This window comes from Desulfoplanes sp. (assembly GCF_054921335.1).
Genome location: NZ_JBUDSQ010000002.1, coordinates 57,672 through 109,475 on the forward strand (window position 1 = coordinate 57,672; position 51,804 = coordinate 109,475).

Annotated in this window: 47 protein-coding genes, 1 tRNA gene and 1 pseudogene (1 of these 49 cut by a window edge); 18 read left to right on the forward strand and 31 right to left on the reverse strand. The window is 57.1% G+C overall.

Annotation, left to right across the window (positions count from 1 at the left end):
- The 10 genes from ACY692_RS00985 to pnp form a co-directional block, all read left to right on the forward strand.
- A protein-coding gene (locus ACY692_RS00985) for a ribosome maturation factor RimP (RefSeq protein ID WP_462323461.1) crosses the window boundary here: on the forward strand, positions 1 to 297 show its 3' portion. The gene continues 171 nt to the left of window position 1, outside the view; the window shows 297 of its 468 coding nt (coding positions 172-468); its start codon lies beyond the left edge, outside the window; it ends in the stop codon at positions 295 to 297.
- A gap of 96 nt (positions 298 to 393) precedes the next feature.
- Positions 394 to 1,722: a transcription termination factor NusA gene (gene nusA / locus ACY692_RS00990; RefSeq protein WP_462323462.1), complete on the forward strand. Its 1,329-nt coding sequence runs from the start codon at positions 394 to 396 to the stop codon at positions 1,720 to 1,722.
- A 152-nt stretch (positions 1,723 to 1,874) separates the two neighbouring features.
- Positions 1,875 to 2,084 carry a YlxR family protein gene (locus ACY692_RS00995; protein ID WP_462323507.1) on the forward strand — a complete coding sequence of 70 codons (210 nt, stop codon included), beginning with the start codon at positions 1,875 to 1,877 and terminating at the stop codon, positions 2,082 to 2,084.
- 1 nt (position 2,085) lies between these two features.
- Entirely contained in the window at positions 2,086 to 4,668 is a 2,583-nt protein-coding gene (gene infB / locus ACY692_RS01000; protein WP_462323463.1) for a translation initiation factor IF-2, read from the forward strand.
- Complete coding sequence (locus tag ACY692_RS01005; protein WP_462323464.1) at positions 4,665 to 4,952, forward strand: DUF503 domain-containing protein; 288 nt, start codon at positions 4,665 to 4,667, stop codon at positions 4,950 to 4,952. Before infB ends, ACY692_RS01005 begins: the two co-directional genes overlap by 4 nt.
- 2 nt (positions 4,953 to 4,954) lie before the next feature.
- Positions 4,955 to 5,299, forward strand: coding sequence for a 30S ribosome-binding factor RbfA (rbfA, locus tag ACY692_RS01010; protein WP_462323465.1), 345 nt, complete (start codon positions 4,955 to 4,957; stop codon positions 5,297 to 5,299).
- A complete protein-coding gene (locus tag ACY692_RS01015) occupies positions 5,271 to 6,245 on the forward strand; it encodes a DHH family phosphoesterase (protein WP_462323466.1) in 975 nt (324 codons plus the stop codon). Before rbfA ends, ACY692_RS01015 begins: the two co-directional genes overlap by 29 nt.
- A complete protein-coding gene (truB, locus tag ACY692_RS01020; RefSeq protein ID WP_462323467.1) occupies positions 6,246 to 7,160 on the forward strand; it encodes a tRNA pseudouridine(55) synthase TruB in 915 nt (304 codons plus the stop codon).
- Positions 7,161 to 7,242: 82 nt separating this feature from the next.
- Positions 7,243 to 7,512, forward strand: a complete 270-nt coding sequence (rpsO, locus tag ACY692_RS01025; protein WP_462323468.1) for a 30S ribosomal protein S15 — start codon at positions 7,243 to 7,245, stop codon at positions 7,510 to 7,512.
- Between the two features lie 189 nt (positions 7,513 to 7,701).
- The gene (gene pnp, locus ACY692_RS01030) at positions 7,702 to 9,900 is read left to right on the forward strand and encodes a polyribonucleotide nucleotidyltransferase (RefSeq protein WP_462323469.1); all 2,199 of its coding nucleotides are present in this window, start codon (positions 7,702 to 7,704) and stop codon (positions 9,898 to 9,900) included.
- A gap of 106 nt (positions 9,901 to 10,006) precedes the next feature.
- Here the strand turns inward: pnp and ACY692_RS01035 are convergent, their stop codons facing one another.
- The 7 genes from ACY692_RS01035 to lpxB form a co-directional block, all read right to left on the reverse strand.
- Positions 10,007 to 11,665, reverse strand: a complete 1,659-nt coding sequence (locus ACY692_RS01035) for a flagellar hook protein FlgE (RefSeq protein ID WP_462323470.1) — start codon at positions 11,663 to 11,665, stop codon at positions 10,007 to 10,009.
- 136 nt (positions 11,666 to 11,801) lie between these two features.
- A complete protein-coding gene (locus ACY692_RS01040; RefSeq protein ID WP_462323471.1) occupies positions 11,802 to 12,542 on the reverse strand; it encodes a hypothetical protein in 741 nt (246 codons plus the stop codon).
- Between the two features lie 210 nt (positions 12,543 to 12,752).
- Positions 12,753 to 13,001, reverse strand: coding sequence for a hypothetical protein (locus ACY692_RS01045; RefSeq protein WP_462323472.1), 249 nt, complete (start codon positions 12,999 to 13,001; stop codon positions 12,753 to 12,755).
- A 2-nt stretch (positions 13,002 to 13,003) separates the two neighbouring features.
- Positions 13,004 to 13,396: a VanZ family protein gene (locus tag ACY692_RS01050; protein WP_462323473.1), complete on the reverse strand. Its 393-nt coding sequence runs from the start codon at positions 13,394 to 13,396 to the stop codon at positions 13,004 to 13,006.
- Complete coding sequence (locus tag ACY692_RS01055) at positions 13,377 to 14,540, reverse strand: DegT/DnrJ/EryC1/StrS family aminotransferase (RefSeq protein WP_462323474.1); 1,164 nt, start codon at positions 14,538 to 14,540, stop codon at positions 13,377 to 13,379. The genes ACY692_RS01050 and ACY692_RS01055 overlap by 20 nt, the downstream gene beginning before the upstream one ends.
- 208 nt (positions 14,541 to 14,748) lie before the next feature.
- Positions 14,749 to 15,738, reverse strand: coding sequence for a Gfo/Idh/MocA family protein (locus tag ACY692_RS01060; protein WP_462323475.1), 990 nt, complete (start codon positions 15,736 to 15,738; stop codon positions 14,749 to 14,751).
- A gap of 464 nt (positions 15,739 to 16,202) precedes the next feature.
- A complete protein-coding gene (gene lpxB / locus ACY692_RS01065) occupies positions 16,203 to 17,351 on the reverse strand; it encodes a lipid-A-disaccharide synthase (protein WP_462323476.1) in 1,149 nt (382 codons plus the stop codon).
- A 203-nt stretch (positions 17,352 to 17,554) separates the two neighbouring features.
- On the opposite strand from lpxB, the gene ACY692_RS01070 reads away from it, so the two are divergent.
- The 3 genes and pseudogenes from ACY692_RS01070 to ACY692_RS01080 form a co-directional block, all read left to right on the forward strand.
- Entirely contained in the window at positions 17,555 to 18,067 is a 513-nt protein-coding gene (locus tag ACY692_RS01070) for a nitroreductase family protein (protein WP_462323477.1), read from the forward strand.
- Between the two features lie 112 nt (positions 18,068 to 18,179).
- Positions 18,180 to 19,862 carry a glutamine--tRNA ligase/YqeY domain fusion protein gene (locus ACY692_RS01075; protein ID WP_462323478.1) on the forward strand — a complete coding sequence of 561 codons (1,683 nt, stop codon included), beginning with the start codon at positions 18,180 to 18,182 and terminating at the stop codon, positions 19,860 to 19,862.
- A gap of 103 nt (positions 19,863 to 19,965) precedes the next feature.
- Positions 19,966 to 20,139 (forward strand): annotated as a pseudogene (locus ACY692_RS01080) (Rdx family protein); the annotation flags it as partial.
- A 137-nt stretch (positions 20,140 to 20,276) separates the two neighbouring features.
- On the opposite strand, the gene ACY692_RS01085 reads toward ACY692_RS01080, so the two are convergent.
- The 10 genes from ACY692_RS01085 to ACY692_RS01130 all read right to left on the reverse strand — a co-directional run bounded on the left by ACY692_RS01085 (position 20,277) and on the right by ACY692_RS01130 (position 31,553).
- Entirely contained in the window at positions 20,277 to 20,717 is a 441-nt protein-coding gene (locus ACY692_RS01085; protein WP_462323479.1) for an ATP-binding protein, read from the reverse strand.
- Entirely contained in the window at positions 20,695 to 21,030 is a 336-nt protein-coding gene (locus tag ACY692_RS01090) for an STAS domain-containing protein (protein WP_462323480.1), read from the reverse strand. The genes ACY692_RS01085 and ACY692_RS01090 overlap by 23 nt, the downstream gene beginning before the upstream one ends.
- A 248-nt stretch (positions 21,031 to 21,278) precedes the next feature.
- Positions 21,279 to 22,328 (reverse strand): phosphoribosylformylglycinamidine cyclo-ligase, encoded by a 1,050-nt coding sequence (purM, locus tag ACY692_RS01095; protein ID WP_462323481.1) that lies wholly within the window; start codon positions 22,326 to 22,328, stop codon positions 21,279 to 21,281.
- A 475-nt stretch (positions 22,329 to 22,803) separates the two neighbouring features.
- Entirely contained in the window at positions 22,804 to 24,057 is a 1,254-nt protein-coding gene (locus ACY692_RS01100) for an amidohydrolase (protein WP_462323482.1), read from the reverse strand.
- Between the two features lie 54 nt (positions 24,058 to 24,111).
- Positions 24,112 to 25,116 (reverse strand): GGDEF domain-containing protein, encoded by a 1,005-nt coding sequence (locus ACY692_RS01105; RefSeq protein WP_462323483.1) that lies wholly within the window; start codon positions 25,114 to 25,116, stop codon positions 24,112 to 24,114.
- A 269-nt stretch (positions 25,117 to 25,385) separates the two neighbouring features.
- Positions 25,386 to 25,880 (reverse strand): peptidylprolyl isomerase, encoded by a 495-nt coding sequence (locus ACY692_RS01110; protein WP_462323484.1) that lies wholly within the window; start codon positions 25,878 to 25,880, stop codon positions 25,386 to 25,388.
- A 163-nt stretch (positions 25,881 to 26,043) separates the two neighbouring features.
- Positions 26,044 to 26,595: an AmmeMemoRadiSam system protein A gene (gene amrA / locus ACY692_RS01115; protein WP_462323485.1), complete on the reverse strand. Its 552-nt coding sequence runs from the start codon at positions 26,593 to 26,595 to the stop codon at positions 26,044 to 26,046.
- Between the two features lie 58 nt (positions 26,596 to 26,653).
- On the reverse strand, positions 26,654 to 27,328 hold the full coding sequence (gene purN, locus ACY692_RS01120) for a phosphoribosylglycinamide formyltransferase (RefSeq protein WP_462323486.1): 675 nt from the start codon (positions 27,326 to 27,328) through the stop codon (positions 26,654 to 26,656).
- Positions 27,329 to 27,381: 53 nt separating this feature from the next.
- On the reverse strand, positions 27,382 to 28,893 hold the full coding sequence (gene cobA / locus ACY692_RS01125; protein WP_462323487.1) for a uroporphyrinogen-III C-methyltransferase: 1,512 nt from the start codon (positions 28,891 to 28,893) through the stop codon (positions 27,382 to 27,384).
- 2 nt (positions 28,894 to 28,895) lie between these two features.
- Positions 28,896 to 31,553, reverse strand: a complete 2,658-nt coding sequence (locus tag ACY692_RS01130; protein ID WP_462323488.1) for a valine--tRNA ligase — start codon at positions 31,551 to 31,553, stop codon at positions 28,896 to 28,898.
- A 350-nt stretch (positions 31,554 to 31,903) separates the two neighbouring features.
- On the opposite strand from ACY692_RS01130, the gene ACY692_RS01135 reads away from it, so the two are divergent.
- Positions 31,904 to 33,163: a BPL-N domain-containing protein gene (locus ACY692_RS01135; protein ID WP_462323489.1), complete on the forward strand. Its 1,260-nt coding sequence runs from the start codon at positions 31,904 to 31,906 to the stop codon at positions 33,161 to 33,163.
- Here the strand turns inward: ACY692_RS01135 and ACY692_RS01140 are convergent.
- The 14 genes from ACY692_RS01140 to ACY692_RS01205 form a co-directional block, all read right to left on the reverse strand.
- Positions 33,128 to 33,916, reverse strand: coding sequence for an HD domain-containing protein (locus ACY692_RS01140; RefSeq protein WP_462323490.1), 789 nt, complete (start codon positions 33,914 to 33,916; stop codon positions 33,128 to 33,130). The genes ACY692_RS01135 and ACY692_RS01140 overlap by 36 nt on opposite strands.
- Before the next feature lie 224 nt (positions 33,917 to 34,140).
- Positions 34,141 to 35,076 (reverse strand): AEC family transporter, encoded by a 936-nt coding sequence (locus tag ACY692_RS01145; RefSeq protein ID WP_462323491.1) that lies wholly within the window; start codon positions 35,074 to 35,076, stop codon positions 34,141 to 34,143.
- Between the two features lie 10 nt (positions 35,077 to 35,086).
- Positions 35,087 to 35,272, reverse strand: coding sequence for a hypothetical protein (locus ACY692_RS01150; protein WP_462323492.1), 186 nt, complete (start codon positions 35,270 to 35,272; stop codon positions 35,087 to 35,089).
- Between the two features lie 16 nt (positions 35,273 to 35,288).
- Positions 35,289 to 36,734 carry a TrkH family potassium uptake protein gene (locus ACY692_RS01155; RefSeq protein ID WP_462323493.1) on the reverse strand — a complete coding sequence of 482 codons (1,446 nt, stop codon included), beginning with the start codon at positions 36,732 to 36,734 and terminating at the stop codon, positions 35,289 to 35,291.
- Positions 36,734 to 38,098: a Trk system potassium transporter TrkA gene (gene trkA, locus ACY692_RS01160; protein ID WP_462323494.1), complete on the reverse strand. Its 1,365-nt coding sequence runs from the start codon at positions 38,096 to 38,098 to the stop codon at positions 36,734 to 36,736. Before trkA ends, ACY692_RS01155 begins: the two co-directional genes overlap by 1 nt.
- A gap of 251 nt (positions 38,099 to 38,349) precedes the next feature.
- Entirely contained in the window at positions 38,350 to 39,036 is a 687-nt protein-coding gene (locus ACY692_RS01165) for a thermonuclease family protein (protein WP_462323495.1), read from the reverse strand.
- 237 nt (positions 39,037 to 39,273) lie between these two features.
- Positions 39,274 to 41,034 carry an RNA polymerase sigma factor RpoD gene (gene rpoD / locus ACY692_RS01170; RefSeq protein WP_462323496.1) on the reverse strand — a complete coding sequence of 587 codons (1,761 nt, stop codon included), beginning with the start codon at positions 41,032 to 41,034 and terminating at the stop codon, positions 39,274 to 39,276.
- A gap of 117 nt (positions 41,035 to 41,151) precedes the next feature.
- Positions 41,152 to 42,852, reverse strand: a complete 1,701-nt coding sequence (gene dnaG / locus ACY692_RS01175; protein WP_462323497.1) for a DNA primase — start codon at positions 42,850 to 42,852, stop codon at positions 41,152 to 41,154.
- A 241-nt stretch (positions 42,853 to 43,093) separates the two neighbouring features.
- The gene (locus ACY692_RS01180) at positions 43,094 to 45,388 is read right to left on the reverse strand and encodes an endonuclease MutS2 (protein WP_462323498.1); all 2,295 of its coding nucleotides are present in this window, start codon (positions 45,386 to 45,388) and stop codon (positions 43,094 to 43,096) included.
- A 383-nt stretch (positions 45,389 to 45,771) separates the two neighbouring features.
- Positions 45,772 to 45,972, reverse strand: coding sequence for a 30S ribosomal protein S21 (gene rpsU, locus ACY692_RS01185; RefSeq protein ID WP_069860142.1), 201 nt, complete (start codon positions 45,970 to 45,972; stop codon positions 45,772 to 45,774).
- Positions 45,973 to 46,152: 180 nt separating this feature from the next.
- Positions 46,153 to 46,344 (reverse strand): hypothetical protein, encoded by a 192-nt coding sequence (locus tag ACY692_RS01190; protein ID WP_462323499.1) that lies wholly within the window; start codon positions 46,342 to 46,344, stop codon positions 46,153 to 46,155.
- 16 nt (positions 46,345 to 46,360) lie between these two features.
- Complete coding sequence (locus tag ACY692_RS01195) at positions 46,361 to 46,633, reverse strand: HU family DNA-binding protein (RefSeq protein ID WP_462323500.1); 273 nt, start codon at positions 46,631 to 46,633, stop codon at positions 46,361 to 46,363.
- A 270-nt stretch (positions 46,634 to 46,903) separates the two neighbouring features.
- The gene (rsmA, locus tag ACY692_RS01200) at positions 46,904 to 47,728 is read right to left on the reverse strand and encodes a 16S rRNA (adenine(1518)-N(6)/adenine(1519)-N(6))-dimethyltransferase RsmA (protein ID WP_462323501.1); all 825 of its coding nucleotides are present in this window, start codon (positions 47,726 to 47,728) and stop codon (positions 46,904 to 46,906) included.
- Positions 47,729 to 47,824: 96 nt separating this feature from the next.
- Positions 47,825 to 48,316, reverse strand: coding sequence for a DUF2062 domain-containing protein (locus tag ACY692_RS01205; RefSeq protein WP_462323502.1), 492 nt, complete (start codon positions 48,314 to 48,316; stop codon positions 47,825 to 47,827).
- Between the two features lie 308 nt (positions 48,317 to 48,624).
- On the opposite strand from ACY692_RS01205, the gene ACY692_RS01210 reads away from it, so the two are divergent.
- The 4 genes from ACY692_RS01210 (at position 48,625) to ACY692_RS01225 (ending at position 51,660) form a co-directional block, all read left to right on the forward strand.
- Positions 48,625 to 48,987 carry a winged helix-turn-helix domain-containing protein gene (locus ACY692_RS01210; RefSeq protein ID WP_462323503.1) on the forward strand — a complete coding sequence of 121 codons (363 nt, stop codon included), beginning with the start codon at positions 48,625 to 48,627 and terminating at the stop codon, positions 48,985 to 48,987.
- Between the two features lie 42 nt (positions 48,988 to 49,029).
- Positions 49,030 to 50,058 (forward strand): NAD-dependent epimerase/dehydratase family protein, encoded by a 1,029-nt coding sequence (locus ACY692_RS01215; RefSeq protein ID WP_462323504.1) that lies wholly within the window; start codon positions 49,030 to 49,032, stop codon positions 50,056 to 50,058.
- Between the two features lie 346 nt (positions 50,059 to 50,404).
- A complete protein-coding gene (locus ACY692_RS01220; RefSeq protein WP_462323505.1) occupies positions 50,405 to 51,568 on the forward strand; it encodes a glycoside hydrolase family 3 protein in 1,164 nt (387 codons plus the stop codon).
- Between the two features lie 15 nt (positions 51,569 to 51,583).
- Positions 51,584 to 51,660, forward strand: a tRNA-Pro gene (locus ACY692_RS01225).
- The last annotated feature ends 144 nt before the right edge of the window (positions 51,661 to 51,804 follow it).

Sequence of the window (51,804 nt, forward strand, 5' to 3'; positions counted from 1 at the left end):
TTCAGCAGGCACGCAGAAGTCCTTTTGGATGTCGAGGATATCATTCCGGGCCGGTACACCCTCGAGGTCTCGTCTCCCGGTCTCGACCGGACCTTTTTCTCTCCGGACCAACTTGGACCGTATCTCGGGAACCAGGTCGCCTTTACCCTCCATTCCCCGCGCAACGGCCGCAAAAAATTCAACGGGAAACTGGCTTCCTGTGAGGAAGGTTCGTTCACCCTCGTGCTTGAAGACGGGAGTGAACACGTGTTCCGCTGGGACGAAATCCGCAAGGCCGGACTCGTATTCAGGGGATAGTGATCGAACGTACGGACAGGGGAGCCGAAAACGTTACTCTTTTAACCAAACGTCATCCGAATCATGCGTGATTCTAGGTAGAAGCGGAGAATTTTTATGGGCATGGACTTGAAAAAAGCAATCGATCAGATCAGCAAGGATAAAGGTATTGATCGCGATCTCCTCATCGATACGCTGGAAGAGGCCATCAGGGCTTCGGTCGTCAAGAAATACGGTGACGACCTGGATATCGAGGTCAGTTTCAACGAGGAGGTCGGTGACATCGAGGTCTACCAGTTCAAGGTCGTGGCCGACGAGATCACGGACCCAGCCCGGGAAATCACGCTCGAGGACGCCAAGCTCCACGACCCCAACGTCCAGCTGGACGACGAGATCGGATTCCGCATGGAGATAGAGGACCTGGGAAGAATAGCCGCCCAATCGGCCAAGCAGGTCATTATCCAGCGCATGCGCGATGCGGAACACGAAATCATCTATGAGGAGTACAAGGACCGGATCGGGGACATTGTCGACGGGATCATCCAGCGCAGGGACCGCAATGGGTGGGTTATCAATCTCGGACGTACCGAGGCCATCCTGCCCAAAAACGAACAGATCCCCAGGGAACGTTTCCGCCAGGGCGACCGGGTCCAGACATATATCGTGGACGTCAAACAAGAAGGACGCGGCCCGCAGGTTGTGGTTTCCAGGTCCCATCACGAGTACATGAAGGCCCTGTTCAAAAGGGAGGTCCCGGAAATCGACGACGGCATCGTGACCATCATGGGCGTCTCCCGGGATCCCGGCCTCAGGGCCAAGGTCGCGGTCATCTCCCATGAAACCGACGTTGACCCGGTAGGGGCGTGTGTCGGGGTCAAGGGGTCGCGTATCCAGAATATCGTCCAGGAATTCCGGGGAGAGCGTATCGATATTGTCCTGTGGAATCCCGATATCACCACGTATGCCGTCAACGCACTTTCGCCGGCGATCATTTCGAGGATTACCGTGGACGATGACGAAAAAACCCTGGAGGTGGTCGTTCCCGATGATCAGCTCACACCGGCCATTGGCCGCAAGGGCCAAAACGTGAAGCTGGCGTCTAAGCTTTTGGGCTGGCGGGTCGATATCTTTACCGAAAGCCGGTATGGAGAAATGAACCAAAGCCGACAGGGACTGGAGCAACTGGCCAACGCCGCGGATATCCATGTCGAAAACATTCTGGAGGCGGGCTTTGAGGACGTGGACAGCGTGGCCCAAAGCCCGGAAGAAGAACTCCTCGATATCGAGGGGATCGGCGAGGAAAACGTTGCCGATCTTAAATCGGCTGCCAATCTATTGAAGGAATCTCCAGACGACCTTCCGGCGGAGGACGGCCTGGAAGAGAAACAGGAAGACGGCCTGGAAGAGGGACAGGAAGACGACCTGGAAAAGGGGCCGGAAGACTGAACCGAAACATTCTTCCATCATAGCCATTCACGACATAACCTAATCGCGTAACTATCAGAAAAAAACAATTTTCACCTGCTATGCATCCACAAGTACACTCTTTTCAGATCGAGCCGCAAAACCATGCCCCACACAAGCATGTGCCGATCCGGATGTGCGTGATATGCCGCAAACGGTTACCCAAAGCGGAAATGACACGGTATACGTGTCCCCAAGAAAACGGAACATCTCTGCAGGTCGACCCGGCCGGAAAACGCCAGGGACGGGGATTCTACCTGTGCACAAGCAGTGTTTGCATGAAGAAGTTCAATAAATTCAGGGGCTGGCAGAAGAAATGTAGGGGGGAACACTATGACAACTAAAATGCGAGTACGAGATCTTTCAGGTGAACTCGGCATTTCAAATAAGGAGCTGATACACCTGCTCCGCAAGCTCGATGTCAATGTCAAGAGTCACATGAGCGGATTGACCGAGGACGAGGCAAAGCTGGCCCGAAATATGTTTACCAAGGAAAGCCAGGAGCCTTCGGTTGAAAAAAAACGTGTTCGGTCGGGGGTCATTGTCCGGCGACGAAAAAAACCGGCCCGCAAACCACAGGAAAAAGCCATAGACGAGACGACCACTGAAACCACGGAACCCTCCGGGGAGACCCCCGCGGAGCCCTCTTCCACCCAGGCCCCTTCCATTCCCGAACAAGAATCCAGTACACCCCGGGTTGGGGCTCAGCCGGAACCATCCGAAGCCTCCCCCCATCCTCCAGTGACGGAGGAGGCCGGTAGTCTGCCCAAGGAAGTGATCCCGGAAGAGATCCCGGAAGAACACCCCGCACCGGCCGAGGACGAAGAGCCAAAGCCCGCAGAGAAAAAACGGGGGAAGCGGAAAAAAACGAAGAAGAAAAAAGCCCCCCAACCCACACCCCAAGTAAAAATCATTTCCCGGCCCGACCCCTCAGAGGAACCGACCGTCCCCGCTGCCACGACCACACCGGGCGAGAAGAAAAAATCCAAACCGTCCAAAAAGAAGCACCGCCGTACGGTCGAAGCGGACGAACTCTATCGCAAGGTCCGTCAGGCCGAAACCGCCAAGCCCGAGCTCGTTGGGGGCCGCAAGTCCCGGGGCAAGCGAGGACGCCGCAGGGGACACGACCATGCCCCGACAAAGTCCATGGTCACAACCCAACCGATCAAAGCGACCAAACGAAAAATCCGTATCGACGAGGCCATCCGCATTGCGGACCTGGCGCAACAGATGGGCATCAAGGCCCAGGACCTGATCAAGAATCTTATCGGCATGGGTGTCATGGCCACCATCAACCAATCCATTGATGCGGACACGGCTGCGATCATTGCCGCAGATTTTGGCTATGGTGTCGAAAAGATTGGGTTTTCTGAAAAGGAATTTCTCGCTCCAGTCCACGAGGACAAGGATGAGGACCTGCTGCCCAGGCCTCCGGTGGTGACCATCATGGGCCATGTCGACCACGGCAAGACATCTCTTCTCGATGTCATCCGCAAGTCCCAGATCACATCAGGCGAGGCAGGGGGCATCACCCAGCATATCGGTGCATACCATGTGTCCACGCCCAGGGGAGAAATAGTCTTTCTGGACACCCCTGGACATGAGGCGTTCACGGCCATGCGTGCCCGGGGTGCTCAGGTGACCGACCTGGTCATCCTCGTTGTCGCGGCGGATGACGGCGTCATGGACCAGACCAGAGAGGCCATCAACCATTCCAAGGCCGCGGGCGTGCCCATAGTGGTTGCGGTGAACAAGATCGACAAGGAAGGCGCCGACCCGGACAGGGTCAAACGGGAACTGGCCGAGCACGGACTCGTTCCCGAAGATTGGGGTGGGGACACCATCTACGCCAATGTTTCGGCCAAGAAAAGAATGGGCATTGACGGGCTCCTTGAGCTGGTCCTTCTCCAAGCCGAGGTCCTCGAACTCAAGGCCAACCCGAACCGACGGGGCGTAGGGCATATCGTCGAGGCCCGATTGGACAAGGGCCGCGGTGCCGTAGCCACGGTCCTCATGCAGGCCGGGACCATCCACAAGGGTGACGCCTTCACCTGCGGGCTGCACTCCGGAAAGATACGGGCCATCCTCAACGACCAGGGCAAAATGCTCAAAGAGGCCGGGCCGACCATGCCCGTCGAGGTCCAGGGTTTCGATGGGGTTCCCGACGCCGGGGATGAATTCGTGGTCGTGGCCGATGAAAAAGTGGCCCGCAAAATTTCTGATTCCAGAAAGGGAAAACGGCGGGAGAAAGAGCTGGCCAAAGAGACCAAGTTCACGCTGGACAAATTCCTGGCCGCCAAGGCCGGAGAAAAGGTCAAAGTGCTCAACCTGGTGGTCAAGTCCGACGTCCAGGGGTCACAGGAAGCGATCATCGACGCCCTGAACAAGCTCTCTGGAGAGGAGGTACGTACCGAAATCATCCACAGTGGGACGGGCGCGATCACCGAATCGGACATTCTCCTGGCCTCAGCCTCCAATGCCATCATCATCGGCTTCAATGTCCGCCCCACGGCCAAGGTCAAAGAGGTCGCGGAACAGGAAAAGGTCGAAATCAGATTCTACAATATCATCTACAAATTGGTCAACGAGATCAAGGATGCCATGAGCGGCATGCTCTCCCCGACCATCAAGGAAGTCTACCTCGGCCAGGCCGAAATACGGCAGACGTTCAGCGTTCCCAAGGTGGGAATGGTTGCCGGTTGCGGGGTTACCGACGGGAAGCTCGTGCGCAATGCCATGGTCAGACTCTTGCGTGACGGTGTTGTCATCTATACGGGCAGACTCAACTCCCTGAAACGTTTCAAGGACGATGCCCGCGAAGTCCCAAAGGGTTTTGAATGCGGCACCGGACTGGAAAAATTCAACGACATCAAGGAAGGCGATATCATTGAGGCCTTTGAAGAGGTCGAAGAAAAACGGACATTATGATCATTGGGATTCTCCGTCTTGATTTTAGACTGCACGGGATCCAGTCCCTCAAGGAAAAACGGCGTATCGCCAACAGTTTGAAACAAAAATTGAAAAACAAGTTCAACGTGGCCGTTTCCGAGGTGGACAGTCAGGACGCCCTCTCTCGGCTCGGACTGGCCGCCGTCACCGTTTCCAACGAAACCAAGCGGGTCCAGAGCCAGCTCTCCAAGGCCGTATCGATGATCGAGGCCAGTACGTCGGAAGAGATTGTGGACACGCGGATAGAAATCTTCGGAGCCTGAGTATGCAACGATCGACATCTAGACGGGCTACCCGGATGGCGGACCAGATCATGCGGGAATTGAGTAAAATCATCGTCGAGGAATCCCAGGACCCCAGACTGGACCTGGTATCCATCACCGGCGTCCGCCTGAATCGGGACTTCAGTGTCGCCGAGGTCATGTACACACACATCAACGGCCGCGGCTATATTCCCGAACTTGAAAAGGGGTTTGTTCAGGCGACGGGATTTTTGCGCTCGAAACTCGGGAAACGGCTCAAGATGCGACACGTCCCGGAACTGCGCTTCACCTGGGACGATTTCTTGGAGGATATGGTCTATGACCACATCGGTGAACAAGATTCCTGAAATCATCCAGAATGAAGATGATTTTCTGGTCACCTCCCACTACAATCCTGATGGGGATGCCATAGGATCCATGGCCGCCATGGGCTGGCTTCTGACCTCTCTGGGCAAACGTTTCCGGCTGTACAATATCTCGGGAATGCCCGAGCGTTTCTCCTGGTTGACCATGCCCTGCGCCATCGAACAGGATCTCCCCCAGGACAAACCTGGGTGGACCATAGCGCTCGACTGTGGCGAGCCTAAGCGCGTGGGCCAGGATCTGGCCAAGCGCATTGGTAAATCCCGGGTGATGAACATCGACCACCACCGGGGCAACCCTCTTTTCGGACAGGTCAACTGGGTGGACCCCCAGGTTTCCTCCACCGGCGAGATGGTGGCCGGAATAGCCCAGCATCTGGGTGTTCCCCTTTCCGGGGATATGGGTGAAGCGATCTATCTCGCCCTGGTCAGCGACACCGGCTGGTTCAGCTATGGCAACACCTCTTCCCAGACCATGGAACTGGCCGCGGATATCATCCGCCAGGGGCTCCGTCCCGACCAGTTCGCCCCCAAGCTCAAATACAACTGGACAACGAATAAAATCCGCCTCATGGGCAGGGCCATGTCCAAAACACGGTTCTATTGTTCCGGAAAAATCGGGGTCGTCTCGGCATCGGCCGACGATTTTACACAGACCGGAGCTACCGGTAACGATACCGAGGGACTTGTCGATATGGTCCGGAATGTACGCAGCGTTGTCGCCGCGGTGAGCTTCAGGCAGGAGGAACCCCGCAAAATCAAGTTCAGTCTCCGATCGACAGGAGAAATCGACATCCGGCAGGTGGCGGTCCGCTTTGGTGGTGGCGGACACATGAATGCCTCGGGTGGTGTGATCAACGCATCCCTTGAATCGGCCGAACGGCAGATGGTCCGGATGATCCAGGAAGTTCTGGATATCGGGGACGCGTAGATGGCAGTAAAACCACCACAGCAACATGGCGTACTGGTCCTGGACAAACCCGAGGGCCCGACATCCGCGGCCTGTCTCAACGTCCTCAAACACACGCTCGGTCAAAAAAAAATCGGCCATGCCGGAACCTTAGATCCCATGGCCACCGGAGTACTCCTCGTCCTGCTCGGACAGGGAACCAAGCTGGCACCCTACCTTACCTCGGGGAGCAAGACCTACGCGGGGGAACTCAAACTTGGCGTGGCCACGGATACCTACGATATCCAGGGGCAGGTCATTGAAGAACGTCCTACCGATCAAATCCCCCCAGAAAAGGTTGAGAGGGAAGTCCTTCTCTGGCAGTCTCTCACGGAACAGGACGTCCCTCCGGTCTCTGCGGCCAAGCACCGGGGAAAACCCCTTTACAAACTGCACAGGGAAGGTAAACAGGTCCCTGTCAAGACAAAATCGATACATATTTCCCAGGTGGAGATCATCTCCATGGACCTCCCCCTGGTACAATTTCGGGTTACCTGCTCCCAAGGCACCTACATACGCTCCCTGGCCCACAGCCTGGGGAAACGACTAGGGTGCGGGGCAACTCTCACGGGGCTGAGACGGGAACGTTGTCATCCCTTTGGCCTGGACCAAGCCCACCTTCTTGACGAAGTGGCGGACGACGCGCCGGGATTTTCCGGCCGTGTCATCCCCCTTGACGCGGCCCTCCCGCACTGGCCGTCCATGGCCGTCAGCCATGAACAGGCCGAGCGGGTCAAGAACGGAGCCTGGTTACCGATCCCCCCCCAGGAGGCTCCCGGGGAAGGAGAAAAGCGCATGCTCACCGATCCCAAGGGCAATCCCCTTGCACTGGTCCAGGCGAACATGCGCGAGGATTCCCTGTATTGGGTCATCCTACGGGGACTCTGGTCATCTTGAGCAACGCGCTCCCCCCAGCCACGGACCGACCCGAACCGGCAAAGGCACACGAAACCATCCATTCTCATCGGAGGATACCGCTGTGGTCATGACCCCAGAAGAAAAAAACAAGATCATCGAAGAATTCAGCCACCACGAAGGCGACACCGGCTCACCGGAGGTCCAGGTGGCCCTGCTCACCCATCGGATCACCTACCTGACCGAGCATTTCAAAACCCACAAAAAGGATTTCCATTCCAGAACCGGGTTGCTCAAACTTGTAGGTAAACGGCGCAAGCTCCTTAACTATCTCAAAAACAAGGACATTCAGCGCTACCGCGACCTCATCGCCCGTTTGGGGCTGCGCAAGTAGGCCCATGATCTGACAGGACAGAAGGCGGACCTTCTGTCCTGCTTTTTTATGGTTCGTGTTTTGTGTTTGGTGTTTGGCCCGTGGTTCCAGCAATCCCTTTTCTGGACACACAAGCAAAACACTGAACAACCCCACGGGATGTGCAAAACACCGAGCCCCCACCATCATTATCAAGACCAAGGAACATTTATGTCACATGCATTCGAAACCACCTCGGTTTCCATCCCCATCAACAATGAAACCATCACCATCGAACAGGGACGGGTCGCCTTGCAGGCCAATGGTTCCGTACTGGTCAGGTGTGGCGAAACCGCAGTCATGGTCACTGCAGTCACACAGACCATGGAACGGACGGTCAACTTCATGCCTTTGACCGTTAATTATGTAGAAAAAATGTACGCCGCCGGAAAAATTCCGGGCTCGTACTTCCGCCGGGAGATCGGTCGGCCCAGTGACCACGAGACCCTCGTATCGAGACTCATCGATCGCCCCATCCGTCCCCTGTTTCCCGAAGGTTTCCGGGACGAGGTCCAGGTGATCGCCACGGTCATCTCGGCCGACGACAAACATGATCCGGATGTGCTCTCCCTCGTGGGCGCCTCCGCGGCCATGCACATATCGGACATTCCCTTTCTCGGTCCCATTGCCGGGGCGCGCATCGGGCATGTAAACGGGGAGTTCATCCTCAATCCGACCTACGCCCAGCAGGAACAGAGCACGCTCAACCTTCTCCTCGCCGGAACCCGGGACGCCGTGGTCATGGTGGAAGGTGGTTCGCAATTCCTCAAGGAATCCTTCCTCGCCGAGGCCATCGAATGGGGACACAAGGCCCTGCAGCCGTTGATCGATGCCCAGGAAGAACTCCGCTCCAAGGTGGGCAAGGAAAAGCTCGAGGTCATTCCGCCCGAGGCCGACACCGAGCTCGAAGGGATCGTGGCGGAAATCGCCCGAGAAGGATTGGAAAAGGCCCTGACCATCCCCCAAAAGATGGAACGGTACGCGGCCAAGAAAGAGGTCAAAAAGACGACCATGGAGGCCCTTGCCGAACGGTTTGAAGAGACCCCGGAACGCCTCTCCAGGATCCCGGGCATACTCCAGGATATGGAAAAATCCATTGTTCGGGAACGGATCGTGTCCACGAACACCCGCATCGACGGCAGGGACATGACCACGGTCAGGCCCCTGACCATTGAAGTCGGACTGCTCCCCCGCGCCCACGGCTCTGCCATCTTCACACGCGGGGAGACCAAGAGCCTCTGTACGGCCACACTGGGGAGCAGCCGGGACGAACAACGCATCGAGACCCTGACCGGCGAAATGACCAAGCCGTTCATGCTCCACTATAATTTCCCCCCCTTCTGTGTGGGCGAGGCCCGCATGCTCCGTGCACCTGGCCGGCGGGAAATCGGACATGGTGCCCTGTCCGAACGGGCCATTTCTCCCGTTCTGCCCTCCACTGAAGACTTTCCCTATACGACCCGCGTCGTTTCGGAAATCCTCGAGAGCAACGGTTCCTCCTCCATGGCCTCGGTGTGCGGTGGAACCCTGGCCCTCATGGACGCCGGCGTTCCCATCAACGCACCGGTCGCCGGTATCGCCATGGGTCTTATCAAGGAAGGGGATGAGTACCGCATCCTGACCGATATCCTCGGGGATGAAGACCATCTCGGGGACATGGACTTCAAGGTCGCCGGGACCGCAGAAGGGGTTACCGCCATCCAGATGGACATCAAGATCGCGGGCATCCCCTCCGGGGTCATGGCCAAGGCCCTGGAGCAGGCACGTGAAGCCCGGCTGCACATCCTTGGAGAGATGGCCTCGACCATCGCCAAACCACGGACCGAGCTCTCCACCTATGCCCCGCAGATGGAAATCGTGTATGTCGATACCAGCAAGATCCGTGAGGTCATCGGCCCCGGTGGAAAGAACATCAAGGCCATCACCGCAGCCACGGATGCGTCCATCGATATCGAGGATTCGGGCAAGATCTCCATCTTTGCCTGCAACCAGGAATCCCTGGACAAGGCCAAGGAGATGGTCCTCTTCTACGACCAAAAGGCCGAACCGGGGAAGGACTACGAGGGCGTGGTAAAGAAAATCATGGACTTCGGTGCCTTTGTCGAAATCCTTCCCGGTCTTGAAGGGCTCTGCCATATCTCCCAGTTGGCCCGTGAACGGGTGAACAAGGTCGAGGATGTGGTCAGAGAAGGCGATCCCATCAAGGTCAAGGTCATCGAGGTCGATCCCGGCGGCAAGATCCGTCTGAGCCGCAAAGCCGTGCTCATGGAAGAGGCCGGGGAAACCTTCTCCATGGACCAGGCCAAACGCCCAGGCGGAGGCGGGAACAACCGCAGACGTCCCAGTGGCGGGAACAACCGCAGACGGTAGTAGCGTCCCTGCATGGAAAAACACCAAGGGCCCTTCCGGTTATCGACCGGAAGGGCCCTTTTTCATATTCTCCCCCCCCCTATCTGCAGTCCGCTCGGGCCGGGGGCTACCGTTTCATCTGGTTGATCATCTTGAGTATCTCGTCGCTGGTGGAGACGACCTTGCTGTTGGCCTGGAACCCCTTTTGGGTCATGATCATGTCGACGAACTCCGTGGCCATGTCCACGTTGGATTGTTCCAGGGACTGGGAGGCAATGGGCTCGATCCCGCCGAGCCCCGTTCCCTCTATCCCGAACCGCTCATTGCCCCCACCGGCAAGACCAAAGAGCATTCCGCCGCACCCCGGGGTTTCCGAGAACAGGTTGCCCCCTTCGCGGTGCAATCCGAACCGGTTGGGACAATCGGCCACCGCCAGGGCAAAGAGATTCCGGATCTGACCGTTGGAATACTGGGCGTTCAGGACCCCATCCCGGTCCACGGAGACCGATTGGAGGATCCCTTCGGGATACCCGTTCTGGTCCCGGTACAGGGTGGCCGACCCCGCATCGAAACTTGTCGAGGCATTGGCGAGTCGCTCAGAATCATTGAACATATTCAACTGCTGCAGGGCCGTAGTCGGATCGGTGGAAATATCCGCCGCCGTCACATTCGGGTCCGCAGGCTGGGGCATTCTGTCCGCCACACCGAAATCGATCCCAATATTCCCCCCGCTGCCGTCCCCGCCGGCAAATTGGGGGGTCAACAAAAAATGTCCTTGCTCGGAAACATCCGCCTGGGTCCAATGAGCCAGGTCACCGAGGCCACTTTCCGGCGCAGGGGTGAATGCGGATTGGTTGACCAACTCCCCCGACCCGCTGAAGGTCAGGGTCCCGGTCATGAGCACCCCGGCCTTGCCACTGCCCTGCGCGGCAGGACGTCCATCCTCCGCCGGATCCGTAGCGACCACATACTCCCACATACGCGTTCCCCCAAGTACATCTGCGTCCGCATGGGAGTACACGGGATCAAAATAGGCCTCCACGGTGTGCGCCGTCCCGGCCTGGTCGTAGACGGTGAGTGGGGTGGAATAGGTATAGGAACCGGACGCCAGAGGGGTCTCGTTGCCGGCGTCCCATGCAGAGAACATGGCAAAGGCGGGACTCGTGGATGCGGGCTGGCCATCGGCCGCGTTCACTGCCTGAGAATCCAGGTTGACCATCATTTCTACCCGAGTAGTCCGCTCGGGCAGGGAAACGAACCCACTCTCCTGGCCCGTGTTGCTGGTCAGCCGAACATCGGTCATGGACGAAAAATCAATGGTTTCCTGGACACTCTGGTCGACGGCACCGGCCTGGGCGACCACACTCGGGTCCCGGTGGGTATCAATGGCGTATCCCTGGACCACCCCGCCCCCCGGATCCTTGAGATAGCCCTGTTCATCAAACCGGAACGCACCGCTGCGGGTATACGCATAGTCATTCTCTTCCCCGGACGAGAGAACGAAAAATCCGTTCCCGCCCAAGGCCAGATCCGTTGATTCGCTCCCGGGGCCAAGACTACCCGGGGAAAAATCGACCAACACATCCGAGAGTTGAACCCCCTTGCCCACTTCGGCCACCCCACTGCCGGTGACGACAGCATCATTCATGACATCGGCAAAATGGACCGAATCCCTTTTGTACCCGGTCGTGCTCACGTTGGAGATGTTGTTGCCGATAACGGACATGCCCTGCCCAAAGGCCTGGAGGCCGGACGCCGCTGTATACATGCTACCAAAGGCTGCCATGCTCGATGCTCCTTGCGATCGTGGGAAAAATATTCCGGGACCACCCGGTTCTTCTATACAAAAGCACAATCGATGCCAAAAAAAAATCCCGGGGATATGGATCCCCGGGACAAGACCGTCAGCCCCCAAAAAGTGGCTACTGGCCGGCTTTGGTTTTCCCCATATCCTCGGGTGAATCCAGCAGGGGCAGGACATAGGTCTCGAGTTCCTTCCCCGCCCGGACGGTGATGGACATCCTGTCGACCCCCTTGTTCCCGGGCAGATAGACATAGCCCATGCGTGTATACGACGGCGGGATCGGTGACTCTTTCCATGCATATTGGTTCAATTCCTGCCTGATGGTCCGCTGCAGCTTGGCCTCGGCCTCGGGTAGCGAACCGGCCGCAAAGGCGGCTCCACCGACGGCTGCGCCCATACCCGCCCCGGCGAGTACATTGTCTCCGGTGAACATGGAGATGATCGCCCCGAGTCCTCCCCCCAGAGCCGCTCCCAATCCACCGGATTTAAGGGCATTCTTTGCCGTCTGCGTAAAGGTTTCCGAGGCAAAGACAAGCCGGACGGCCTCATCCGTGGAATAGGCCAGATAATCACCGTCCCCGCCCAGTCCACGGATCTCCTCGACCAGGACCCTGGGCCGTAGCTGCCCTATATTCTTGAACACCAGGAAGACCGGTTCGAGATCCGCCTTGCTGTAATCAAGCCCCTGTCCGGAATAGACATAACGGATGGCCGCGATGTCCCACTGCGGGGTCTTGACCGCATCATCGACCTGGGAAGGATCCACAACCTTGCGCGGCTGAGGAAGGGGGTTGGTAGGGGCACAGGCAAAAACCGGGACCAGCAAAAAAAACAACAAGGCAAGCAACCTGGATTTCATATGAATTCTCTCCTGTTGTGCGTGGGTAGCCCCATACGCGCATGGGCGGGCCCAGGCGGGGATACAAAACCCTGCCATACGGCACGGACGCATAAAATGACCTCCCGGGACCGTAGCCGACGAGCAAGGGCGATGGCAAGATAGCGTTGAAGGATCCGGGGGGAACAAAGAATGCGGTGTGGCCCTGGACAGTCCCCTGTCCGATGGAGCCTATGACGTTCTCGCCTCTTTCCAGCGGGACACCGGGGCGGCATGGACAATGCCCCGGTCATCAATCGTGACCACCCCTTGCAGCTCGAGCTCCTGTAAACTCTTTTCGAGCATCTCTCCACTGGAATTCCATTTGGTCAAAAGGGTCTGCCTGGTCACGCTCTCCCCGGATTCCTCGAAGTGATCGAGAAGGATGTACAGGGAAACGGCCTCCACGGACAGCCCCAGTTCAAAAATCCTGTTTTCCATAGTCAACGCAAACCTCTGCACGATATTTTTTTAAAAATCCTCACCGCTCCACCCAAAAACACCCCGACCCCGTTGGCCAGAGCATCCGCCGTCTCCCCGGACCGTCCGATATCCATCAAATGTTGGGCGATCTCGAGGATGATTCCAAGTAGCACCAAAAAGGCGCAAAGGACAAGAGAGCGCCTTCCGGTCAGGGGCCAGGGAAAACCGGCTGCCAGAACCATATAGGTAACCAGGTGGACGGTCTTGTCACCCCCGTACAGATCCATGCCCGGAGGAAGGGGGCGCAGGGAAAGGATAACAACCCCCAAGACAGCAACGATCCACGCACACCGGCACCCGCGGACACACCAATCCGAGCACGGGGACACGGCCTCACCCCCTTCTGAGCGCACCGGCAATTTTTTCCTGGACGCCGGCATCCATATACGGATGTATGGGCAGGCTGAAAATCCTCTCCCCCGCGTCCTCACTGACCGGCATGGAACCCCTTGCGTAGCCCAACCCCTTGAAGGCCGTCTGGAGATGCAGGGGGATGGGATAATACACGGCGGTGGGAATCCCCTGGTCGCTCAGATGGGAACGCAGCGATCCACGGTGGCCCGCATCCCGGGCAAGCACGGAATACTGGGCCCAGACCGAGACACATCCCTCTGGAATCTTCGGTGTGCGGACGGTCTCCTGAAGAAGTTCCGCATAGCGGTCGGCAATCCTGTTGCGGGCGGCAACCTCGTCCGGAAAAAGTTCGAACTTGGCCAGGAGCACGGCCGCCTGCAGGGCATCGAGCCGGCCGTTGATCCCGATACGCACATTGTCGTACCGGTCGGTGCCCATACCGTGGACCCGAATGGATGCCAGCTTCTCCTTGAGTTCCCCGTCGTTGGTAAAACACATCCCGCCGTCCCCATAACACCCAAGGGGTTTTGCCGGAAAGAAAGAGGTACAACCGATATCCCCGAAACCGCAGGCCTTGGCGTGTCTGTCCTTATAGACCGCGCCAAATGCCTGGGCCGCGTCCTCGATGATCTTCAACCCATGGGCCCTGCACAGGGGTTCGATCCTATCGTAATCCGCCGCCAGTCCGAAAAGATCCACCGGAATGACCGCCTTCGGCGTCAGATGCTCATACCCCTTTGGCAAAGGATACTGGGAACCATCCTTGGCCTCGAGGGCTCCGATCGCCTTTTCCAGACACACGGGATCGATGTTGAAGGTCCCGGGATCGATATCCACGAACACGGGGGTGGCCCCGACCATAGCGATCTCCTCGGCCGTGGCAAAAAAAGAAAACGGGGTGGTCAGGACGGCGTCCCCCGGCCCGATGTCCAGGGCCATCAGGGCCATGAGCAGGGCATCGCTCCCCGAAGAGCACCCCAGGGCGTACGTGGACCCGATGTACCCGCCCAGCCGCTGTTCGAGATCGCCTATTTCCGGCCCCATTATATAGGCACCGTGTTCAAGAACCCGGTCCATGTTCGCCCGGACCCTGTCCTCAATGAGCGCATACTGCGCCTTCAGATCAATAAATGGTATGCTCATGAAATATCTCTGCCTTGTCTATGGTGGTGTCGAATCCTGAAAAAAAGTTGTCACGTTACGGATGGAAAGAATGTTACGTGCCCACATCTCCGGAGACAAGGCGTGTCTTGGCAAAAAAATTCCGCCGTGGACTGCGGACACCGGATTTCTACGGCGCAAGCCCCCCTTCCCTGCTCCAAAAACCGCACCCGTCTCCTGTCTTTCCTCCTTATCGCACATCCTCGGGGTGCTGGATTTTCCGAAGAATGGTCGCTGCCACGTCCAGTGCACGCAGGCCGTCCTCGCCGGTAACCGGGGTATGCTCGCCCTTGTCGATGGCTTGGGCGAACTCGTCCAGTTCCATCTCCATGGAGTTGACCTCGGGGACATCGGGACGTTCGTACAGGACCTGTTTGGCCCGCTCCCCTTCACCGATGGTGGCCACGGGCAGTCCTTTTCCTTGGGGGTGGTCCCTCTTTGAAAGCTGGAAAATCTCCGACTGCTTCTGGAGAAAATCTATGGAGATATACATATTTTTTTGGAAGATACGCATCTTGCGCATGGCCTTGACCGAAATCCTGCTCGTGGTGATATTGGCCACGGCCCCGTTGTCAAAGGTCAGGCGGACATTGGCGATATCCTCGGAATCCGAGACGACCGCGACGCCCGAGGCGTCGATGGAGGTCAGCGGACGATTGACCAGGGCAAGGATAATGTCCAGGTCATGGATCATCAGATCGAGGATCACACTGACGTCCGTGCCCCTCGGGTTGAAGGGACTCAACCGGTGGGACTCGATGAACATGGGCTCAAAGGTATACTCCTTGAGGGCCAAAACCGCTGGGTTGAACCGCTCTATATGCCCGACCTGCAATTTTTTTCCGGCCCGCTTTGCCAGTTCAACGATCTTTCTGGCCTCGTCCACGGTGGCGGTGATCGGTTTCTCCAAAAAGATATGGCAGTCGTGTTCCAAGGCCTTCTTGGCCACCTCGAAATGATGGACGGTGGGTACGACGATGCTCACCGCATCGACCCCGTCCAAAAGCTCCTCCAGGGTCCCGAAACATTCAACCCCGGTCTGCTCGGCGATCTTGCGTGCTCTTGAGACATCCGTATCATAGATCCCGACAAGATCGATCGAGGCCATCTGTTCGGCCACCTTGGCATGGATCGCCCCGAGATGGCCGACCCCGATGATTCCATAGGCAAGTGCGCTCATGCAAAACTCCCTTGAGAGTGTGTAGTCAGTACCAGACTGTTCTTGATGACAAAAAAAATAATACTATCAGTAATTATTCAGGTGCATTTTCCAAGAATCAGGATTGCGGATTTACGAAATTTACGGAATTTAAGAAAGTCAAACCAGAACCACTTTGGAACACGGAGTTTCCAAAATGGATTTTGGGTGTACTTTCAAGGCAACCATACCGTAGGGGCACCCCTTACGGATCGTCGCGTGGATCAGAGGTTCGACAAAAAACCAACATTCCAAAATAGTTTTGGCGCAAGACATTTAAGCGGGTTGAAAGAGTTAAGAAATTATAGGCGGTTCGCATGTAGGTCTCTCATTTCTTACATTTCTTAACTTCTCCAATGCCCCCAATTTATTGACCGGCACTCAGGTTTGACGTTAAATTTTACTATATTGCGATAATAAGATTTTGACCTGGATAGTTACAACCATCAATCCGTAGGGGATAGATATTCAGCGATGATCCCGGCGGCCCGCTCGGTCGCCGTGCCCGTTCCCATCATTTTGGGCAACGCCTTGAGCTCCTTTCTGATGGCTTCGAGCCGCTCGGGATGCTCTATCCAGGATTGGGCCAGGGCGGCCAGGGCCTCCGGGGTGGCCCGGTCCTGGATGAATTCTGGAAAAATCTCCGTACCCAGAATAAGGTTTGCCATACCGATGAACGGGACCCGAATGAGCTTTCGTCCCACATGGTAGCTGAGAAAGGCGACCTTGTAGGCCAGCATGGTGGGGACCCCGAGCAGGGCGCACTCAAAGGTGGCCGTTCCCGAAGCGGCCATGACAAAGGAGCACCTTTGCAATGCATCGTAGCGCTCGGTCGACGGGACAATTTCCACGGGGACGCCATCAGGCCAGAATTCTTGTATCATTCCCGGATCCACATGGGGGGCCCGTACCAGAGTGAAACGGAGACCACCATCCCTTGCAAACAGATAGGACGCCGTCTTGGCAAAAACCGGGAGTAGGGAAACGACCTCCCTCTGTCGGCTCCCCGGAAGGATACCTATCCTTTTTTCCCCGGGACGGGCCCGGCTGCGGGCCGCGAGATCCATAATCTCGAGCAGGGGATGGCCCACAAAATCCACATCGATCCCATGGTTCCGGAAAAAGGGTTCTTCAAAGGGAAAAATGCACAGCAAGCGGTCCACGTATTGCTCAAGAAACCCTACCCGTCCACGGCGCCAGGCCCATACCTGGGGAGTGATGTAATAGACCACCGGAATGGAGAGTTTTTTGGCCATCTTGGCCACACGAAAATTGAAATCCGGGGAATCTATGAGCACGACGACGGCGGGACGTTCCTTTTCAAGCATCCTGCGCATGGAGGCGAGTAGCCCAATGATCCTGGGCAGATGGCCTATGACCTCGGTCAGTCCCATGACCGAAAGGGTTTCGGAATGGATCCTGGCCTCAAATCCCGCCCTGCGCATGGCAGCCCCGCCCATCCCCGCACAGGTGAGGGCGGGATCGATCTTCTTGAGCGCGTCAACGAGCATGGCCCCATAGACATCTCCCGAGGCCTCTCCCACACAGATCCAGACTTTGTTCGACGATGCCGCGTTGCAACGTTGTTTCCTCATGGTCCTCCCGACCTTTGCAATCCGACCGACAAAGGGATGGTCTTTACCCCGCAAACCATGGCAAGGCAATGAGCAGGTTGTGGCCCCAAAGAACGGACAGGCCGGATTTTCCCGGCGGTAGCGTATCATTGCGGCTTGACAGAAGGCCGGACCCGAGGACATTTATGGTCCCGCATAAACCATAACCAACCAAGGAGATCTCCATGCTCGACCTCCTGCGCACCCGGCGGAGCATCAGGGTCTTTGAAAACCGTCCCGTCGATCCGGGACTGGTGGCCCAACTCAAGGAGGCGGTTCTCCGCTCCCCCTCGTCACGGAGCCTGAACCCCTGGCAATTTTTATTCATCGAAAACAGGTCGCTGCTTGCAACCCTCTCCGGGTGCAAACCACACGGGGCCGGTTTTCTGAAAAAGGCTCCAATGGGGATCGTTGTTTGCGCGGACCCCTCCGTCTGCGACGTCTGGGTCGAGGACAGCTCCATAGCCTCGATCATCCTCCATCTGACCGCCCACAGCCTGGGCCTTGGAAGTTGCTGGATACAAATACGCAAGAGGATGTTCGACGCAGAGACGTCCTCTTGCGATTTCGTCAAGAAAACCCTCGATCTTCCGGAACATCTGGAGATAGAATCGATCATTGCAGCGGGCTACCCTGCAGAGAATCCTCCAGCCCACACAGACGATCACCTACTTTGGGACAGGGTTACTATGCAATAACCCCACACCGGGACCAGGACATGCCCCGCGGCACCCTCTGTGCAGCCTGAACATGTCCTACGCATTGCTTTTCCGTTTTTCGCATTTTTTTTCACCCATCAAGGAACAACCCATGAGCATACCCGCCACCACACCGTCATCCCACTTCATTCGGGCCACCATCGACCAGGACCTTGCAGAGGGCCGGCACGGGCACATCGTGACCAGATTTCCGCCCGAACCCAATGGCTACCTGCATATCGGACACGCCAAATCCATCTGCCTAAATTTTGGACTGGCCGAGATGTATGCGGGCAGCCGGTGCAACCTCCGCTTTGACGACAGTAATCCGGCAAAGGAAGAACAAAAATACATCGACGCCATCAAACGCGACGTTTCCTGGCTGGGATTTTCATGGGGGACAAGCCCCTGTTTCGCCTCGGATTATTTCGAATCCCTATACGGCTTTGCGATCGAACTCATCAAAAAAGAGATGGCCTATGTCTGTGAACTCTCGGCAGAAAAAATCCGAGAGTACCGTGGCACGCTGACCGAACCGGGCAAGGAAAGCCCCTTCCGCTCTCGCACGGTAGAGGAAAATCTCGATCTGTTCGCCCGGATGCGCCGGGGCGAATTCGAGGAAGGCACCCACGTCCTCAGGGCCAGGATAGATATGGGTTCACCGAACATGAACATGCGCGATCCTGTCCTCTACAGGATCCTCAAGGTTCCCCACCCCCGGACCAAGGATGCATGGTGTATATACCCCATGTACGACTTCGCCCATTGCATCTCCGACGCCCTGGAGGGGATCACCCACTCCCTGTGCACCCTTGAATTCGCCGACCACAAACCGTTGTACGACTGGATTCTCGCCCACCTGAGCGTTCCCTGCCATCCGGTGCAGATCGAATTCGCCCGGCTGAACATCAATTATACGGTAACCAGCAAACGCAAACTCCTCGAACTCGTCCGGGAAGGTCTGGTCGAGGGGTGGGACGATCCACGCATGCCGACCATATCGGGTATGCGCAGAAGGGGGTTCCCCCCCCGGGCCATCCGCGACTTCTGTGAGCGTATCGGGGTGAGCCGCAAGGACAGCTGTGTGGACATGGGTCTGCTTGAAAGTTGCGTGCGCGACGAGCTTAACGATACGGCCCCACGGACCATGGCCGTGCTCGAACCGATCAAGATCGTCATCACTGATTATCCCGAGGACCGCGAGGAGGTCTTCGGACTCCCCGTGCATCCCAAAAACCCCGGGATGGGCACACGGCAGGTCCCTTTTTGCCGGGAAATCTACATCGAACGCAACGACTTCCTCGAGGATCCGCCCCGGAAATTCTTCCGGCTCGCCCCCGGGCGTGAGGTCCGTCTGCGCGGGGCCTATCTGGTCACCTGCACCAAGGTGGTCCGCGACCCGGAAACAAATGGTATCAGAACCATCCATTGTACCCACGACCCGGCCAGCCGGGGGGGGGACGCCCCCGATGGACGCAAGGTCAAGGGGACCCTGCACTGGGTCTCGGCCCGCCATGCCATGGACATCGAAGTCAGACTGTACGATCGCCTTTTTTCCACCCCCTTCCCGACCGCGGATAAAGACAAGGATTTCAAACAATCCATCCATCCGGATTCCCTGCGGATCATGACGGGCTGCAAGGCAGACCCATCCCTGGCGGGGAGCCGGCCGGAGAAGGGGTTCCAATTCGAGCGGCAGGGATTTTTTTGCCGGGACAGGCAGGACAATGGTGAGGACATGCCGGTATTCAACAGAACCGTTACCTTGAGGGATTCCTGGGCCAAGAAAAAATAAGGCGGGAACGGTCGCCGTCTACCAACCAGCCAGAGGGCAACCAAAGGGAGGACAATCCATGGACATCGAGATTTTCTACTGCACTGTGTGAAATTATTACCCGAGAGCCGCCGGTCTGGCGGAAGAACTCAAACGGGTCTTCGGCTGCAAGGTCACGCTCACTCCGGGAAAGACCGGGGACTTCGAGGTAGTAAAGGACGGGGAAAAGATCTACTCCAAACGTACTACCGGGAAGATTCCACCTCCTGCAACCATCCTGGGACTGCTCGGCTCATGAACGGCGGGAACACCATCGTACCACCCGAGGAGCCCCCTTAGCCCGGGACGGATCCCGGACACCATCGGTATGGGACAAGACAAAGGCCCGTGCATCCAATGGATGCACGGGCCTTTGTCTTGTCCGGATTCGTATGCTTATGCGCAGAGGGAAAAAGCAACGGAGAGGATATTGGAGCCGTCCCTACGCTCATAGGTAATGGCGTCGACCATGTTCCTGACCAGGTGGATACCAAGTCCACCTATCCCGCGTTCATCGATATCAAGCGAGGTGTCGACGGAATCCCGGGCCAGGGGATCAAAGGGTGGCCCCTGATCCTCGATGGAAAAAACCAACCGCTCCCCCTGCACACTGCACCGGAGGGTTACCTGACCGGGGGATTCCTGCGGATAGGCGTAGTTGAAAAGATTGACCAAAAGCTCCTCGAGAACCAGCTCGATCTTTCCCAAAAGGGTTGCGGGTCCCCCAGAGCGTTCAAGACAGGTCGCGGCAAAGGCTTGCAACCTCCACAGGGACCCCAGGTCTGCCTCTACCCTCAAAGAATCATTAAAGGAATCAGCCGAGTTTGGCGAGCGCATCGTCCTGGCTCTCCCCCACCGGAAAGATAGAACTGAACCCGGACATTTTGAAAACTTCACCTACCATCCCGGAAAGGTTATAGAAAGCCAGTCCTCCGCCAAGCCCCTTGAGCTTCTTGCCAATGAGGAGCACGCTGCGCAAGCCGGCGCTGCTTATATACTCCACTCCCGCCATCTCGACACAGATATTCTTGTCGCCACCATCAATGATTGATGTGCATGCGCTTTCGAATTCGGGTGCGGTCACGGCGTCCATCCGGCCCCCCACCTTGAGGACAACGGCCCCATCCTGCTTGATCTGTTCAAACTCCATTGTTCACCCCTCTCCCCGGAAGGCACGACCCTCCAGAACCTTGCGGATTACATGTTCGACACATTGGTCCACACAGCCAAAAAATATCACAATGGCGTGATACAATCTCGGTCCCACGCCCTTTCCGGGCGGTCAGACGGTGTACCGATAGTATTTTCGCCGGGTCCCTCCCTGACCATCCCATGGTTGACAATAGCGACCATGGTCGCCCGAGATCCGGCACCCCAAGGGGGAGCGCCGGTCCACGCCTAAAAGAGGACGTCCACCCGCTCCGTGTCCTTGCCGTTGCGTTCTCTGACCTCACCGATGATCCAGGCATCCTGCCCAAGGGCCTGCAATCTGGACATGACATCCTCCTCCATGTCCCGACCGATGACCAGGATATACCCGATCCCGGAATTAAAAATCTGGAGCATCTCCTCCCAGGACAGATTTCCCTGCTTTCTGAGCCAGGAGAAGACCGGAGGAATATCCCAGGTACCGAACCGTATGGACGCGGAAAATGCTGCGGGGAGGACCCTGGGGATATTGTCGTAAAACCCACCGCCGGTGACATGGACCATCCCTCGGATTTCCAGATCGCGGAGAAGGTTGAGCACGCTCGAGACATATATCTTTGTCGGCTCAAGAAGGACCTCGGCCACGGATTTCTCGGTCCCGGGAAAGGTATCCTCCGCTCCAAGGCCCGAATCCTTGAAAATCTTGCGCACGAGAGAGTACCCGTTGGAATGGATCCCAGACGAGGCCAACCCGACGATCTTGTCCCCCTTGCGGATGCCGCTGCCGTCGACAATACGGTCATTGTCCACGATACCGACACAAAAGCCGGACAGATCGTACTCTCCAGGGGCATAGAAATCCGGCATCTCGGCGGTTTCCCCGCCCAACAGGGCACACCCAGCCTGTTTGCATCCCTGGGCGATCCCCTCTACGGCATCATAGGCCTTTTGTTGATCGAGCTTTCCAGTAGCAAAATAATCCAAAAAGAAAAGAGGCTTGGCTCCCTGCACCAGGATATCGTTCACACTCATGGCCACCAGATCAATACCGATGGTCGTATGTCGGTCGCACAGAAAGGCCATCTTCAGCTTGGTCCCCACCCCATCGGTTGAGGAAACCAAAACCGGCTCACGCAGGTTGTGCAAATCCGGCTTGAACAACCCGCCAAAACCGCCGATATCTGTGATCACCCCCTTGGTAAATGTACCCGAAACCATGGTCTTGATCTTCGAAACAAACGCGTTCCCGGCGTCGATATCCACCCCGGCCTCTTTGTAGGCCCTGTCACGCTGCTGCATACCCAAACATCTCCTTTGTTGATCCAACCTGAACAAACGCCCCGACCACGGATGACAAAATTCCCGATGACTGGTACTATAAGGTCGACATTCGGTTTGCCCCGCATACCCTGCCTAGAATGCTGTTCCCGTCTGGCACCTTCCACGGGCTCGGCACGAGGGATCCCCCCTCTTGTCCTGCCCATCCCCCCCAAGGGAGGCTATATCATGAAGCATATGGTTATAACGATGTTCCTGACCCTGTCCCTGGTCTGGGGTGCATACGCACAGGAGAACAAGACATCTGATGATCCTGTCCTATATATCGGACAGGACCCGGCCACGGGCGATCAGGTCATGTCCATCGGACCGGCCCCGGCTGAAGAAAACAGCACAGAGGCGATCCCATACGACGGCCTATATATTATCACACCCGAAATCATTTGGCCACAAAAAAACAAACTTCGCCCCAAGGGACACGGCCATGCCCCCCGTATCAGGCCCGGACCAAACGATCCACGGACTCCCTGAACCCGGCCACGATATCATCCTGACCGGGTACAATCCTGTTTTCCATGAGCACCCGGCCATCACAGATGACCGTATCCACACAATCCCCATTGGCACTGTAAACGACATTGGAAAGCAGGTTGTGATTGGGGATGAGCTGGGGGTGGTCTAAGTCCACGAGCATACAATCGGCGAGCATGCCCTCCCGGATCTCCCCGCAATCGAGCCGGTACATGGCGGCCATATTTTTCGTGGCCATGGCAAAGGCGTCCTGGGCCGGAAGAACCGTGGTGTCCCCGGATATGGATTTGGCCAGCAACGCGGCCAGCTTCATCTCTTCAAACATATCCAGATTGTTGTTCGAGGCACATCCGTCCGTACCAAGCCCGATATTCAGTCCCCTTGCGGCCACGGCTCCATAGTCGAACCCACCGGAAACGAGCTTGCGGTTCGAGGCCGGGTTATGGACGACCTGGACGCGGTTTTGGGCCAGCAAATCGATCTCGTTCTCGCTCAGCCAGACGCAATGGCAGGCCAAGAGACGGTCCGAGAGCATATCCATGGAGTCCAGATATTCCACCGGGGGCAGAGAGTGTTCCTTGCGACAGTTTTCTACCTCCACCCGGGTCTCGCTCAGATGCATGTGGATGAGCAGATTTTTTTCCGCGGCATATTCGGCCACCCAGGCAAGGGAGTCCCTGGAGACCGTATAGATGGCATGGGGCCCCAGGGTGAAAATGATCCTGTCACAGGAAGACGCATAGGCATCATGGAGCTCTTTGACCTGTGTCCTGGCCTGCTCGGCACGGGTTCTGTCCCCAAAATCGAAAAACGCGGCCGACAGCCCCGCCCGGAGCCCCATTTCCTGGACGGCCCGGGCCGTTCCGGGAAAATGCCAGTACATGTCCGCAAAAAACGTGGTCCCGGTACGGATCATCTCCAGGCAGGCAAACTTGGCTCCCCAGTAGACATCCTCTTCGGTCATCCTGGCCTCGATGGGCCAGATATTGTCCTCGAGCCACTCCCCGAGGGGCATATCATCGGCGTATCCCCGCAAAAGGGTCATGGCCGCATGGGTATGCCCGTTCATGAGAGAGGGGAGTATGGCCTTTCCTTTTCCGTCGATACGCGTGCCGGCATGGACGTGGGCAAGGGACCCTATGGCAGAGATACGATTCCCCTCGATAAGAACGTCCTTGGTCTCACCTTCCAGCACAACATCGGATATCAAAATCCCCATCCATTCTCCGTTGGTCATCGTTTGCGCGCAGCATGGGAACCACGGCATCCGGGGTCATTGAGAACACAGATGCACACGGTTGCGTCCCGACCGTTTGGCAACATAGAGGTTGTTATCCGCAGCCTCGAGAAGCTGGTCCGCTGTTTCCCAATGGCCGAGACATCGGGCTCCCCCGACACTGATGGTCAGTCGAATGCGGTTTTTGAGGATCCGGCCCCCGGCATCGCGGATAACGAAATTATACCACCCGACCCGGCTGCAGAGTTCCTCGGCCAGTTCCATGGCCTCCTTGCTCCGGTATCCCACAAGAATGATCGCGAACTCCTCCCCTCCGTAACGGGCGCACATGGCATGCCGGTTTTCGTCCATGGGTCCGGGGCCGGTCGGCCGAAGGGCTTCCCGAAGGATGGCGGCCACGGTGACCAAGGCCTGGTCACCGATACGGTGGCCGTACTCGTCGTTGAAATTCTTGAAATAATCGATATCCGCCATGAGCAGTGTCAACGGGGCGGTACCATTGCGGCTGGCCTTGAACCATTTGGTCAAGGCCAGATCAAAGGCCCTGCGGTTGGGTAACCGGGTCAAGGCATCGGTCATGCTCATTTCGACCAACCCCTTGGCATCACTTTCCATTTTGGATATCAGCCCCCCGAATCCCGATTTGACGCTCTCGACCATGGCCTCGAAGCTGGTCTCTGTCTCCACGGTCTTTATCGTCTCGACCTCGAGTTCCCGGACATCGTCCTTGCGCTGGAGCAAAAGGTTCTTGAATTCGTGCACCCGGTCCAGGGCCTCTTCAAAAGCCGACTGGAGCTCTGCCTTCAAGGGAGCGTTCAGGATATTCTGCTGACGCATGAAAACGGTCCGGAATTGTTCCCCGGAATAATCACGTCCCTCCAGAATGAGATCAAACAACTCCTTGAGCTGTTCCCTCTGTTCCTTGGACAAGAAGTCATGGGCCTCCATGCTTGCCAAATGCATCATGAAGGACCGCCATCTGAAATCAGCCGGCATGCCCGCCCTGTCCATAGCGGCGCTCAAACTGTCAATATCGACCACAAAGCCCCCTTTGCAAAGATGAGAACCCGGTATACTCACCTCTCCATGCATGGATTCTCATATCCAAAGCCTCCAGGTAATGCAAATGGTCCCCCCTCTGGTACCGACCGGGCAAACCACCATCTTACGATAGTATCGGACCAATAAAGAACTGCGGCAAACACTTACAAAAAGTTTGCCGCAGCACCGTCTATTTTTCTTGTGGCGTCAGGGGCCGACCCGCCACCCGCCTATGGATCGCCGGCGCCGAGTCTATGCCCAAGGGCTGATCAGTCCTCGATTCCGACCTTGGTGATCATGACCGTCTCCTTGGGAACATCCTCGTGGAATCCCCAGGCCCCGGTCTCCACACCCTTGATGGCATCAACGACCTCCTTGCCCTCGATCACTTTACCGAAGACCGTGTATCCCCAGCCCTGTTCATTCTTGGCCGTGTGGTTCAAAAACGTGTTGTCCACGGTGTTGATGAAAAACTGGGCGGTTGCCGAATGGGGATCCATGGTCCGGGCCATGGCCACGGTATAGGCCTCGTTCTTGACCCCGTTATCGGCCTCGTTCTTGATAGGCGAAAAGGTCTTCTTTTCCTGCATCTTTTCATCCATGCCCCCGCCCTGGACCATAAAATTCTTGATCACACGGTGGAAGATGGTTCCTTCATAAAACCCCTCTTTGACGTACCGCAGAAAGTTTTTCACGGTCTTTGGTGCCTCGTCCTCGAAAAGCTCCAGAACAATGGCTCCCTTGCTGGTCTCGATCCGTACCACGTCGTTCTCCTTGTTTGTAGGAAATTTGGGAAGTTACAAAATTTGAGGAATGGAGAAAACAGGCACCTGCGCCCAATCATCTCCCAAATCCCACCAATTTCTCTGCCCCCTCAAGCCTCTATAGTCTCTTAACTCTCTAAAATTTCTAAAATCTCTTACATTTCTAAAACACTTCCGCCTGGAACCAGTACACCTCGGTGGCCGTATCCTTCCAGGCTTCCGGGGGGAGTCCCGCCTTGTGACAGGTCTGGGCGAGAAAGGTTTCCCGGTCCCATCCCCACTCGGTGGCCACCTGGGGCAAAAGGAGTCCTGACTTGCCGCCCCGGCGCATGTACAGACCATGGATCCCGGGGGTGATGGCAGAAAGATCCTGCACACGTTCCAGGGGACTCAGGATGGAGATTTCCACCCCAAGACCCCCAAATTCCCCGGCAGTGACGGGTGGGAATCTGGGATCCTCGAAGGCTGCAGAGCAGGCCATTTTGGCCACGGTCTCAACTATGGGTACCTGACCGGCAATATGCCCGATACACCCACGGAGCTGTTTATTCTTGCTCAAGGTGACAAAGGCGCCGTACTTCTCGGTCAGCTTCTGACTGACCGGATCCATGTCCGGTGCAGGACCAAGGCCCAGTCGATGGCCAATACTCTGAACGGCCAGGTTCTTGAGATACCCTTTCTCTCCATCCGTCAATTGGAAACGAAATTTGGTCATGCGTCCCCTCCGTTGTCTTTCTCTGCGCCCCTTGCGTCTTTGCGCGGAAAAATCGTGCCTAAAACCCCTCTTCCAGTGGCGGATTGATGAGGACCCCGTTCTCGGGCAACCCCTTTGCCTCTCCGGCGTTTTCCACAACAACTTTGCGCCCATCGATCCTGAGCCGTCCCTGGGCCAGCCATGCGATGGCCTGCGGATAGATCCTGTGCTCGTATTCGAGGATGCGTTTGCCAAGAGAATCCCCGTCGTCGTCGTGATAGGCCGGGACCACCGCCTGGATAACGATGGGCCCATTGTCCATCTTTTCGTCCACAAAATGGACCGTGCACCCGGCCAATCGGACGCCGAAATCCGCCTGTTGCCTCTGGGCGTTGGTCCCGGCAAAGCTGGGCAGGATGGCCGGGTGGATGTTCAAAATCTTACCCGAAAACGCACCTATAAAGGTCGGCGACAAGATACGCATGAACCCGGCCAGAATCACGGCATCGGCACCTGATTCCCGGATCGTTCCAATCAGGGCGTCATCAAACGCCTCGCGCGAGGAATAATCCACGTGATTGATGACCGTGTAGGGCAGACCATGGATCTTGGCCCGCTCGAGCCCATATGCATCGGGATTGTTGCTGATGACCACGGAGATCCGTGCATCCAGCCGCCTTTCATCAATGGCCTCGATTATTGCGTCGAGATTGGTGCCGCTTCCCGAGATCAATACGGCGATGGGTAGGGTCATGCGTCCTCCTTGAACATCCGCTATCCTGTATCGTAAATCTCCGCATCCAGGTATTACAGCCCCGCAGCCACGGCCGCGGCCAGGGCCGGGACCGTATACTCCTCCGGCTGGATGGTTGCTGTAAAACCATAGGTCGCAAGGGTCTTGGCCGTGATGGGCCCGATGACCGCGATAGTGAGTCCCGTGTCCACATACCCTTGGACCACGTCCGGTTCCACCAGAGAGAAAAAATTCTCCACCGTGGATGAGCTGGTAAAGGTCAGGCAGTGGATCTCCCCGTTTTCCAGCCCGGCCAAAACATCCTTTTTGCCATCCTCGGCAAGCACGGTCTCATACACCGGCAGGACATCCACGGTGCATCCGGATCCGCGCAAGCCTTCAGGCAGCACCTCGCGGGCCTTTTTGGCCCGGGGGACAAGGACCTTCTTGCCCTCGATGCCAAGCCCGAGAAGGCCGTGCACCACGGATTCGGCCACGTATTTTTCGGGTACGAAATCCGGGAATATCCCGCGCGCCCCAAGCTCTTTGGCCGTTGCCGGTCCGATGGCCGCGATCTTCTTGCCGCCCATGGCCCGGGCATCGAGGCCTGCATGCCGCAACTGATTCCAGAAATGGACAACCCCGTTGACCGAGGTGAAAAGAAGCCAGTCATAGGCGTCAAGACCGGCAATGCTCGCCTGAACCCGCGTATAATCGTCCAGCGGCTTGATTGTAATGGTCGGGAATTCAAAACAGCAGGCACCGAGATCACCGAGCATGGCAACCAGGCCGCTTGCCTGCTTTCTGGCCCGGGTGACAACAACACCCTTGCCAAGGAGCGGACGTTTTTCGAAAAAATTCAACCGATCCCGCAGGCAGACCACATGGCCGACCACCAGCAAGGAGGGGGGCTTGATCCCCTGCCTGACCGCATCCTCGGCAATGTCTCCTACCGTGGAGGCCATGGAGAAATGGTGACACGTCGTTCCCCAACGGACCAGGGCCGCCGGGGTATCCGGGTCCATGCCCGCCTGGATGAGGTTGGCCGTTATATGGGGCAGATTCTTGACCCCCATGAAAAAGACCAGGGTGCTCGTGCCCTTGGCCAGGGATTCCCATTTGTGCACGCTCTCGCCCTTGGTGGGGTCCTCGTGGCCGGTGATAAACGAGACCGAAGAAGCGTATTTCCGGTGCGTCAGGGGAATGCCCGCATAGGCGGGACCGGCAACCGCCGAGGTGACCCCCGGGACGACCTCGAAATCGATGCCCGCATCCAGGAGCTCTTCCCCCTCCTCGGCACCGCGACCAAAAATATACGGATCCCCGCCCTTGAGCCGGGCGACAATGTTTCCTTCTTTGGCCTTATGAACGATGAGCTCGTTGATCTTGTCCTGGGGGAGGGTGTGGTCCCCGCCCTTCTTGCCCACATAGATGATTTCGGCCCCGTCCCGACAATAATCGAGGAATGCCTTGTTGGCCAAGTAGTCATAGATGACCACGTCGGCCTTTTCCAGAATCTCCCTGCCCTTGACGGTCAACAGGCCGGGATCCCCGGGACCCGCACCGATGAGATAGACATATGCCATGATTATTCTCCGATAATGTCCCGAAGTCTGGCCTGCAGGCCCTCGAGTTTTTCCCGTTTTTCACCAAATTCCTTTGCCTTGGCCTCTTCCTTGGCCACCACCCCGGCCGGGGCCTTGTCCAAAAAGCCCTTGTTGGCCAGTTTCTTGGTCACCCGGTCAAGCTCCTTGGACAGTTTGGCAAGTTCCTTGGAGAGCCGGGCCAGTTCCGCGTCGAAATCGACCATGCCTTCCAAGGGAACATAGATTTCATGGCCCTTGACCACGGCGGTGGCGCACCCCTTGGGGGGATCGAGTTCGGCCTCCACCAGGATGGATTCCAGGCGGGCCAGGTTGGCGATCTCCTGCTCATGATCCAGAACAAAGGACGCGTCATCGCCCCCGGCCTCGATGAGAAGCTCGACCTTCTTGGCCGGTTCCACGCCGAGTTCGGAGCGGATATTTCTGACAGCCACCACGAGCTGCTGCAAGAATTCCATGCGTGCGGCAGCCTCCTTGTTCTCCAGATCCGGGTTCAGGGCAGGGTAGAGTTCTTCGGCCAGATTGTCCTGCGCGGTTCCGGGCACATGGGACCAGATCTCCTGGCTGACGAAGGGCACCACGGGATGGAGCAGGATCAGGGTCTCGCGCAGAATATGGCCCAGACAGCCCCGGGCCTTCTGCTTGGCCCCTTCGTCCTCCCCGTAGAGTTCGGGCTTGATCATCTCCAGATACCAGTCACAGAACTCATGCCACACAAACTGGTACATGGTCCCGGCGTACTCGTTGAACTGGTATCCCTCGATGGCCTTCTTGACGTCAACCTTGACCTCCTCGAGCCGGTCCAGAATCCATGCGTGGTGCAATCCTCTGGTTCCTGCCGCATCGAGGGAAGGGGTGGAACCGTCCAGATGCATGAGGGAGAACCGGGCCGCATTCCAGATCTTGTTGATGAAATGCCGGTACCCTTCGATACGGTCCTCGGCCAGTTTGATGTCCCTGCCCATGGCCGCAAACGAGGTCAGGGTGAACCGGAAGGCATCGGTGCCGTACTTGTCGATGGTGGTCAACGGATCGATGACATTGCCCGTGGACTTGCTCATCTTCTTGCCATGGGCATCCCTGACCAAGGCGTGGATATACACGTCGTCAAAGGGGATTTCGTCCATGAAATGGAGGCCCATCATCATCATGCGCGCGACCCAAAAAAAGAGGATGTCAAAACCCGTGACCAGCACCGAGGTGGGATAGAAAGTTGCAAGCTCCGGCGTCTTGTCGGGCCAGCCCAGGGTAGAAAAGGGCCACAGGGCCGAAGAAAACCAGGTGTCGAGGACATCTTCTTCCTGAACGAGGTGTGTGCTCTGACAATGGGGACAGGAGGTCGGGTCTTCCTTGGCAACGATGAGCCTGCCGCAGTCCTCGCAGGTCCAGGCCGGGATGCGATGGCCCCACCATATCTGCCGGGAGATGCACCAGTCCCTGATATTGTCCAGCCATTCATAATAGGTCTTGTCCCAGTGCGCGGGATAGATTTTTGTCCTGCCGTCTTCCACTGCCTTTCTGGCCGCCTTGGCAAGGGGGGCGGTGGCCACGAACCACTGTTGGGAAACATAGGGTTCGATGGCGGTTTTGCACCGGTAGCAATGACCCACCGAATGGGCGTACTCCTGTTTACCCACCAGAAAACCACCCTCTTCGAGCATGGCCAAGATCTTGTCCCGGCAGGCGAACCGGTCCAATCCGGCAAATCCAGCCCCCGCGTCCTCGGTCATCATCCCCTTGTCGTCGATGACCTGGATGGTCGGAAGGTCATGTTTCCTGCCCAGGGCAAAGTCGTTCATGTCATGGGCCGGGGTGACCTTGAGACAGGCCGTGCCGAATCCACGGTCCACATAGGGATCGGCGATGATGGGGATCTCGCGGTCCAAAATGGGCAGGATGAGCTTCTTGCCCACCAGATGGGTATACCGTTCGTCCTCGGGATGCACGGCAACCGCCGTATCCCCGGGGATGGTCTCGGGCCTCGTGGTGGCGATGACCACCCCGCCGGTCCCGTCGGCCAAGGGATAACGGACCTCATAAAGCCCGCCCGGGATCTCCTTGTGGTCCACCTCGATATCGGCCAGGGCGGTATGACAACGCGGGCACCAATTGATGATGTAGTTCCCCTTGTAGATGAGCCCCTCGTCATAGAGACGAACAAAAACTTCGCGCACGGCCCTTGAAAGCCCCTCGTCCATGGTGAACCGGGTTCTGGTCCAGTCGACCGAAGCCCCCATGCGCCGGATCTGGTTCAGGATGGCGTTGCCGTACTCCTCCTTCCACTCCCAGACCCGCTCGACGAATTGTTCCCGTCCCACGTCGTCCCGGGACTTGCCCTCTTGGGCCAGCGTCTTCTCGACCACGTTCTGGGTGGCAATACCGGCGTGGTCGGTCCCGGGCACCCAGAGCACATTTTTACCCTGCTGCCGGTAGAACCGGCAAAGAATATCCTGCAGGGTCAGATTCAGGGCGTGTCCCATGTGCAACTTGCCCGTGACGTTGGGCGGAGGGATGACAATACAGTAGGGGTCTTTCTCGGACTCGGGGTTGGGGGTAAAGGTCTTGTTCTCCTCCCAATACGCAAGCCATCGGTCCTCGACATCTGCGGGCTCATAGCCCTTGGGCAACGCATTTTCTGCCATGATCACTCCGTTATCAAAAAACAACGCAAAATTTGAATGATTGAGTATATATCTACGAAAAAAAACAACGAGCGCAGCCAAACGAGCAGGCACCGATCACATTGTCTGTGTGCATATCTCATGTATCGCTGCAGCCGTAGCAGCCGTAGTCCTGAAGGGCAGGTATGGAACCTGCCCCTACGTTCTCCCGTCTCCTGTCTCCCGATCTCCCTAACGGGCAGGCATGGAACCTGCCCCTACGCGATTGCAGCCCCCGGACCGGCTCCGGCGTGCATTCCTTTCCCGGTCTCCCTTTCTCCCGTCCGTCGCATCCCTTGCTCCCGGGGCAACCTCTTGGTAGCATCCGGTCCATGCATACAAACACAGGTCACATCTACATGCTCTGGGACGAATCCCATCTCTGGGGGCTATTGCTCAGACATACCCTACGTGCCTGGCAGTTGCCCCTTAGCATCATCCAGACATCCCAGATACGCGATGGTCTGCTTGAAAAACTCCCTCCGTCGGTGCTCATGGTCCCGGGCGGATGGGCCAGGCTCAAGTCAAAAAAACTCGGGCGGGCAGGCAGGCAGGCCATCCGTGGGTATGTGACTAACGGCGGCCATTATATCGGATTCTGCGGGGGGGCCGGGCTTGGTCTGCGCCACGACGGGGAACACAGAAATCTGGAGTTCTGTTCCTGGGGCAAAAAACCCTATAAGGAGCGCGTCCCCAATTTCAGCGGCCACCTTTATACCAGGGTCTTTGCGCCTGCAACCCCCGGTGAACGCAGGTTGAAACTCCCGGCCTGGTGGCCCGCCCAGCTCGACGGCCAGGAGAACGAAAGGGTCCGGGTCCTTGCCCGGTACGAACGGCCTGCCAGGGATTTCTGGGCCGCCGACCTGAACCTGGGCCAATGTCCTGCCTCGGACCTCGCTGCATGGGAATCCGTCTACGGTATCAAGCTCGACCCGGATCCCCTCAAGGGAGAACCGTGCCTCATCGGGGGCGATTACGGCAAGGGGTCCTTTGTCCTTGGCTATGTCCACCCCGAAACCCCGGATTCCCACCAGGCCAACCAGCTTCTGGCCGGCCTTCTTGAACAACGCACGCCCGGTCTCGTGATCCCGGAAAAAACATCACCCGTCTGGGACATTGCCCGGCGTGATGTCGAGTGGCCCAACCGGGAGCTTCAGGAGGTCCGGGAATGTCTTGAAGCCATCATCACCCTGGCCAGGGACAACTTCCTCATGTCCTGGCGGCTGCCGTGGCTTCTTGGCTGGCGGCGGGGCATTCCGGGTTCGCAGATAAATTTTCTCTATGCCATGGTCAGAGAGGCCCTGGCCTGCAGCCCGACCACACAGGCCCGGTCCTATTGGCACGATACAGGCCCTGGATGCGTGGCCCTGGCCTCACGGTTTGCCACCCAGGTATGCGCATATCTCATGCACGAGCGGCTCGTCCTGGCCACAGAGGGACAGTCCTCGCCCGCAACCAGCGGATGCCCGAGGCAGGAAACCGAACGCAGCAGACTGTTTGGCCGTTTTCCCGGATATGGGGGCATGTACGGGGATATCCTGACCACCCTTGACCGGTTACTCTGGCTCCTTGTCCGCGATCCCGCCCTTTAAATCCCTTATAAGCCCTTCACGTAGACGAACAAAGGGTGCATCGCCCGGCAGAAGCCCAAAAAGCCGGTCCAGATACCCCCGCTCAAGCACCTGCCCTCTGGTCCATGAAAAGCTCAAGGCATAGGACCAGGAAACGAGAAGCAGTTTGAAATCGTTTACAAATCGCATGGATGTGTATTCGACCATCTCCCTGGCCGCAACCTGATCAAAGACGGACGGGGTGAATCTCACAGGATCGGGATCGAGCCCCAGCCGGATGACCGGATTGTCCGGTGCCCCCGGGGCCAGCTTGGCCAGCACCACAGGCACGATATCGAGCTTGTCCGCATCCCTGACCGCACGGGTGATGCGTCCCAATGGCTCGCCCAGGTCATCGGGCAGCTCCTTCTTGTTATGCAGCCTGACCGCTTCAAGAATAATCGTCCGTACGCCCCCATCCAGCCCATCGAGAATATCTTCGGATTCCAACACCTCCCGCCCCAGATCGCCGTGGTCAACGGACAGGGGATCGCAATAGGTCTTGAACCGGTCGTACTGACTGAACCGCCCCACATCGTGGAGCAGGGCACACAGATGGACCAGTCTTGCGGCCTCGGGCCCGAACCCTCCATGCGCGGTTATCCCCCGGGCCTCGGCCAGCACCCGCAGGGAATGGTCCACCTTGAGATCGATATTCTCCTGGTCCTTGGGCTGTTTTTGCCCAAACCGTGCGGCATAGGCCAAAAACCAATCCTGGTAATCCTGTATATCCATCGTCCTTTTCTCTACGACATACCCCAATATGGGTGTTCTCAAATCCTGAAAAAAAACGTTGTCCCTTTACGAATGGAAAAGATGTTACCCGCCGGCATCTCCGGAGACAAGGCATCTCCCCTGTCTCCACAAAAAATCCGGACCCGGACTGCGGACATCGGATCGCTAGGGCTCAAGCCCCCCCGTCCTTGATTCTCCCGACTCCTGTCTTCTATCCTGCCCCCTCATGCCCCGAACCAAATCCTCAACACATACAACCAGCCCGACACGGTAACCAGAGAGGTCAGGGTAGACACAAAAATAGCCGATCCCGCCACCCGGGTGTCCCCACCGAGTTCACCGACCATGACATAGGAAATCATGGCCGTGGGCATGGCGGCAAGGAGCACACCCGCAGCAAGATCAACCCCGGTCACTCCCAGCCAGAGCAGGCAGACAAGGGCACCAAGGGGCATGAACACATTCTTGAACAGGGTGATCAGGATAACTTCCGGGGAAAACCGCACGGGCTGGGGGGCAAAACTGCCCCCGATGGCCACCAGGGCCAGGGGGAGAGTCATCTCGGCCACCAGACCAAGTCCCGTATCCAGGGCACCAGGCAGGTTCACTCCAAAAAGAACAACCACGCTTCCGGCGGCGGCCGACTGGATGAGCGGATTGAGTAAGAATTCCCTCACCCAGAAAGCTCTCCCCCGGCTGCCACAAGAGGTTCTGGCCGCAGAAAGAACCGCGATGGAAAGGATATTCACGGGTGCGACCAAGCAGGCCAGCAAAAGCCCGGCCCTTACCAGCCCCTGGTCACCGAGTCCGTAATAGATGACGGCAAGCCCCATGTAGGCCATGTTGCCCCTGGAACCGGCCTGGCTGAACACGCCGACCACCCCCTTGGAATATCCGGCCATCCTGGCAAATCCATAGCTCGCCCCAAAGGTGAGCACGAGCGCTCCGATGGACCCGACGATGAGCATGGGATTGAAGGCCATGTCCACGGGGACGGCGGCTATTTTCACAAAGAGCAGACAAGGAAGGCATACATAATACAAGAGGCGGTTGGCGTCAGCAAGAAAGGTATCGCCCACAAGCCCCTTACGCCGTATTGCGTACCCGAGCCCCATGACCAGAAAGACCGGAAGGATGGTGGTTACAATGGAGGGGAACACAGCGACCGGCTCAGGTAAAACTCTTGTAGAACACCTTGTGAACCAGGATGGCAAAGCCATTGTCGTCTTCAACGGCCTTGATCACAGCCCCGGGATTAAGGGCCTGATCCATGGCCAGCTCACCAAGTCGGTGCATCTCATCCTGGAGCTTGTCCTCCATGGCCTCGAACCGTTCCACCTCTATCCAATCTTCCATAACAGACCTCGTTGTCTTATTTTTTCCAGAATTCAGGCACAAAAAGCACAATGACCGTATACACTTCCAAACGCCCCAGGACCATGCAAAGGATCAGGACCCATTTGGCAAACACCGGAATATGGGCAAAATTGTCCGTGGGCCCGACACTGCCAAGCCCCGGACCGATATTGCCGATACACGCCAGAACCGCGCTCACCGAACTGAGCACATCCACCCCGGTCGCGGCCACCAAGAGTGTCGAAATAACCAGGAGCCCGAGAAAGAGGACAAAAAAGCCCCAGACACCGCTCAGGATCTCGGGCTTGACCAGCCGGTCCCCGATCTTGACGTTTCTCACCCCCCTTGGATGGATGAGTCTAAAAAGTTCCCTGTACCCCTGCTTGAAAAGGAGCATGATCCGCATGCACTTCATCCCCCCGCTCGTGGACCCGGCACACCCGCCGATGAACATGGAAAAAAGGAGCAGAAGCTGGGGCAGGGGGAGCCAGAGTTCATAATCTGACGTCCCGTAGCCGGTGGTCGTCAGGATAGAGATGACCTGGAACACGGAATAGCGGAATGATTCAGTCAGGGAAGGATAGAGCGAACCAAGGTTGACCAGGGTGCAGATGGCAACGATGAGGCCAGCGAGCAGGAGAAAAAACCTGAACTCGGGGTCTTTGAGCAAGAAGAGGGGCTTGCCGCGGAGCAGGTTGAAATGCAGAGCGAAATTGATCCCCGCCAGAAACATGAACAGGGTGATCACCCCGTCGATATATGCCGAATCATACCATCCTATGGACGTATTCTTGGTGGAGAACCCCCCCGTGGCCAGGGTCCCGAAAGAATGGCACAGCCCGTCGAAAAAATCCATCCCCCCGAACATGAGGAGCAATGTTTCCAACAGGGTGAAAAAGACATACACCTTCCACAGGGTGACAGCGGTGTCCTTGATCCGTGGCCGCAGTTTATCCGGCACGGGTCCCGGCACCTCGGCCTTGTACAGCTGCATCCCCCCGACACCGAGAAAGGGCAATATGGCCAGGGAGAGGACAATAATCCCCATCCCCCCGAGCCAGTGGGTCAGACTGCGCCACATGAGCAGTCCCTTGGGCACGGCCTCGATGTCCGTCAGGATGGAGGCCCCTGTTGTCGTGAACCCGGAAAAGGATTCAAAGACCGCGTCCGTGAAACAACCGATCCCGCCAAGGCAGAAAGGGATGGCCCCAAAAATCCCTGCAGCGGCCCAGCCAAGGGCGACCACGGCCATCCCCTCGCGGTGGTTGAGGGGTTTGGGGGTCGAGGGACGCAGTCCTACAATGAGGCCGGACCCTACGGCCAGGGTCAGAACAATCCCATAGACAAGGGGAAGGGTCCCGCCGTCCCGGTAATAGAGGGAAAAAACCAGGGGCACGGCCATGGACATGGCCACAAAGGCCAGGATGACACCGACGAGATAGAGGGTCTGGGCCCAACGCATCAGAGCTGCTCCAGGGTGACGGTGAGGGCCTTTTCCACCTTGGCGATGCTCTCACGCCGGGTGAGCAGTATGACCCGGTCCTGGGGCTTGATGATATCGTCTCCCGTGGGAATGATCACCGTGTCACCGCGCATGATGCACAGGACAATCGCCCCCCGGGGGAACGAGAGGTCCTTGATCGGCTTGCCGACCAGATCACACCGGTCCTGGGCGATGGCCTCCAGGGCCTCGGCCTCGTCCTTGATGGCCACAGAAGAGATGACGTTGCCCTTGCGCACGTGTTTGAGCAGACTGTTCACTGCAGAAAGCCTGGGACTGACGATATGTTCGATCCCTATGGCCCTGACCAGGGGAATATACTCGGACTTGTTGATCCGGGTGATACACTTGTCCACCCCCAAACTCTTGGCCAGCAGGGAGGCCAGGATATTGGTCTCTTCGCTCCCGGTCACCGTGATGACCGCATCCAGGCTGTTGACGTTCTCCTCTTCGAGTATCTCCTTGTCCGTGCCATCACCACAAAGAACGACCGTCTTGTCCAGATGTTCGGCCAAAAACTCGCAGCGGTCCCCATCCTGGTCGACCAGTTTGACATTCACGGACATCTTTTCCAGGGCGTGGGCCAGTTTGAACCCGATATTCCCCCCCCCGACGATGAGCACGTCGTGCCATCCGGCCCGGGCCGGGGAAAAATCCTTGAGCAGCGAACGGGCGTCCTTGTCCTCGCAGGCCAGATAGATGAGATCGCCTGAGCGGATATAGTCCATACCCGTGGGGATGATCAGGTCGTTGCCCCGAATGATGGCCGCAACAATAAACCGGACATCGCCGATCTTCTGACGGAGATCGATCAACCGGGTATCCGCCAGTTCGTTTTCCCCGCCGATCCAAAGACCGAGGAGCTTGATCCGTCCATCGGCGAATTCGTTCAGATCAGTGGCACCGGGGGTTCCGAGCAACCCGGAAATGGTCTTGACCACCTCCAGTTCGGGATTGATGATCGTTCCGAGATGGAGCTCTCGATTGAGGACATCCTGATAGCGCAAAACATCCTGGCTTCTGATCCGGGCCAGCTTGGTGATCCCCGGCGCGAGGAGATTGGCAAAGGTGCAGGCAGTGAGATTGGTCTCGTCGCTGTCGGTCACGGCCAGAAAGATCTCCGCCTCCATGATCCCGGCATGCTTGAGTACCTCCGGACTGCTCCCGGATCCCTCCAGGATCTGGACGTCCACAGCGTCCTGCAACCGGCCCAGTACTTTGGGATTCCGGTCGATGACCACGACTTCCTTGTTTTCCGATGCAAGACGCCTGGCGCAATGGAACCCCACTTCACCGGCCCCGACAATGATAATCTTCAAAACCATACCTCTGTGAGAAAGAAACGCTTGAAGGTCCCGGCCTCCAGATAGGAAGTCGGGGAACAAGGCCACCGGACACCCGTCAGTCCGGACTTGATCCGGGGTCTCCCTACGGCTGGGCACTTTTTTGGGAGCCGAAAGAACTGGACGGCGGCCAAGACACCGGCCTTTGCCGGGATGCCGACAATAAAATGACGGCAATCGCCGCACATGCACCCCGACAAACGGTAACCTTTTTTAGAACCCGAAACCACCGACTATCGTGCCGCCGGCCACGGCGTGCAGGATCTGCAGGGGGCAAATCCCGCATAAAATGCCTGCCGCAGGCCTGAAAAATAGACCGTGTTCCTGCGGCCGATCTGCTTACCGTACTTACAGTCCCGGGTATGGAACCGGTGGGAATTCTTGTTGCCCACATAACCGACGCCCGCAGCCGGGATGCGCAGAATCCGTGCCCACATGCCACGCAGTCCGTTCATGGCCCGCCGCTGGGCCGCCAGCAAGTCCCGGTGCTGCCTGCCCGGACGCCTACCATGGGGATAACAAAAGGCATAACCGTTTTCGACCAAGACCCGGCCGACAGATCTGCCATCGGGCAAGAGGACAGGGGTGACAATGCGGCCAAACCGGTCTGTCCGCAGGCTGCGGGTATCCACATAAAGATCCCGTCCCTTGACGAGCCGCCACAGATAATTCCGCGCCTCCCCGGCATAGTACTGGGCGGGGTGGTCGTCGTGGCCCGTTTCCGGGCAATCGATCCCCTTGATCCGCAGTCTTTCCCCTGTGGCCAAAAACAGGGTGTCCCCGTCGGGAACATAGCGGACACGGACCGTCCAGTCCGCCGCATCTACCGAAGACACCCAAAAAATGGCGATCAGGCCCACCAGGACGATGGTGTGAACTAGACGTCTTTTTTTGCGATACCCATTGGGTGAACAAAGCATAGGCAAGCCCGCGGGCTAAAATGGTATCTGTGGTCGGAGCGGTGTTCAGCCAGCCGGATCAGCCCCGGGATGGTATCTTTGGACACACCCCAACCCCGGAAGGCTGGGTGTCACAGAAAAGGTGCATGCCTCATGATATCCCGCTTGGCAACCGCGAAAACCAGGCTCCGTCCGGACCACGAAAAAAAGGCAGCTTTTGGCTGCCTTTTTTTCATGGTCGGATCATGGATGGGCCGGTCAGGATTCGTAATACGACCTCAGTCCTTGGCTGCGTACCGGATGGCGGAGTTTACGCAATGCCTTGGCCTCGATCTGACGGATACGTTCACGGGTAACATTGAACAGTTTGCCGACCTCCTCCAGGGTGTGGTCGGATTTCTCTCCAATACCGAACCGTTTGCGCAGCACCTGTTCCTCGCGCGGGGTCAGGTCCGAAAGGACCGAGGCGATCTGTTCCGAAAGCTTTGTAGAAACCACTTCCTCGGCCGGTGCCACGGCCTTCTTGTCCTCGATGAAATCCCCCAGACTGCTGTCCTCCTCGTCCCCAATGGGTGTCTCCAGGGAGATGGGTTCCTTGGCGATCTTGAGAACCTTCTTCACCTTGTCGATGGGATAGTCCATACGCTCGGCAATCTCCTCGGGCGAGGGGTCGCGACCGAGTTCCTGGACCAGGTAGCGCGAGGTCCGAACAAGCTTGTTGATCGTCTCGATCATGTGCACCGGAATACGGATGGTCCTTGCCTGGTCGGCGATGGCCCGGGTGATGGCCTGCCTGATCCACCAGGTTGCGTAGGTGGAAAACTTGTACCCGCGCTGGTATTCGAATTTATCCACGGCCTTCATCAACCCGATATTGCCTTCCTGGATAAGATCGAGGAACTGCAACCCCCTGTTGGTGTACTTCTTGGCAATACTCACAACCAGACGCAGGTTGGCCCGAATAAGTTCCTGCTTGGCATTGAGGGCATCCCGGTTGCCCTTTCTGACACGCCACAGGATCTCTTCGAGATCCCTGACGTCGTGCATGCAGTTCTCCTGGAGCCTCTGGAGGATCTCTATCTTCCCGTGGACCATCTCCTTGAATGAAAAAAGCTCTTCAACGGTCATATTCATGGAGTCGGCAGCGGCCACCGGATTGATCTGCCGCTTTTCCATCTTGTCAAACAGGTCAAAAATCTCTTCTTTGGACCGGCCGATGGACAGGATATACGCGGACAGGTCCCGCCGGCAATTGTGCATCTGTCGGACATAGTCCCCAACGGTCTCGATGATCCGGTCTAAAAGATTCTTGTCCAGCTTGATATCGCGCAAACACTGGACCACCAGGTTCTTGTAATCCACGATCTTGGTCTGCAGACCATAGACGCGCCGGTCCAAGCGGGCACATTCATCGAGCTTTTCATAGACAGACCGTTTCTTCCGGTAGATAACCTTGACATCGTCAAGAAGGCGGATAACCCGCTCACGCTGGTTCATTTCCTCCTCGGAGGGGTCATCCTCCTCGATGGTCTTGACCACGTCCTTGAGCTTGATCCGGCCGTTACGCAGGTCCTCGCCGACCTGGATGAGTTCCTCCACGGCAACGGGAACCTCGACAAGGGAATACATGACCTCGAATTCACCCGCCTCGATCTTGCGGGCGATGTACACTTCTCCTTCCCTGTCCAATAGCCCCACAGACCCCATTTCGCGGAGATACATGCGCACAGGATCGTTGCTCCGGGTCGGATAATCCGTGGCTTCCTCGGAGTCGGCAAGCTCGATCTCACCATCACCGTCTTCTCCCCCGGCCACCTTGGCCTGGATGGCCTTGCCCATCTTCTCGTCGACAATGGCGATATTCAGGGAATCAAAAATGGTGATGACTTCTTCGATCTGCTCACTGTTGGTGATCTCCGAAGGCAAGGCCTTGTTCAATTCCCCAAAGGTAAGAAACCCCTTTTTCTTACCAATGGCTATGAGTGCCTTGATCTGTTGTACGTCTTTGATGTTGCTCATCCTACCCCCTTTCGGAACGATCCGTATGTATACGGCCGCATTTCCACGCCTCCGCCCCCCGCCTGCGGTGCGCCGTTGGTGTGGTTGCCGGCCGGTTCATTCTGGTTGCTTTTTTGTTCAGTGAACGATGATGTCCTGGAACTGTGCAAGAATCCGTTTGACCTCTTCGAGATCCCCTTCTTGCTGGGCCCTTGCCAACGCCATTTTCAGGTGTTTTTGTCTCTTTTTGGAATTATTTTGGGCCATGAATTCCTGGATGCCCTCCCATTGAGCGGCCTCTCCGTCCTCGGCCCCCCGCTCTTGCATCGTGCACCGGACAAAAAAGGTCCGCTCCCCCTCGTCGAGATGGGAGAGCAGATAGTCGTGCCCGTGTTGGATGAGCTTGCGCCAGAAGTCCTTTCCCCGCTGGGTGCAAAGGCTGGATGCAAAATGGGATTCCTTGAGCCGACCGAGGTACGATGGGAACCGGATGGCAAAAGACAACAATTCACGGTCACGTTGCGCCGGTCCGCACAGATGGAGTCGGGTCTGCGTCCGGGGAGCATCCGGTCCCTTCCGGCCGATGGCCTCTCTGAGTTCCTTTTCCGAGACCCCCAACCCCTCGGCGAGTCTGGGAATGTAATAGGCCTGCCAGCCGACCTCCTTGAGCCCCTGGATAAAGGAAACGGCCCATCCCATGATTTCCTTGGGCGTTGCATTTCCTTTAACCACGTCAAGGCAGAAGGCAAGACCAGCCTGGGCGTTTGCCAGCATCCCCTTGAAAACATCCGCCCCCTGATCCCTGAGAATAGAATCGGCGTCCTCGCCCTCGGGGAGAAGGACGACTCGGCAGCCAACCCCTTCGGCCAGGACCATCTGGGCACTGCGCAATGCGGCCTTGCGACCGGGCCCGTCCCCATCGAACAAGAGATCCACGCGTTTGGCCAGGCCGGCCAAACGGTGGACCTGCCGCGGGGTCAATGCGGTCCCGAGTACCCCGCAGGCGTTGGAAAATCCGTGTTGGTGCAGAGTGAGTACATCCACATATCCTTCCGTGAGCAGGACGACCTTTTCACTGGAAATGGACCGCCTGGCCTGGAACAACCCGTAAAGATGATCCCCTTTGGTATAGATGGGGGTCTCGCTGGAATTGAGATATTTGGGTTCCTGGTCGGGAGCGATCCCCCTGCCCCCAAAGGCGATGACCTGGCCGGCGAGATTATGGATGGGAAAAATGACCCGTCCCCTGAACCGGTCGTAGACCCGGCCGGACCGGTTTTGGGAGAGAACCCCGGCGGTGACCCCGGCCTGTTCACCATACCCCACCTTGCGGAGATGATCCTTGAGCGCGCTCCAGGAATCAGGCCCCCATCCCAGGCCAAAGCGGTCACGCACAGGCAGAGCGATGGACCGTTTGTCCAGATAACCACGAGCACCCTTTGCTGCGGGTCCTGAAAGCTGGTTACGGAAAAACATCTGGGCCTGGGCGTGCAGATCCAGACATTCCGCCTTGACCTCGCGGTGCTTGTGTTCCCCGGGAGTCTGGGCCCGGAGCTCGATCCCGGCCTCCCGAGCGAGTTGTTCGACGGCCTCGGGAAAATTGAGACCATTGATCGCCCGATAGAATTCGATGACGTCGCCGGCGGCCTGGCATCCGAAGCAATAATAGAATCCCCTTGAGGGATTCACCGAAAAAGAGGGTTTGGTCTCCTGGTGGAAGGGACATGGAGCGACCCAGTTCTCCCCGACCGGCTTGAGTTCCACGTAGCGACCGATCAGGTCGAGGATATCCACCTTGGCCTTGATGGCATCCAGGGTTCTGGTATCAAATCTGGCCATGGGAACCTTCGCAAGGGATACGGGGTAAAAGTTGCAACTGCCGGGAAAGCAAAAAAAACGGATGCCGAGGATCCATGGAGCATTCAGCCGCAGTGCCGGTATCCCCCAACGGATCTGCCCTGCTCGGCTCCCAAAAAAACAAAAAAACCATCACCCGACCGGCCGGCATACCGGTCGATCCCGGCGTCCATGTACTATGGCAGCCCCTATACGCCGTACTCCCAGGGCACCCCCATTTGCGTCATTGTAAAACGACCTTGGTCATTCCCCCGCCGCCCTCGTCGGCATTGGCCATGGCAAAGGATTCCACCCCCGGGAATCCCTCGAGGACCTCGTGGGCCACGTTTCTGAGCACACCGGTACCCTTGCCGTGGACGATCTCGAGTTCACCGCCCCCCTTGAGAATAGCACTATCCAAAAAAGACTCCAGCCTGGAACGGGCCTCGTCCGCACGCATCCCCCGAAGATCGAGGCGCATCATCGAGCCGGTAACGGGTTCGGTCCTGACCGTCACTCCAGGAGTCTTTTCCCGTTGCTGTCTGTCTACGGCCAGATCTTCGGGCCCAACCCATACACAGAGACCCGCAGCATTGATCTTGACCCGGTGCTTGCGTTCGTCCAGGGCCTCGATGACCGCGGGCTTGCCCCATGGGGTATAAAAAACCCGGCGGCCCAGAGAAAGATCATTCCACGCAATCCGTCCGCCGTCATCTTTGGGCTCTGGAGCGGGTGCCAGCCGTTTCCTGGCATCGGCCAATTCTTTGAGGGCCTGCTTACGCCCCACACGCCCCTCGCGCCAAGTACGAACAATCTCCTGGGAATGGGCCTTGAGTCCCTCCAAGAGCTCTGCGCGCTCACGTTCGAAACGTTCTTTTTTCCGCTGCCATTTCTCTTCCAGAAGGGACCCGCGCCGTTCCAATCGCTCGAGCTCCCTTTCCTTACTATCGGCCAGCTGGTTGAGTCTGTTAAATATGTCTTTGGTATCCCCGCCCTCGAGCAGCAGATACTCCTCGGCCCGGGACAAAATGGACGCATCCAGCCCCTGCTCTCTAGCCACATCCAGGGCCTGACTCGCGCCTACCTGGTCGTAGACGAGCTTGTACAACGGTTTCTTGGTCCTGGGATCAAAAAGGACCGATGCCGCCCGAACCCTTTCCTTGGTCAACCCATAGACCTTGAGGGCCGGAAAGTGGGTGGCAACCGCCACAAAGCTGTCCCTCTCCAACAATCCATCGACGACCGCCTGGGCCAGGGCCGCCCCCTGGCTGGGATCCGTGCCCATGCCGAATTCATCCAGAATGACGAGGGTTTCGGCACCTATGTGGGGCCACAAGCGGACAAAATGGCTGATCTGGGCCGTAAAGGTACTCAGACTGTCTTCCAGGCTCTGCTCATCTCCCATGGACACGATAACCTGGGCGATATAGGGCATCGCGCTGCCCTCACCGACCGGAACAGGCAACACGGACCGGACCATCAGCGCTATGAGCCCCAATGTCTTCAAGCTGACCGTCTTGCCCCCGGCATTGCCCCCACTGATAATGAGCCCCTTTTGTCCGGGCTCGAGGAGTATATCCACGGGGACGGTTTTTGCGCCCTGCAGAGCGAGGAGCGGATGCCGGGCCTGGCGGAGTTCCAAGGGGACGTTCCTGTCCATCCCAAGGACAATCCCATCCATGGCCCGGGCAAATCTGACCTTGGCCTGGAGCAGATCCATTGACACGAGCCAGCCGTAGACCATGTGGAGTGCCCGCTCCTCCTGACGGACGAGATCCGTGAGCAGGGCGAGAACCTTTTGCTCTTCCCGGCGTTCCTCCTGCTTGAGGTCACGGACCTGGTTGTTCAATCCGACCAGGAACATGGGCTCGATATAACAGGTCTCTCCGGTCTGGGAAAAATCGTGGACAATCCCCTTGATCTTGCCCTTGAAGTTGGCCTTGACCGCGAGGACGTAACGGTCCGAAGCAATAGTCAAGAATTCATCCTGCAAAAAATGCAGGACATCCTTGTCACCAAAAAAATCATTCACCTTCCGGGTACACCGGGCAAGGATGGTCCGCATCTCCTGGCGGACGGAAAAAAGGCCGGGGGAGCTTTCGTCCTTGAGTTCCCCCTCACTGGAGATACACCGTTTGACACCGGACCAGGTCCTTGCCGGCCATTCCACTCCACGGACCCGTGCCACCATGAGCGGGAACCGTTCGTCCGGTGCGGAGAGGATCGCCTCCCTTCCGGCCTTGGCCGCTTCGAGCATCCTGGCCGTGGCCCAGAGATCATCTTTGTCCAGAACCGATGAGGGCCGCCCCAAAAAGGAAAACATCCCGTCGAGTTCGGGAAATTCGGGGAATGCGTACGCTGTCTCCGTAAACCATACCGCCCCCTCTCTGAGAAAATCCACCCCACGGGCCATCGTCTCCCCGTCCCTGCAGGGCACGATCTCTCTACAGGCACGTTTCCCGGCCGGAGAAAGGGCATGTCGGGCTAACTGCTCAAGAACTTTGTGATAATCCAATAGACTACGGGTTCTAGATTCCATGCGGTAGGGTGGGTATGGTTATGGTCCTTCTAGTAGACCGGTGGTTATGGAGAGAATACCCTCCGGCAGAAGAGCCGAAGGACATGCACGTACAAGAAATCCGCCTATACGACCTTGGCCCCCAGCCCATAGCGGACAAGGGCAGCAGTGACGGACAGGGAGAGACAATAGTCGATCGAGAATACATCCGGCACGGTCGGCAGAGACTCCGGAAACCTCATCCCACCGGTCCGATCCCTGGACGCCCATACCCGGATGCGGACGCATCCCCTGGAATAAGGGTGGCGTGGCGCGGCCTGCCACACCACGAAGTACACCCGCCCCGGACATGCCGGAGCGGGTGCGGGTCAGATATAGAAAACAAAGCACACGCCACGTTTATCCTACATCATCTGGATCTTTCGCATTTTCTTCATCAAACGCTTACGGGCAGCGGCTTCCTTTTTCTTCTTCTGGATGCTGGGCTTTTCGTAATGCTGCCGCTTCTTGAGCTCAGAAAGAATCCCGGCCTTCTCGACCTGTTTCTTGAACTTACGCAGCGAATAATCAAAGGTATCGTTGTCGCCTAATACAACTCCTGGCAATGAAATCACCTCCCCTCATGCAAATTTTAATTTATAAAAATATCTCTTTTCTTTTTGTTTTGCAAGAGAAAAAAGAGGAAACCCCAAGAAAGGTTTCCTCTTGATACTCAAAAAAAATTCCGGGATGCGCTCGGGCCCCGATGCGACCAAACATCGCTACGGGGGTGGGGGGAAGCGGGCTTACTTGGCCCCGGCCTCCTCCTTTCGAGCATCCTTCAAGGTCTCCAGAAAAGATTGCAAAAAAACAATGCCGAGTCCCGAGCCGATGACGAAAAGAACAGTGTACAGAACCCCAAAAAATACTGCATGATCGGGAGCCCACAAGGGCAGATCCTGGGGCAGCATACTGTGAACGGTTTCACCAGGAATCATGATACCTCCAACGGCTTTACTTGACGGCTTCTTTCAGGATTTTACCAGGCTTAAAACGGACAACCTTGCTCGCGGGAATATCGATCTCCTCGCCGGTACGGGGATTGCGGCCCTTACGGCCCTTGCGTTCTTCGACGACAAAGGTACCGAAACCGGTCAGAGTCAATTTGCCTTCGGAAACAAGGGTCTCCTGAACGGATTCAAGAAAAGCATTCAGCCCTTTTTCTGCCTGGGCCTTGGTCAATTCGGCCTTTTCAGCCATCTTGGCTACCAACTCAGCTTTTGTCATCAGTCTCTTCCTCCTTATGGAAAGTGATCGATTTCATGAATCTAGTATTCATGATCAAAAAAAATATCTCGACATCGTTAAAACGGTAGAGCCTTACATGGCACCGTTCTTTGGACGTACTCCACTCCAGTCTGTTCAAACAGTAGGCTAGTAGATGAAAGTTTACCTTCTGTCTACAACCAATCGTTTTTTGTGCCAAAAGCTTTAACCGCACACATCGGTGGTCTTACGGCGTGTTTTTTCGCCAAGAACAAAATTTCGGTCCTTAAGTCAAGGAGAATTTTGGTATGACAAGGCTTCCTGACTTTTTTCGAGCAACGCGGCCAGGGCTGCAAACTGCTCCGGCGCAAGCATTTCCGGCCGGACCCGGCGATCGAACCCCTGTGTGGCCAGCCAGGATCCCAACGCATCCGACCAGAAGGGCTTCAGAATGGTTCCCAACTGCTTACGACGCTTTTGGAAAAGGAGATGGACAGTCCGCGCCAACGCCGTGGTATCCCCCTCTATCCGCCGCTTGGGCACAAAACCAACCACGGAAGAATCAACCCGGGGACGTGGACGGAAGGAGTTCGGTGAAACATGGAAAAGTATCTTGGGACGAACAAATGTCTGGACCCATACCGAGAGCCCCCCATACGCCTTGGTACCGGGGGGAGCTACCAACCGTTGGGCCACTTCCTTCTGGACCATGAAGCAGGCGGTTTCAAAGGTGGCCACCCGACTAAAAATCTCCCACATGAGCGGGGACGCGACATTATATGGGAGATTACCCACAAGCTTGAGGCCGGGCACACGCCCGAGCCGTTCCCAGACAAAATCCAGCCCATCCCCGAGGACGGCCCGTAATTGGGGGATTCTGGATTTGAGGACATAAATGATCTCACGGTCCTTTTCAAGGACAAAGAGCCGCTCCGTGCTCCGGGACAGACGTTTTGTGAGCGCCCCACGCCCGGGGCCGATCTCGAAGACCGGATCACCGGGGGAGATGTCGAGATGGTTGACGATAGCATCGATGATATTTCCATCGATCAAAAAATTCTGGCCCAGACTCTTCTTGGGCCGGGTATAGCCGCCGGAACGGCGCGGATCTTTCATGTATATTCCATGCGTTGGATCATTACCCTAAAGACATGGGCGCGCTGTTGCTCGGGATGCCCATGGGCCAAAAAAATTTTCAGGCGGGCCGCACGATCACCGTCTACGTGCGGCCCGCCTGATCCGTCGGGCCGCACGTTTTTTGTGATACAAGAGCACCAGCCGTATGGTCACGAAATAGGTGACCACGGCGGCGGGGAGCCCAACAATAAGCCCCCCCACGCTCATGACCATGACCAAATGCCAGCCCGAGGCGAGCATGTCCGAGAGGGCCAAATGTTTCGGATCGAGCCCCTGGGCGCTCCCGGGGACAAAGAACCGACCGATCTTGTACAGAAAAAAGTACATGAAAACCACATTGGCAGGATTGGAAACCCAGGTTCCAATAGCTGCGGCAATCTTGCTGCACCGGAGACCAAAGGCCAAGGCAAGAGCAATGACCGTCTGGAATGGGATGAGCGGCAGACAGCCCACAAAGACCCCGATAGCCATGCCAAGGCCTATGGAATGGGGGGGGGCCTTGATACGCAGGATCTTGAGGTACCCAAAGCGGATGGCGCGGCCCAGCCGGACCCAGAGGCTCCGCATCAGCGCACCACCCCCAGGCTGCCCCTGGCATCCATGGGCAAAAAAGAAAAACAATGGCGCATCACGACAACCATGTACCGTTCCTCATGCATACCAACCATCTCCTAACATCGACCAAAAACACGTCAGTTCTATCGCCCCCCCCGGCTGGGTCAAGTCTTGATTTCGCATACCCGCCCGGATCAGGACAGAATCTTTTGTCCTTCATTGACCGGTACATGGTTTATAGTTACGTCAAGCACGCACTATCGATGCATGCTATTCCAATGACTTCCACGCCCTCACCAGCCTCCAGGAGGATGCCCACCATGATCACGACCACCCTTAGAACCCACCTCTGGTTCGAGACCCCAAAAGGCATGTTTTTTGGCATGGGCCGCGTGCTTCTTTTACAAAAAGTCAAGGAACTCGGATCGTTAAACAAAGCGGCCAAGGAGCTTGGCATGTCTTACAGGGCGGCTTGGGGCAAGATAAAGGCCTCCGAGGAAGTCCTGGGAAAGCCTCTGCTGGTCAAGGTTGCCGGGCGCAAGGGGTTTGTTTTGTCAGACATGGCAGACACTTTGGTCAAAAATTTCTGCATCTGGCAGGATGAGGTTGAAACCTATGCCCTGCAAAAGGCCCAGGAAAAATTTTCCTGGAAAATACACCATTTTTCCAATGCCAAGGACTGACCATCCCGGTCCTTGGTCCAACCCTATGACCCCCCCCCCACAATGAACCACTATAAAAAAACCAGTGCCCAACTCTCCCAGGATCCCCAAACATGGGTCGTCACCGGCGTTGCCGGGTTTATCGGCTCCAATCTCCTCGAAACCCTGCTCAAGCTTGATCAACGAGTGATCGGACTGGACAATTTTTCCACCGGTCACAAGCATAATCTCGAAGACGTCCACAATCTGGTTTCCCCGGAACAATGGGCCGGATTTTCCTTTATACAGGGGGACATACGGGATCTGTCCACCTGCAGCCAAATCTGCAAGGATGCCGACTACGTCCTCCATCAGGCCGCTCTGGGGTCGGTGCCCCGGTCCATCGAGGACCCGATCACCACCAACGCGAACAACATTTCGGGATTTTTGAACATGCTCGTGGCCGCGCGTGACGCCGGGGTCAAACAGTTCGTCTATGCTGCCTCGAGTTCCACCTATGGGGACCATCCCGGCCTCCCCAAGGTCGAAGATGCCATCGGCCGCCCGTTGTCCCCCTATGCAGTAACCAAATACGTCAACGAGCTCTACGCCGATGTCTTTGCCAGAACCTACGGATTCAAACCCATCGGGCTGCGCTATTTCAACATATTCGGCCGCCGCCAGGACCCCAACGGGGCCTATGCCGCGGTCATGCCCAAATGGTTTGCCGGCATGCTCGCCAAGGAACCCGTGTACATCAACGGTGACGGCGAGACCTCCCGGGACTTCTGCTATATCGATAACTGCGTCCAGGCGAACATTCTTGCGGCCACGGCTGACCACCCCGATGCGGCGGGCCAGGTCTACAACGTGGCATTTGGGGAACGCACGACCCTGAACGAGCTGTTCGCGCTCATCAGAGAAAGGGTTGCCGACCAAAGGCCCGACCTGACCATCCCCGAACCGGTGTACCGGGACTTCAGACCCGGCGATGTCCGGCACTCCCTGGCCGACATCTCCAAGGCCAAGACACTGCTTGGCTACGGGCCGAGCCACAGCGTACGCCAAGGACTCGATGAAACAGCTGCCTGGTATGTTGCGTCGTTGGGATAAAAATAGAGGATAAACGATATACGACAAGGAAGACAGGAGGCGGGGAACGGGAAACGGGGCCCGGACCCCGCACATCCCCTATCCTTATATTATATGTAACTATCCAGGTGCATTTCCCCGGAATCAGGATCACAAATGTAAGAGATTTACGAAATTACAGGCGGTTAGCATGCAGGCCCCGCATTTCTCAGATTTCTGCACTCCCAAATTTCTGAAATGTATGGGCCGGTGATCGAGTTTACCACTACATTCCAGCTAGTTGATCCCGCCCAATTTTGACCTGAATAGTTGCTACCATATATCCTTCATCCTCCACCCCCTCCATCAACCTTTTCCCCTGACTGCCATGCGAAACTATCTCATCCCTATCCTTCTGACAGTTATCCTGTGGCTGTGTCCCGCACATGCCGAACAAGCGCTCCAACCGATTCTCGAGAAACCCGATCTCGAAACAATGATCGGCCAGATGCTCATGGTCGGCTTCAGGGGGTTGAGCGTGGACGAGAGTTCTCCCATTGTCCAAGATATTCGGGACCGCCATCTCGGTTCGGTCATCCTGTTCGATTATGACGTCAGCCTGCAGAAGCCTAAACGGAACGTATCCTCGCCCAAGCAGGTCAAAAAACTTGTGGCCCGCCTCAAAAAACATGCGGACACGCCCCTGCTTGTAGCTGTTGACCAGGAGGGAGGCCGCGTGGCCAGACTCAAGCCGAAATACGGCTTCCCCGCCCTGCCCAGCGCCCAGGAACTCGGGGATGCCCGTGATTACGAACATACCGAAAAAATGGGTGAGCTCGCGGGAAAAACCCTTGCGGACGCCGGGATCAACTGGGATCTGGCGCCGGTCGTGGACCTGAACGTCAACCCCCTGTCTCCGGCCATCGGCAAGATCGGCCGGAGCTTCTCGAAAGATCCGAACCAGGTCGTCATCAACGGCGGATCGTTCATTATCGGTCTGCACGAACAGGGGATCCTCTCGTGTCTGAAACACTTTCCCGGCCACGGGAGCGCCAAAACCGACTCCCACAAAGGGGTGACCGACGTTTCCTCCACCTGGTCCCCGGAAGAGCTCCAGCCCTACCGCCGTTTCATCCGTGAAGGCACATGCGACGCCGTCATGACCGCGCACATCTTCAACAGTCAACTGGACGACACATATCCGGCCACCCTGTCCCGCAAAACCATAACCGGCCTGTTGCGCCGGACGCTCGGCTTCAGCGGCGTCGTCCTGACCGACGACCTGCAGATGGGGGCCATTAAAAACGAATACGGCCTCGAGCAGACCATCACCCTGGCCATCAAGGCCGGAGCCGACATCCTCGTCTTTGGAAACAACCTGGAATACGATCCCGACATCACGGCCAAAGCTATCAAGATCATTAACAATCTGGTTACATCCGGTAAAATCTCACAGGCCCGGATCGCTCAATCCTACGTCAGAATCCAGGATCTGAAAGAAAAATGGCAGTATTTGCAAAAACTATTTGACAACCCAAGGTCATCTCCCTAGAAGGACTCTCGTTGTCGGGATGTAGCGCAGTTTGGGAGCGCACTTGAATGGGGTTCAAGGGGTCGGAGGTTCAAATCCTCTCATCCCGACCAACAAAAGCTTTATACCCCAAGGCGTTATCAAAAAGCCACTTTCTTACGAAAGTGGCTTTTTTTGCGTCCATGTACCAATTATGTACCAAACTTGAATTTCCCCCCTCGAGTTTCATGGGGAGGCATCCATCCACCATAATGGCC

Excerpts from the sequence above, each read along its gene's own strand:
- ACY692_RS01165 (WP_462323495.1), bottom strand. The coding sequence starts at position 39,036 with ATGCTTTGTTCACCCAATGGGTATCGCAAAAAAAGACGTCTAGTTCAC.
- trkA (WP_462323494.1), bottom strand. The coding sequence starts at position 38,098 with ATGGTTTTGAAGATTATCATTGTCGGGGCCGGTGAAGTGGGGTTCCAT.
- ACY692_RS01035 (WP_462323470.1), bottom strand. The coding sequence starts at position 11,665 with ATGGCAGCCTTTGGTAGCATGTATACAGCGGCGTCCGGCCTCCAGGCC.
- ACY692_RS01100 (WP_462323482.1), bottom strand. The coding sequence starts at position 24,057 with ATGGGGATTTTGATATCCGATGTTGTGCTGGAAGGTGAGACCAAGGAC.
- ACY692_RS01190 (WP_462323499.1), bottom strand. The coding sequence starts at position 46,344 with ATGATTCCTGGTGAAACCGTTCACAGTATGCTGCCCCAGGATCTGCCC.
- ACY692_RS01140 (WP_462323490.1), bottom strand. The coding sequence starts at position 33,916 with ATGGATATACAGGATTACCAGGATTGGTTTTTGGCCTATGCCGCACGG.
- ACY692_RS01075 (WP_462323478.1), top strand. The coding sequence starts at position 18,180 with ATGAGCATACCCGCCACCACACCGTCATCCCACTTCATTCGGGCCACC.
- ACY692_RS01205 (WP_462323502.1), bottom strand. The coding sequence starts at position 48,316 with ATGCGGAGCCTCTGGGTCCGGCTGGGCCGCGCCATCCGCTTTGGGTAC.
- ACY692_RS01045 (WP_462323472.1), bottom strand. The coding sequence starts at position 13,001 with ATGGAAAACAGGATTTTTGAACTGGGGCTGTCCGTGGAGGCCGTTTCC.
- ACY692_RS01180 (WP_462323498.1), bottom strand. The coding sequence starts at position 45,388 with ATGGAATCTAGAACCCGTAGTCTATTGGATTATCACAAAGTTCTTGAG.
- ACY692_RS01040 (WP_462323471.1), bottom strand. The coding sequence starts at position 12,542 with ATGAAATCCAGGTTGCTTGCCTTGTTGTTTTTTTTGCTGGTCCCGGTT.
- rsmA (WP_462323501.1), bottom strand. The coding sequence starts at position 47,728 with ATGAAAGATCCGCGCCGTTCCGGCGGCTATACCCGGCCCAAGAAGAGT.
- ACY692_RS01090 (WP_462323480.1), bottom strand. The coding sequence starts at position 21,030 with ATGGAGTTTGAACAGATCAAGCAGGATGGGGCCGTTGTCCTCAAGGTG.
- ACY692_RS01155 (WP_462323493.1), bottom strand. The coding sequence starts at position 36,734 with ATGCGTTGGGCCCAGACCCTCTATCTCGTCGGTGTCATCCTGGCCTTT.
- pnp (WP_462323469.1), top strand. The coding sequence starts at position 7,702 with ATGTCACATGCATTCGAAACCACCTCGGTTTCCATCCCCATCAACAAT.
- ACY692_RS01085 (WP_462323479.1), bottom strand. The coding sequence starts at position 20,717 with ATGCGCTCGCCAAACTCGGCTGATTCCTTTAATGATTCTTTGAGGGTA.
- ACY692_RS01060 (WP_462323475.1), bottom strand. The coding sequence starts at position 15,738 with ATGAGCGCACTTGCCTATGGAATCATCGGGGTCGGCCATCTCGGGGCG.
- dnaG (WP_462323497.1), bottom strand. The coding sequence starts at position 42,852 with ATGGCCAGATTTGATACCAGAACCCTGGATGCCATCAAGGCCAAGGTG.
- ACY692_RS01055 (WP_462323474.1), bottom strand. The coding sequence starts at position 14,540 with ATGAGCATACCATTTATTGATCTGAAGGCGCAGTATGCGCTCATTGAG.
- infB (WP_462323463.1), top strand. The coding sequence starts at position 2,086 with ATGCGAGTACGAGATCTTTCAGGTGAACTCGGCATTTCAAATAAGGAG.
- nusA (WP_462323462.1), top strand. The coding sequence starts at position 394 with ATGGGCATGGACTTGAAAAAAGCAATCGATCAGATCAGCAAGGATAAA.
- ACY692_RS01005 (WP_462323464.1), top strand. The coding sequence starts at position 4,665 with ATGATCATTGGGATTCTCCGTCTTGATTTTAGACTGCACGGGATCCAG.
- ACY692_RS01195 (WP_462323500.1), bottom strand. The coding sequence starts at position 46,633 with ATGACAAAAGCTGAGTTGGTAGCCAAGATGGCTGAAAAGGCCGAATTG.
- purM (WP_462323481.1), bottom strand. The coding sequence starts at position 22,328 with ATGCAGCAGCGTGACAGGGCCTACAAAGAGGCCGGGGTGGATATCGAC.
- amrA (WP_462323485.1), bottom strand. The coding sequence starts at position 26,595 with ATGACCAAATTTCGTTTCCAATTGACGGATGGAGAGAAAGGGTATCTC.
- ACY692_RS01215 (WP_462323504.1), top strand. The coding sequence starts at position 49,030 with ATGAACCACTATAAAAAAACCAGTGCCCAACTCTCCCAGGATCCCCAA.
- purN (WP_462323486.1), bottom strand. The coding sequence starts at position 27,328 with ATGACCCTACCCATCGCCGTATTGATCTCGGGAAGCGGCACCAATCTC.
- truB (WP_462323467.1), top strand. The coding sequence starts at position 6,246 with ATGGCAGTAAAACCACCACAGCAACATGGCGTACTGGTCCTGGACAAA.
- rpoD (WP_462323496.1), bottom strand. The coding sequence starts at position 41,034 with ATGAGCAACATCAAAGACGTACAACAGATCAAGGCACTCATAGCCATT.
- ACY692_RS00995 (WP_462323507.1), top strand. The coding sequence starts at position 1,875 with ATGTGCGTGATATGCCGCAAACGGTTACCCAAAGCGGAAATGACACGG.
- ACY692_RS01070 (WP_462323477.1), top strand. The coding sequence starts at position 17,555 with ATGCTCGACCTCCTGCGCACCCGGCGGAGCATCAGGGTCTTTGAAAAC.
- ACY692_RS01130 (WP_462323488.1), bottom strand. The coding sequence starts at position 31,553 with ATGGCAGAAAATGCGTTGCCCAAGGGCTATGAGCCCGCAGATGTCGAG.
- rbfA (WP_462323465.1), top strand. The coding sequence starts at position 4,955 with ATGCAACGATCGACATCTAGACGGGCTACCCGGATGGCGGACCAGATC.
- ACY692_RS01015 (WP_462323466.1), top strand. The coding sequence starts at position 5,271 with ATGACCACATCGGTGAACAAGATTCCTGAAATCATCCAGAATGAAGAT.
- ACY692_RS01150 (WP_462323492.1), bottom strand. The coding sequence starts at position 35,272 with ATGGAAGATTGGATAGAGGTGGAACGGTTCGAGGCCATGGAGGACAAG.
- ACY692_RS01220 (WP_462323505.1), top strand. The coding sequence starts at position 50,405 with ATGCGAAACTATCTCATCCCTATCCTTCTGACAGTTATCCTGTGGCTG.
- ACY692_RS01210 (WP_462323503.1), top strand. The coding sequence starts at position 48,625 with ATGATCACGACCACCCTTAGAACCCACCTCTGGTTCGAGACCCCAAAA.
- cobA (WP_462323487.1), bottom strand. The coding sequence starts at position 28,893 with ATGGCATATGTCTATCTCATCGGTGCGGGTCCCGGGGATCCCGGCCTG.
- ACY692_RS01135 (WP_462323489.1), top strand. The coding sequence starts at position 31,904 with ATGCATACAAACACAGGTCACATCTACATGCTCTGGGACGAATCCCAT.
- lpxB (WP_462323476.1), bottom strand. The coding sequence starts at position 17,351 with ATGAGGAAACAACGTTGCAACGCGGCATCGTCGAACAAAGTCTGGATC.